The organism is Pseudomonas fluorescens, from assembly GCF_902497775.2.
GTDB classification, from domain to species: Bacteria; Pseudomonadota; Gammaproteobacteria; order Pseudomonadales; family Pseudomonadaceae; genus Aquipseudomonas; species Aquipseudomonas putida_F.
In genome coordinates this window covers 4,017,348-4,071,840 of sequence record NZ_OZ024668.1, presented here as the reverse complement: position 1 = coordinate 4,071,840, position 54,493 = coordinate 4,017,348, and the positions used below count along the sequence as shown (strand labels likewise).

The 54,493-nt window shown below is 61.3% G+C and carries 58 protein-coding genes and 3 tRNA genes (1 of these 61 running past the window's edge); 42 read left to right on the top strand and 19 right to left on the bottom strand.

The window, feature by feature from the left end; translation table 11 throughout:
• The first annotated feature begins 118 nt into the window (after window positions 1-118).
• From F8N82_RS18745 to recX, 11 genes are all read left to right on the top strand, one after another.
• Window positions 119-2,479, top strand: a complete 2,361-nt coding sequence (locus F8N82_RS18745; RefSeq protein WP_318196213.1) for a phage tail tape measure protein — start codon at window positions 119-121, stop codon at window positions 2,477-2,479.
• Between the two features lie 9 nt (window positions 2,480-2,488).
• Window positions 2,489-3,334 (top strand): phage tail protein, encoded by an 846-nt coding sequence (locus F8N82_RS18740; RefSeq protein WP_038996694.1) that lies wholly within the window; start codon window positions 2,489-2,491, stop codon window positions 3,332-3,334.
• Complete coding sequence (locus F8N82_RS18735; protein ID WP_038996693.1) at window positions 3,309-3,515, top strand: tail protein X; 207 nt, start codon at window positions 3,309-3,311, stop codon at window positions 3,513-3,515. The genes F8N82_RS18740 and F8N82_RS18735 overlap by 26 nt, the downstream gene beginning before the upstream one ends.
• A 68-nt stretch (window positions 3,516-3,583) precedes the next feature.
• On the top strand, window positions 3,584-4,636 hold the full coding sequence (locus F8N82_RS18730) for a phage late control D family protein (protein WP_038996691.1): 1,053 nt from the start codon (window positions 3,584-3,586) through the stop codon (window positions 4,634-4,636).
• A gap of 23 nt (window positions 4,637-4,659) precedes the next feature.
• Window positions 4,660-5,205, top strand: coding sequence for a glycoside hydrolase family 19 protein (locus tag F8N82_RS18725; protein ID WP_038996689.1), 546 nt, complete (start codon window positions 4,660-4,662; stop codon window positions 5,203-5,205).
• Entirely contained in the window at window positions 5,202-5,702 is a 501-nt protein-coding gene (locus F8N82_RS18720; protein WP_038996688.1) for a lysis system i-spanin subunit Rz, read from the top strand. Before F8N82_RS18725 ends, F8N82_RS18720 begins: the two co-directional genes overlap by 4 nt.
• A 43-nt stretch (window positions 5,703-5,745) precedes the next feature.
• Window positions 5,746-7,053: a colicin-like pore-forming protein gene (locus F8N82_RS18715; RefSeq protein WP_038996687.1), complete on the top strand. Its 1,308-nt coding sequence runs from the start codon at window positions 5,746-5,748 to the stop codon at window positions 7,051-7,053.
• A gap of 27 nt (window positions 7,054-7,080) precedes the next feature.
• The gene (locus F8N82_RS18710; protein ID WP_038996686.1) at window positions 7,081-7,653 is read left to right on the top strand and encodes a hypothetical protein; all 573 of its coding nucleotides are present in this window, start codon (window positions 7,081-7,083) and stop codon (window positions 7,651-7,653) included.
• A gap of 14 nt (window positions 7,654-7,667) precedes the next feature.
• Entirely contained in the window at window positions 7,668-8,150 is a 483-nt protein-coding gene (locus tag F8N82_RS18705) for a CinA family protein (protein WP_038996685.1), read from the top strand.
• A gap of 103 nt (window positions 8,151-8,253) precedes the next feature.
• Window positions 8,254-9,324, top strand: coding sequence for a recombinase RecA (recA, locus tag F8N82_RS18700; RefSeq protein ID WP_038996684.1), 1,071 nt, complete (start codon window positions 8,254-8,256; stop codon window positions 9,322-9,324).
• Between the two features lie 8 nt (window positions 9,325-9,332).
• The gene (gene recX, locus F8N82_RS18695) at window positions 9,333-9,800 is read left to right on the top strand and encodes a recombination regulator RecX (RefSeq protein WP_038996683.1); all 468 of its coding nucleotides are present in this window, start codon (window positions 9,333-9,335) and stop codon (window positions 9,798-9,800) included.
• A gap of 3 nt (window positions 9,801-9,803) precedes the next feature.
• Here the strand turns inward: recX and F8N82_RS18690 are convergent, their stop codons facing one another.
• Window positions 9,804-10,922 carry an LOG family protein gene (locus F8N82_RS18690; RefSeq protein WP_038996682.1) on the bottom strand — a complete coding sequence of 373 codons (1,119 nt, stop codon included), beginning with the start codon at window positions 10,920-10,922 and terminating at the stop codon, window positions 9,804-9,806.
• Window positions 10,923-11,316: 394 nt separating this feature from the next.
• On the opposite strand from F8N82_RS18690, the gene F8N82_RS18685 reads away from it, so the two are divergent.
• Window positions 11,317-11,517, top strand: a complete 201-nt coding sequence (locus tag F8N82_RS18685; protein ID WP_038996681.1) for a hypothetical protein — start codon at window positions 11,317-11,319, stop codon at window positions 11,515-11,517.
• 5 nt (window positions 11,518-11,522) lie between these two features.
• Here F8N82_RS18685 and F8N82_RS18680 read toward each other — a convergent pair whose 3' ends face one another.
• Complete coding sequence (locus F8N82_RS18680) at window positions 11,523-11,939, bottom strand: quorum-sensing-regulated virulence factor family protein (protein ID WP_038996679.1); 417 nt, start codon at window positions 11,937-11,939, stop codon at window positions 11,523-11,525.
• A gap of 235 nt (window positions 11,940-12,174) precedes the next feature.
• On the opposite strand from F8N82_RS18680, the gene F8N82_RS18675 reads away from it, so the two are divergent.
• The 3 genes from F8N82_RS18675 to F8N82_RS18665 all read left to right on the top strand — a co-directional run bounded on the left by F8N82_RS18675 (window position 12,175) and on the right by F8N82_RS18665 (window position 14,237).
• Window positions 12,175-12,885: a tRNA-uridine aminocarboxypropyltransferase gene (locus tag F8N82_RS18675; protein ID WP_038996678.1), complete on the top strand. Its 711-nt coding sequence runs from the start codon at window positions 12,175-12,177 to the stop codon at window positions 12,883-12,885.
• Between the two features lie 260 nt (window positions 12,886-13,145).
• Window positions 13,146-13,796 carry a response regulator transcription factor ErdR gene (gene erdR / locus F8N82_RS18670; protein WP_038996676.1) on the top strand — a complete coding sequence of 217 codons (651 nt, stop codon included), beginning with the start codon at window positions 13,146-13,148 and terminating at the stop codon, window positions 13,794-13,796.
• A gap of 75 nt (window positions 13,797-13,871) precedes the next feature.
• Entirely contained in the window at window positions 13,872-14,237 is a 366-nt protein-coding gene (locus F8N82_RS18665) for a diacylglycerol kinase (protein WP_038996675.1), read from the top strand.
• On the opposite strand, the gene F8N82_RS18660 is transcribed toward F8N82_RS18665, so the two are convergent.
• Window positions 14,234-15,160, bottom strand: a complete 927-nt coding sequence (locus tag F8N82_RS18660; protein WP_010224761.1) for a LysR family transcriptional regulator — start codon at window positions 15,158-15,160, stop codon at window positions 14,234-14,236. The two genes, F8N82_RS18665 and F8N82_RS18660, sit on opposite strands and share 4 nt — an antisense overlap.
• Before the next feature lie 119 nt (window positions 15,161-15,279).
• On the opposite strand from F8N82_RS18660, the gene fpr reads away from it, so the two are divergent.
• Window positions 15,280-16,059, top strand: a complete 780-nt coding sequence (gene fpr, locus F8N82_RS18655) for a ferredoxin-NADP reductase (protein ID WP_003222277.1) — start codon at window positions 15,280-15,282, stop codon at window positions 16,057-16,059.
• Between the two features lie 47 nt (window positions 16,060-16,106).
• On the opposite strand, the gene tsaA is transcribed toward fpr, so the two are convergent.
• From tsaA to rimO, 5 genes are all read right to left on the bottom strand, one after another.
• Window positions 16,107-16,802 (bottom strand): tRNA (N6-threonylcarbamoyladenosine(37)-N6)-methyltransferase TrmO, encoded by a 696-nt coding sequence (tsaA, locus tag F8N82_RS18650; RefSeq protein WP_038996674.1) that lies wholly within the window; start codon window positions 16,800-16,802, stop codon window positions 16,107-16,109.
• A gap of 7 nt (window positions 16,803-16,809) precedes the next feature.
• On the bottom strand, window positions 16,810-17,271 hold the full coding sequence (locus F8N82_RS18645) for a DUF1456 family protein (RefSeq protein ID WP_038996673.1): 462 nt from the start codon (window positions 17,269-17,271) through the stop codon (window positions 16,810-16,812).
• 49 nt (window positions 17,272-17,320) lie between these two features.
• The gene (locus tag F8N82_RS18640) at window positions 17,321-18,031 is read right to left on the bottom strand and encodes an rRNA pseudouridine synthase (RefSeq protein ID WP_038996672.1); all 711 of its coding nucleotides are present in this window, start codon (window positions 18,029-18,031) and stop codon (window positions 17,321-17,323) included.
• Window positions 18,032-18,161: 130 nt separating this feature from the next.
• On the bottom strand, window positions 18,162-18,632 hold the full coding sequence (locus tag F8N82_RS18635; RefSeq protein WP_038996670.1) for a GNAT family N-acetyltransferase: 471 nt from the start codon (window positions 18,630-18,632) through the stop codon (window positions 18,162-18,164).
• 89 nt (window positions 18,633-18,721) lie between these two features.
• Window positions 18,722-20,011 carry a 30S ribosomal protein S12 methylthiotransferase RimO gene (gene rimO, locus F8N82_RS18630; RefSeq protein WP_338918985.1) on the bottom strand — a complete coding sequence of 430 codons (1,290 nt, stop codon included), beginning with the start codon at window positions 20,009-20,011 and terminating at the stop codon, window positions 18,722-18,724.
• A gap of 248 nt (window positions 20,012-20,259) precedes the next feature.
• Here rimO and F8N82_RS18625 point away from each other — a divergent pair, with 248 nt between their 5' ends.
• Entirely contained in the window at window positions 20,260-22,158 is a 1,899-nt protein-coding gene (locus tag F8N82_RS18625) for a potassium transporter Kup (protein WP_038996668.1), read from the top strand.
• Between the two features lie 66 nt (window positions 22,159-22,224).
• On the opposite strand, the gene F8N82_RS18620 is transcribed toward F8N82_RS18625, so the two are convergent.
• The 4 genes from F8N82_RS18620 to F8N82_RS18605 all read right to left on the bottom strand — a co-directional run bounded on the left by F8N82_RS18620 (window position 22,225) and on the right by F8N82_RS18605 (window position 26,670).
• Window positions 22,225-23,520, bottom strand: a complete 1,296-nt coding sequence (locus F8N82_RS18620) for a virulence factor family protein (protein WP_038996667.1) — start codon at window positions 23,518-23,520, stop codon at window positions 22,225-22,227.
• A complete protein-coding gene (gene mprF / locus F8N82_RS18615) occupies window positions 23,520-26,162 on the bottom strand; it encodes a bifunctional lysylphosphatidylglycerol flippase/synthetase MprF (RefSeq protein ID WP_038996666.1) in 2,643 nt (880 codons plus the stop codon). The genes F8N82_RS18620 and mprF overlap by 1 nt, the downstream gene beginning before the upstream one ends.
• 223 nt (window positions 26,163-26,385) lie before the next feature.
• Window positions 26,386-26,462 (bottom strand) — tRNA-Met (locus F8N82_RS18610).
• Window positions 26,463-26,593: 131 nt separating this feature from the next.
• Window positions 26,594-26,670 (bottom strand) — tRNA-Met (locus tag F8N82_RS18605).
• A gap of 218 nt (window positions 26,671-26,888) precedes the next feature.
• Here F8N82_RS18605 and dinB point away from each other — a divergent pair.
• Window positions 26,889-27,953 (top strand): DNA polymerase IV, encoded by a 1,065-nt coding sequence (gene dinB, locus F8N82_RS18600; protein WP_038996665.1) that lies wholly within the window; start codon window positions 26,889-26,891, stop codon window positions 27,951-27,953.
• A gap of 45 nt (window positions 27,954-27,998) precedes the next feature.
• Here the strand turns inward: dinB and F8N82_RS18595 are convergent, their stop codons facing one another.
• From F8N82_RS18595 to F8N82_RS18585, 3 genes are all read right to left on the bottom strand, one after another.
• Window positions 27,999-28,952, bottom strand: a complete 954-nt coding sequence (locus tag F8N82_RS18595; RefSeq protein ID WP_038996664.1) for a lipoprotein — start codon at window positions 28,950-28,952, stop codon at window positions 27,999-28,001.
• Window positions 28,953-28,970: 18 nt separating this feature from the next.
• A complete protein-coding gene (locus F8N82_RS18590) occupies window positions 28,971-30,686 on the bottom strand; it encodes a proline--tRNA ligase (RefSeq protein ID WP_038996663.1) in 1,716 nt (571 codons plus the stop codon).
• 170 nt (window positions 30,687-30,856) lie between these two features.
• On the bottom strand, window positions 30,857-32,161 hold the full coding sequence (locus F8N82_RS18585; RefSeq protein WP_038996661.1) for an OprD family porin: 1,305 nt from the start codon (window positions 32,159-32,161) through the stop codon (window positions 30,857-30,859).
• Window positions 32,162-32,457: 296 nt separating this feature from the next.
• Here F8N82_RS18585 and F8N82_RS18580 point away from each other — a divergent pair, with 296 nt between their 5' ends.
• The 3 genes from F8N82_RS18580 to F8N82_RS18570 all read left to right on the top strand — a co-directional run bounded on the left by F8N82_RS18580 (window position 32,458) and on the right by F8N82_RS18570 (window position 33,607).
• Window positions 32,458-32,697 (top strand): hypothetical protein, encoded by a 240-nt coding sequence (locus tag F8N82_RS18580; RefSeq protein WP_141231082.1) that lies wholly within the window; start codon window positions 32,458-32,460, stop codon window positions 32,695-32,697.
• A gap of 274 nt (window positions 32,698-32,971) precedes the next feature.
• Window positions 32,972-33,397: an HIT family protein gene (locus tag F8N82_RS18575; RefSeq protein ID WP_038996660.1), complete on the top strand. Its 426-nt coding sequence runs from the start codon at window positions 32,972-32,974 to the stop codon at window positions 33,395-33,397.
• Between the two features lie 3 nt (window positions 33,398-33,400).
• The gene (locus F8N82_RS18570; protein WP_038996659.1) at window positions 33,401-33,607 is read left to right on the top strand and encodes a SlyX family protein; all 207 of its coding nucleotides are present in this window, start codon (window positions 33,401-33,403) and stop codon (window positions 33,605-33,607) included.
• A gap of 62 nt (window positions 33,608-33,669) precedes the next feature.
• Here F8N82_RS18570 and F8N82_RS18565 read toward each other — a convergent pair whose 3' ends face one another.
• A complete protein-coding gene (locus F8N82_RS18565) occupies window positions 33,670-34,257 on the bottom strand; it encodes a cold-shock protein (RefSeq protein WP_038996658.1) in 588 nt (195 codons plus the stop codon).
• 297 nt (window positions 34,258-34,554) lie between these two features.
• Here F8N82_RS18565 and F8N82_RS18560 point away from each other — a divergent pair, with 297 nt between their 5' ends.
• The 18 genes from F8N82_RS18560 (at window position 34,555) to F8N82_RS18475 (ending at window position 48,205) form a co-directional block, all read left to right on the top strand.
• Window positions 34,555-35,028, top strand: a complete 474-nt coding sequence (locus F8N82_RS18560; RefSeq protein ID WP_038996657.1) for a Dps family protein — start codon at window positions 34,555-34,557, stop codon at window positions 35,026-35,028.
• A 242-nt stretch (window positions 35,029-35,270) separates the two neighbouring features.
• Window positions 35,271-35,600, top strand: coding sequence for a ribbon-helix-helix domain-containing protein (locus F8N82_RS18555; protein WP_052251570.1), 330 nt, complete (start codon window positions 35,271-35,273; stop codon window positions 35,598-35,600).
• 93 nt (window positions 35,601-35,693) lie between these two features.
• Window positions 35,694-35,915, top strand: a complete 222-nt coding sequence (locus tag F8N82_RS18550; RefSeq protein WP_038996655.1) for an FmdB family zinc ribbon protein — start codon at window positions 35,694-35,696, stop codon at window positions 35,913-35,915.
• 93 nt (window positions 35,916-36,008) lie between these two features.
• Window positions 36,009-37,784 (top strand): aspartate--tRNA ligase, encoded by a 1,776-nt coding sequence (aspS, locus tag F8N82_RS18545; protein ID WP_038999566.1) that lies wholly within the window; start codon window positions 36,009-36,011, stop codon window positions 37,782-37,784.
• Window positions 37,785-37,905: 121 nt separating this feature from the next.
• The gene (locus tag F8N82_RS18540) at window positions 37,906-38,652 is read left to right on the top strand and encodes a YebC/PmpR family DNA-binding transcriptional regulator (protein WP_038996654.1); all 747 of its coding nucleotides are present in this window, start codon (window positions 37,906-37,908) and stop codon (window positions 38,650-38,652) included.
• Between the two features lie 117 nt (window positions 38,653-38,769).
• Window positions 38,770-39,294 carry a crossover junction endodeoxyribonuclease RuvC gene (gene ruvC / locus F8N82_RS18535; RefSeq protein ID WP_010223196.1) on the top strand — a complete coding sequence of 175 codons (525 nt, stop codon included), beginning with the start codon at window positions 38,770-38,772 and terminating at the stop codon, window positions 39,292-39,294.
• 108 nt (window positions 39,295-39,402) lie between these two features.
• Window positions 39,403-40,011 carry a Holliday junction branch migration protein RuvA gene (ruvA, locus tag F8N82_RS18530; protein ID WP_010223195.1) on the top strand — a complete coding sequence of 203 codons (609 nt, stop codon included), beginning with the start codon at window positions 39,403-39,405 and terminating at the stop codon, window positions 40,009-40,011.
• Window positions 40,012-41,067: a Holliday junction branch migration DNA helicase RuvB gene (gene ruvB / locus F8N82_RS18525; protein ID WP_038996653.1), complete on the top strand. Its 1,056-nt coding sequence runs from the start codon at window positions 40,012-40,014 to the stop codon at window positions 41,065-41,067. It abuts the gene before it with no gap.
• A gap of 125 nt (window positions 41,068-41,192) precedes the next feature.
• Entirely contained in the window at window positions 41,193-41,648 is a 456-nt protein-coding gene (gene ybgC / locus F8N82_RS18520) for a tol-pal system-associated acyl-CoA thioesterase (RefSeq protein ID WP_052251569.1), read from the top strand.
• A gap of 2 nt (window positions 41,649-41,650) precedes the next feature.
• Window positions 41,651-42,346, top strand: a complete 696-nt coding sequence (gene tolQ, locus F8N82_RS18515; protein ID WP_010223192.1) for a protein TolQ — start codon at window positions 41,651-41,653, stop codon at window positions 42,344-42,346.
• 14 nt (window positions 42,347-42,360) lie between these two features.
• Window positions 42,361-42,813, top strand: coding sequence for a protein TolR (tolR, locus tag F8N82_RS18510; protein ID WP_038996652.1), 453 nt, complete (start codon window positions 42,361-42,363; stop codon window positions 42,811-42,813).
• Window positions 42,813-43,889, top strand: coding sequence for a cell envelope integrity protein TolA (gene tolA / locus F8N82_RS18505; RefSeq protein ID WP_038996651.1), 1,077 nt, complete (start codon window positions 42,813-42,815; stop codon window positions 43,887-43,889). Before tolR ends, tolA begins: the two co-directional genes overlap by 1 nt.
• Window positions 43,886-45,187 carry a Tol-Pal system beta propeller repeat protein TolB gene (gene tolB / locus F8N82_RS18500; protein WP_038996650.1) on the top strand — a complete coding sequence of 434 codons (1,302 nt, stop codon included), beginning with the start codon at window positions 43,886-43,888 and terminating at the stop codon, window positions 45,185-45,187. Before tolA ends, tolB begins: the two co-directional genes overlap by 4 nt.
• A 52-nt stretch (window positions 45,188-45,239) precedes the next feature.
• The gene (pal, locus tag F8N82_RS18495; RefSeq protein ID WP_010223188.1) at window positions 45,240-45,737 is read left to right on the top strand and encodes a peptidoglycan-associated lipoprotein Pal; all 498 of its coding nucleotides are present in this window, start codon (window positions 45,240-45,242) and stop codon (window positions 45,735-45,737) included.
• A gap of 6 nt (window positions 45,738-45,743) precedes the next feature.
• On the top strand, window positions 45,744-46,574 hold the full coding sequence (gene ybgF, locus F8N82_RS18490) for a tol-pal system protein YbgF (RefSeq protein ID WP_038996648.1): 831 nt from the start codon (window positions 45,744-45,746) through the stop codon (window positions 46,572-46,574).
• A gap of 158 nt (window positions 46,575-46,732) precedes the next feature.
• Window positions 46,733-47,380 (top strand): 7-carboxy-7-deazaguanine synthase QueE, encoded by a 648-nt coding sequence (queE, locus tag F8N82_RS18485; RefSeq protein WP_038996646.1) that lies wholly within the window; start codon window positions 46,733-46,735, stop codon window positions 47,378-47,380.
• Between the two features lie 13 nt (window positions 47,381-47,393).
• A complete protein-coding gene (gene queC, locus F8N82_RS18480) occupies window positions 47,394-48,068 on the top strand; it encodes a 7-cyano-7-deazaguanine synthase QueC (protein ID WP_038996645.1) in 675 nt (224 codons plus the stop codon).
• A gap of 61 nt (window positions 48,069-48,129) precedes the next feature.
• Window positions 48,130-48,205, top strand: a tRNA-Lys gene (locus F8N82_RS18475).
• 84 nt (window positions 48,206-48,289) lie between these two features.
• Here F8N82_RS18475 and F8N82_RS18470 read toward each other — a convergent pair.
• The gene (locus tag F8N82_RS18470) at window positions 48,290-50,503 is read right to left on the bottom strand and encodes a TonB-dependent receptor (protein WP_038996644.1); all 2,214 of its coding nucleotides are present in this window, start codon (window positions 50,501-50,503) and stop codon (window positions 48,290-48,292) included.
• A gap of 168 nt (window positions 50,504-50,671) precedes the next feature.
• Window positions 50,672-51,925, bottom strand: coding sequence for an ankyrin repeat domain-containing protein (locus F8N82_RS18465; RefSeq protein ID WP_038996643.1), 1,254 nt, complete (start codon window positions 51,923-51,925; stop codon window positions 50,672-50,674).
• A gap of 148 nt (window positions 51,926-52,073) precedes the next feature.
• Here F8N82_RS18465 and F8N82_RS18460 point away from each other — a divergent pair, with 148 nt between their 5' ends.
• Complete coding sequence (locus F8N82_RS18460; protein WP_038996642.1) at window positions 52,074-52,532, top strand: hypothetical protein; 459 nt, start codon at window positions 52,074-52,076, stop codon at window positions 52,530-52,532.
• Here the strand turns inward: F8N82_RS18460 and F8N82_RS18455 are convergent.
• Window positions 52,474-53,424: a DMT family transporter gene (locus F8N82_RS18455; RefSeq protein WP_038996641.1), complete on the bottom strand. Its 951-nt coding sequence runs from the start codon at window positions 53,422-53,424 to the stop codon at window positions 52,474-52,476. The two genes, F8N82_RS18460 and F8N82_RS18455, sit on opposite strands and share 59 nt — an antisense overlap.
• Window positions 53,425-53,521: 97 nt before the next feature.
• On the opposite strand from F8N82_RS18455, the gene F8N82_RS18450 reads away from it, so the two are divergent.
• A complete protein-coding gene (locus tag F8N82_RS18450) occupies window positions 53,522-54,403 on the top strand; it encodes a LysR family transcriptional regulator (protein WP_038999564.1) in 882 nt (293 codons plus the stop codon).
• Between the two features lie 48 nt (window positions 54,404-54,451).
• Window positions 54,452-54,493: the start of a peptidoglycan DD-metalloendopeptidase family protein gene (locus tag F8N82_RS18445; protein ID WP_038996640.1), read on the top strand. The gene runs 654 nt beyond the window's last position; the window shows 42 of its 696 coding nt (coding positions 1-42); its start codon is at window positions 54,452-54,454; its stop codon lies off the right edge, out of view.

The following is a 54,493-nucleotide window of genomic DNA, read 5'->3' as shown; positions in this document are numbered from 1 at the left end:
AGACCTTGAGCAACGCGGCCGCAACGCCTCGCTGCTCAAGGACGCTGTTGGCGAGGCCATACGCTTGCGTCAGCAATGGAAGCAGGCTCACGACAGTGGTTCGGCGTCTGCTGCAGGATTGCTGCGCAAGCTGGAGCGAAACCTCGACAGTTTGCGGGCCCAGGGCGTACAGGTCGGCAAACTGGGCAAGGAGTACCAGCGGCTGGGGCGCACGGCCAGGAGCGCCGAGTTGCAAGCCAGGGGGCATCAACAAGTGGCTGAGGGCAAGGAAAGCCTGAAGTCAAATGTTGACCGCGCCACCACTGTCGTTCGCGCGGTGGCGATACCGACCAAGATCAGCGCGGACTTTCAATCGATAGTGCGCGATATCGCGATCAAGGCCGGGGTGGCTGGCAAACCGCAGGAAGCGCAGCTGGCCCGCACCTTCATCCAGACTTCGCAAACCACCGGCATGGCCCGCAACGACGTTGCCAACCTGGTCAAAAGCCTGGTGGACAATGGCATGCAAGCGGACAAGGCGCAGGCCTATGCACCGCTTGCGGCCAAGTTCGCTGTCGGTCAGGGCGTGAGTGGAGCGGATACTGCAGCGATCATCACGGCACTGCAGAACAGTGCCGGGATCACCACCCCCAAGATTATGGAGCAGGCGCTGCAAGTGATCGCGGTGCAGAGCAAGGCCGGCGGCTTTGAAGCCGTCGACATGGCCAAATCTTTTGCACCCTTGCTGGGCAAAATGGGCACCTTGGGGACTACCGGTCTGGCTGCCGTCAGCCAGGTGGGGGCGATGTTGCAGGTGCAGCGCAGCACGACTGGTAATTCAGATGATGCTGCAGGCAACCTCAACAGCTGGATGTCAGGCATCTACTCCCAGGACACGGTATCGGCCTACACCAAAGCCGGCATTGATTATCAGGGATCGATGAACACCGGGCTGCAGAAGGGCATGTCGGCGCTGGAGTCGAGCTTTGACCTGGCCCGGCGGTACCTCGAACTGACCAGCCCGGAAAAGGCCAGAAAGATGGCCACGGCCACTGAACAGATCAGCAAGGAGGCTGATCCGCAGACGGCCAGGACCCTGCTCAACGCCCTGGAGCAAAGTTTGCGTACCGGCAATACCTTTGCCGATGCACAAACCAGTGCTGCGCTGATGGCCTTTACTCAGAACCAGGCATTGTACAAGCAGATGCGTGATGCCAAGCCCAAGGAAGGCGAAGGGCTTGACCATGACCTGCAAATGCGTCGGCAAACCTCGACGGTGATCTGGAACGAAGCAATCGGCGCACTCGATGATTCGCTGCGCAGCATCGGCGATGCCATCCGGCCGCTCACCGATACGACGGCCAGGGTCATCACTTCCGTTGCCCAGGCCTTCACCACGCTGACAGACAAGTCGCAATCGCTGGTGCTGGGTATCGCCCTTGTCGGTGGTGCCGTGTCGGTGCTGCTCACGGCGTTGAGCGCGGTCAAGATTGGCCGGGGCGCGCTGAACATCGGTCGTGGTGTACTCAACGCAGGTGGTGTAGGAGGCCGTCCGCTTGAGGGTGGCCAAGGCAAGGCATCGGGATTGATGAAGATCGGTCTCAAGGTGCTGGGCGTAGAGACGCAGAACAATGCCCAAGGCGTTTTGGTTGTCAACGAGCCGCTGAACGTGTTCGTGGTCAATGCCGGTGACTTTCTCGGTGGTTCAGGAGGGCAGGGAGGCCGTCGCGTTCGCCGTGCGCCGCGTGACCAGAAACGATCTGGGAGGAGGACCGGAAACAGGGGCAGCCTTGCAGGGTATTCGGGGCCACCCGCGCCGATATCCCTCAAGGGTTTCACTTCTCGGGGCGGTACTGCGAGTATGTTCAGGGCGGTGAGCAAGGCCGCTCCCCTGGTCAAGCGCTTGCCGGGCGGGTCTGTTATCGACGCTGGCTTGAGGATTGTTGACACGTATCGCAATGCGCGCACGACCGCACAGAAGGCCAGGGGTTATGGCAGTGCTGCCGGCGGTTTCGGCGGTGCACTGGCCGGCGCCGCTGCGGGTGCGGCGCTGGGCTCGGTGGTACCTGTACTGGGGACTGCCGTGGGCGGGGCAATTGGCGCAATGCTCGGAGGTATGGGCGGCGAAGACCTCGGTGGCTGGCTGGGCAAGCGCCTGTTCGGCGCTGGCGAAAAGCCTGTTCAGGTAGCTGGGAGCGATACCAAAGAGGCATCGGCTGTCGCTGTACCGGGTGAGGTCGTGCGCTCGCTGGCGGAGCCGTCACCTGCAGCACAAACACTGTCCAGCCTCGCCAGTTCTACTGTGCAGAGCCCGGCGCCAGCACCGCAGATCAATCAGCAGTTTACCTTCTCGCCGAACATGCCGATCACCGTCCAGGGTGGATTGAGTGATCCCGCGCAGTTCGCCATGAACGTCGAGGCTATTGTCCGTCGCCAGTTCGACGAGCTGATCCGCCAGGCCACCAGCCGTCAGCTGTACGACGTTCCTCATGTTGCTTAAGGAGGTGCCATGACCTACATGGACCAGTTGCAATCCGGGCTTGGCGCCCTGGTGGCAGCAGGCGAAGCAGGGCGGCGCAGCGCGGACGGAATGCTGGCGCCGGTCAAGGAGGCCGCCGCCGAATTCATCGGTGCCGCCGCCGAGCTCGAGACGCTACCCTTTGTCGGGCCCGCCATTGGTGCGAAGCTGCAGCGCAGTCTGCGCGCTATCAATAAGGCCCAGGCCACTGTCGACCAGGCGTTGGCAAAATACGACCGGGCCGTGGCGGTGGTGGCGCAGGTGCGTGACGGCGTCGCCACGGTGAAGACCCAGATAGGCCGGGTCAGCGCCGCGATCAACCGGGTGGCGGGCAAGATCAGCCCGTCCCTGGCCAATATCCTGCCGACCAGCAGCTTCGCCCCCGAAGTGACGCCGGCGGCAGAAGCGGTCAAGCCGTTTCCACATTTGCTGATTGTGCAACCACTCAAGCCCGAATCGCCCGCTTACTACTTCAACCTCGACACCGCCGCGTTCGATGAACTGCGCCGCCAGAGCAGCTTTCGCTGGGCCGGGCAGGAGCGTCTGACGCGCAGCACCGCCCAACAAGCAGTGGGCTTGGGTGACGAGAAAATCAGCATCAAAGGGGCGATCTTCCCAGGCTTCAAGGGCGGGCTCGGCCAGTTGCAGGCGCTGCGCAGTATCGGCCGGCAATTGCAGCCGCTAACCCTCACCAGCGGTTACGGTGAGGTCCTGGGCACCTGGTGCCTGACGGGCGTCGATGAAGACCAGAGCAATCTGCTTGCTGGCGGTATTCCGCGAAAACAAGGTTTCTCACTGGAGTTTGTGAGCTATGGCGACGACCTGCAGAACCGCTGAAGGCGATGTGCTCGACACCTTGTGTCAACACTACTACGGCCACCTGAACGGCACTGTCGAGGCCGTGCTGGCCGCCAACCAGGGCCTGGCCGAGCAGATCCAGCCGTTTCGTGTCGGGGTACAGATCCTGCTGCCGGAGCTGCCTGCGGCGAGCGACGCTACGGTGCAGCTGTGGGATTGACGCTTGTCGATAACCGTTATCACCAGACCCCGCCGCGTGCGGGGTCATTCATTTCTGGAGACTGAACCATGCAGCCAGTGTTTCGTCTTGTTGCCGATGGCAAGGACATCACCGAGCTGATCAACGACCGCTTGCTGTCCTTGCGTACCTCGGACAAGCCTGGAATGGAGTCCGACGAGTTCGAGCTGCGCATTGACGACCGCGATGGCGCGGTGACGCTGCCGGCAAGGGGGGCAATGATCGAAGTGCACCTGGGCTATGCGGGCCAGGTATTGACGCGCCTGGGGCGCTATACGGTGGATGAGATCGAGCTGTCCGGCCCCCCTGACAGTATTGTCATTCGTGGCAAGGCCAGCGACATGCGCGGTACCGGCAAGAGCATCCGCAGCGGTAGCTGGGAGGATGTGCCGCTGCAGCAGATCGTGCGTGACGTTGCCGCGCGCAATGGCTGGCAGCCGGTTTGCCCAGTGAGCACTCGGGTGCCAAGGGTGGATCAGCTCAACGAGTCGGACTTCAACTTCATCACCCGCCTGGCAAGGCAGTACGATTGCACGGCCAAGATCGGCGACGGCAAGTTGCTGGTGCTGTCGCGTCAGGCCGGGAAGAGCGCCAGCGGGCAAACCCTGGGCGTCGTTACCATCCACCGTCGCGATGTGAGTCGCTGGCAGATTCGCTTGGCGGACAAGGGCACGCACAAGGCCGTGCAGACCCGGCATCAGGACCCCAAAAGTGGCGAGCTGAGGACTGTCGAGCTGGGCAATGATGCCTCGCCCGCCGGGCTGCAGCCCGTGCATAGCGACCGCCATCTCTATCCCAACAAACCTGCCGCCGAACAGGCTGCCAAGGCGCGCCTGGCGGCGTTCAACCGCAGCACTGCCAATGTGCGGCTGGAAATGGCCGGACGCACCGACCTGTTTGCCGAGCGCCTGATCCTGACCCAGGGCTTCAAGGAGGGGCTGGACGGCGAGTACCTGATCGAGTCGGTCGAACACACCTTCAGTTCCAGTGGCTGGGCAACCTCGGTCGACTGCAACGGCGGCAACAAAGGCAAAGCCAAGGCCAAGGGCAAGCAAGCCAAGAACCGGCCGGGGCTGCGCACGGTCCAGTTGCAGCCCCTTTGAACCCCAAGGATGAGGAACCCTACATGACGCTGGAGCAACTTGCTGCCGTGTTCCCCAACGCCCGCCTGAATGCGGGCGTTTTTCTACCTGCCTTGAACCTCGCCATGGCCCGTTGGGATATCGATACCCCACGGCGCAAGGCGGCTTTTCTCGCCCAGGTCGGCCATGAGTCCGGCCAGTTGCGCTATGTAAAAGAGCTGGGCAACGACCGCTACCTGGCGCGCTATGACACCGGCACCCTGGCCCTGCGCCTGGGCAATACCCCGGAGGCTGACGGCGACGGCCAGCTGTATTGCGGCCGCGGCCTGATCCAGGTCACCGGGCGCAACAACTACCGGGCCTGCAGCATGGCTCTGTTTGGCGACGAGCGCCTGCTCAAGCAGCCGCAATTGCTCGAGAAGCCGCAATGGGCAGCCGAGTCGGCGGCCTGGTTCTGGCACTCGCGCGGCCTCAATCAACTGGCTGACCGCGGCGAGTTCAACCGTATCACCCGGCATATCAATGGCGGGCTCAATGGCCTGGAGGATCGTCTGAATCTCTGGGCGCGAGCCCGTGAGGTGCTGTGTTGAGCCGTGTGCAGCTTGGGGCGTTTTTGCTGTTGACGCTGCTGGCCTGTGCGCTGACCTGGCAGGTCCAGGGCTGGCGCATGGGGCGGCAGTTGGCGGAGCAATCGGCGCAGCATGAGCAAGAGTGGCAAGCCCAGGCTGAATCCGCTGCCGCGCAACTGGTCGCCGAACGCCTGCAACACCAGGGGCTGGTGCTGCGGCTCCAGATCAGTGAGCAACAACATTATCAGGAGCTACTCGATGTCCAACAGACTCAGGCACGCCTGCGTGATCGCCTGGCTACTGCTGACCTGCGGCTGTCAGTCCTGGTCGAGCGCGACGCGGCCGGTTGTCCCGGTCTGCCTGGCGCCCCCGGCGCCGGCAGCGTGGATCATGACCCCGTACGCGCCCGACTTGACCCGGCGCATGCTCAACGAATTATCGCCATCACCGACGACGGTGATCGCGGACTGATCGCCTTGCGTGCTTGCCAGGCCTACGTGCGCGGGCAGGTGCGCTGAGCGCACATTTGTTTTATGACGTTTCAACGAAAAGGACTTTGTAATGGGTGAAAAAAATATTGTTGTCGATCGCGGCATCCCACCAGGCAACAGCGGTAACGGCAGTGGTGCCGGTAGTGGTGGGATACTCGGTGGTTTCTGGGGTAGCGGTGACATCAGCAGCGTGGTCGGTTCCGTTTCGGTATCGATCGATGGCGTCAGCAAAACCGGCGGTCCGGCGTTCAATGGCGCGGTAGTGTTCAATGCCACTATCGTCGAATCGGTGTTGTCTGGGGACGGCTGGCCCAGTATCGACGCCTACTACGACCTTGGCATTGGGGTCTGGGGCATTCTTCCGTACCAGATCCTCGAGGTGCGCGACGAAGTTCGCGACAGTTTCGTGCGCAAGGAGCGCAGCCTGCCGGAAACCCTGGACGCCGAGCAAAAAGCCGCTGAAGCCGCTGCTGGCAGTGATGCAGCCCTGAGTCAGGCGCAAAAGCTCGAACGCTCCATCGGTGCGCTGAAAGGGATGATGGCCAAACGCGATGAGCTGATCAAATTCAACCGCTTGCGCCTGTCCACATCACCCGGCAGCGAGCTGCTCGAGCGCAACATCGACAAGATGGTCGCTGATCTGAAAACCCTCGACGACGAACAGATCCCACCTGCCATTGACCAGGTACTGGACGTGCTCAGCGCAGGCCTGAGCCTGCACGTTGACCTGAGTGCCAACGCGATGCTGCAGGAGAAACTCGACAAACTGCAGGCACAAGCGCGCGAAGTAGCCGAGCAAGAGGCGTACAAAAGCGCACTGACTTTCGCCAGTGATGTCGGCAAGGAAGTCTCCAGCCGTTTCGGTACGCAGATGGGCAAGGCTGCAGATGAGTTGAAGCAGGGTATCGCTGGCAAGACGGTCAAAAGCTACGACCAAGCTATGCAGGCGTTTGAAAAACTCACGCGCAACCCGGGTTTCAAGATGAACCAGAAGGACACCGCTGCCATTGCCCAGGCCCTCAATGCACTGGATGTGGCAACCTATGCCGACAACGCTCAGCGCTTGGGCAAGGCGTTTGGTGTAACGGGTAAAGTGATCCAGGCAACGACGCTGGCGCAGAAGGCGGCAGACGGTTTCAGCAGCGGCGAATGGAAGCCGTTTTTTCTCGAGCTTCAAAGCGTCGCCGTGAGCACCCTGGTGGGGGCCGCCGCTGGCGCTGTGCTGGGTGCTGGCCTGGCGCTGGTGCTGGCTCCCGGTTTGGCCGCGGGTGCGGGTATCATTGCCACCGGGGTGATTCTGGCTGCCGTGTCGTCCTATATCGATGCGCAAGCGATGGAGTCATTCAACCAGATGGTGCTCAATGCCGTAGCACCCTGACGAACAAATGTAGGGGCGGATTGAAGGATGAATAGGCTGAAAGGGAACGAGCAGCAGCGTGCCTACCTGCATATCCCCTATCTGCTGGTTGCCTTCAGCCTGATACCGATCCTGCTGCTGGCCTGGCGGGTACCTGCCGAGGCACATGAGGGCTTCTACTTCGAGCTTGACCGATTTCTCGATGGCTGCCTGTTCGGCCAGGTGGGGGTTTGGTCGTCGCTGTTCCCGCTGACGGCCAAGGCCATCGGCAATTACATTGCCGTGGCGGCTCCGGTTTTTTCCTTGTGGATCACGGTAGGTATCATGAGGCGATCGCGGCTGCAGCCGTCGGCGCCTCCCCAGGTCTCGCCCGGAAAATATGCCTTGATCGCCCTGGGCTGTGTGCTGCTGGATGCTTTTCTGATCTACCAGAACTATTTTACCTTCACCGACTTTGCCACTCACTCGAGGAAGTTTCGCTTTTTCGGGTTGAGCGTGGTGTTGTTTCCGTTTGTCGCGATGCTGTCACTGCTGGCGTTCTACGTGATGACATTTTTCAGTTACAACCTGCTGTTTCGCTTCCCGCGCGAGGTACTGGCGCGGCGCAAGCATCGGCACTGAACAAGGAGCTTGGCATGGACCCGATCACTGCGTTGTCCGCCCGCCTGGGGGAACATCTGCGCCGTTTCAAGGCCCAGGTGAGCACCGCCGAATCCTGCACCGGTGGCGGCATCGCCGAGGCCATTACCCGCATCCCGGGCAGTTCGGCCTGGTTCGAAGCCGGCTACGTGACCTATTCCAACAGCCAGAAGACCCGCCAGCTGGCGGTGCCCGAGGCGCTGTTCGCGCAAGTGGGGGCGGTCAGCCAGGAAGTGGTCGAGGCCATGGTCCGTGGCGCCCAGGCCGCCAGTGGCGCGCGTTTTGCCGTGGCGGTCAGCGGCGTGGCCGGGCCTGATGGCGGCTCGCCGACGAAACCGGTGGGTACGGTATGGCTGGCCTGGGCCGATGGCAGCGATGTCAGCAGCGAGCGCAGGCACTTCGACGGCGACCGTGACGCGGTTCGCCGACAAACGGTAATCGCCGCGCTAGAGGGCTTGTTACAGCTTGGTGCAGAGTAAATCGCACATCGGGGGTAGGCGGGAAGAAAACCCTGTGGAATAATACTGGCTACTTATACAGGTGTTCTGGCCGTCAGGCCCTATCGATTACGTGAGGACTTCAATGGACGACAACAAGAAGCGCGCCTTGGCTGCGGCCCTGGGGCAAATCGAGCGTCAATTCGGTAAAGGCGCGGTCATGCGCATGGGCGATCACGAGCGCCAGGCGATTCCGGCCATTTCCACCGGCTCCCTGGGCCTGGACATTGCCCTGGGCATTGGCGGTCTGCCAAAAGGTCGTATCGTCGAAATCTACGGCCCTGAGTCGTCCGGTAAAACCACCCTGACCCTGTCGGTGATTGCCCAGGCACAGAAAGCTGGCGCTACCTGTGCCTTCGTCGACGCCGAGCACGCCCTGGACCCGGAATACGCCGGCAAGCTGGGCGTCAACGTCGACGACCTGCTGGTCTCGCAGCCGGACACCGGCGAACAGGCCCTGGAAATCACCGACATGCTGGTGCGCTCCAACGCTGTTGACGTGATCATCGTCGACTCCGTGGCAGCCCTGGTACCCAAGGCCGAGATCGAAGGCGAAATGGGCGACATGCACGTGGGCCTGCAGGCTCGTCTGATGTCCCAGGCGCTGCGTAAAATCACCGGTAACATCAAGAATGCCAACTGCCTGGTGATCTTCATCAACCAGATCCGCATGAAGATCGGCGTGATGTTCGGCAGCCCGGAAACCACCACCGGTGGTAACGCGCTGAAGTTCTACGCGTCGGTCCGTCTCGACATCCGCCGTACAGGCGCGGTGAAGGAAGGCGACGAAGTGGTCGGCAGCGAAACCCGGGTCAAGATCGTCAAGAACAAGGTGGCACCGCCATTCCGTCAGGCTGAATTCCAGATCCTTTACGGCAAGGGCATCTACCGCAACGGCGAAATCATCGACCTCGGCGTGTTGCACGGCTTTCTGGAAAAAGCCGGTGCCTGGTACAGCTACCAGGGCAGCAAGATCGGTCAGGGCAAGGCCAACTCGGCCAAGTTCCTCCAGGAGAACCCGGAAATCGCCGCGACCCTCGAGAAGCAGATCCGCGACAAGCTGCTCAATGCGGGTGCCGTTGAGGCTGCTGGCAAGGCTGCTGCGGTTACCGCTGAGCCTGAAGACGATCTGGCCGACGCTGAAGCCGGTTACTGATCGCCCCCATGTCCGCCGTACTCGATACCCCCGTCGCCGTAAGGCGGACAGCCATGGACCTGCTCGCACGTCGCGAGCATGGTCGAGTCGAGCTGACGCGCAAGTTGCGTCAGCGCGGCGCTCCCCCCGAATTGATTGACCAGGAGCTCGACCGTCTGACGGAAGAGGGCCTGCTCAGTGAAGCCCGTTACCTCGAAAGTTTCATCAGCTACCGCTCACGCTCGGGCTATGGCCCTGCGCGTATCCGTGAGGAGCTGGGGCAGCGCGGGCTGCACCGTGGTGATATCGACCAGGCCCTGCGTGAATGCGGGGTGGACTGGTCTGCGCGGTTGCTGGATGTCTGGCAGCGCAAGTTCGCCGGCCAGTTGCCTGTCGATCCGCGCAGCCGCGCACAGCAAACCCGTTTTCTGGTTTACCGTGGTTTTTCCATGGAGTCGGTCGGCCGCCTGTTGAGCGGCCGAGGTCTGGACGACTGATCCTCAGGTGACTTTCAGCGCTTCACGTGCCCGTTGGGTGGTGTGCATGGGTGTCGGTTTGGCCCAGTTCTCCGACAGGTTGATGAAGTCCACCAGTTCGCGCAGGCGCCCCTGATCGCGCCCGTTGAAGGCAAAGGCCAGGCGCGTCAAATGACTGAAACGTGCCTCGTCATGCTGCTCGCCGCCATAGGCGTGCTGATGAAAGTTGCCGCTCAGGCGCAGGTCTGCAAACCCTTCCTGCAAGTCAAACAGCGCCGCTTCACTGAGTGGATGTTGCATACGAATCACAAACTGGTTTTTCAGCCAGCGGCTGGAGTGGTAGTTGCTGTAGAACTGGTTGATCTCTTCCACCGCCTCATCGGCGCTGTACACCAAACGCAGCAGTTTCATGTCGCTGGGCAGGATGTAGCGGTTCTCTTCCAGTTGGCGGGTGATGAAATTCAGTGCCTCCTGCCAGAAGCTGCCGCCCGGTGAGTCCAGCAGTACCACTGGCACCAGCGGGCTCTTGCCGGTCTGGATCAGGGTCAGTACTTCCAGCGCTTCATCCAGCGTGCCGAACCCGCCCGGGCATAGCACCAGGGCATCGGCTTCCTTGACGAAGAACAGTTTGCGGATAAAGAAAAAGTGGAACGGCAGCAACTTGTCGGTGCCATCCACCGTGGCGTTGGCGTGTTGTTCGAACGGCAGCGTGATGTTGAAGCCCAGGCTGTGCTCCACCCCCGCGCCTTCATGGGCGGCGGCCATGATGCCGCCACCGGCACCGGTAATGACCATCAGGTCGGAGCGTGCCAGGGTCGCCCCCAGTTCCCGGGCCAGGGCATACATCGGGTGTTCAATGGGCGTGCGAGCCGAGCCAAACACCGTGACCTTGCGCCGGCCCTTGTACTGTTCGAGGGTGCGAAAGGCGTTATCAAGCTCGCGCAGGGCCTGCAGGGTGATCTTGGCGTTCCAGCGGTTGCGGTCGTCATGGGCCATGCGCAGGACAGTCAGCATCATGTCGCGGTACAGCGGCAGGTTGGGGCTGTTGGGTGCAACCAGGTTCAGTTGCTCCTCAATCTTGCTCAGGTCGATTCCGTTGTTCCTGAAGTGGCTCGATAGCAGTTCGTTCGGTTGGTAAGGCATTCAAACGTCTCCTTCTGCAGCAAAACCTCTGACCGGGCGGCAATGGGCTGCCCGGCCGCGACACTGCATGTGTCGCTGGCTGCCGTGGCTCGAGTGTGACCCCCGAGCATTGCAGTAGACCTGCAAGGTCTCAGTGCAGTGGTAATGGGTCCATACACCTTATTGTTGTTCACAACGTGGAATACAACGCAAAGCTTCGATGGGCAACCCCCTTTGCTTGCCCGGAAAGTACAGGGTGGTTGCTATCAATCTAGACCCTGGCGCGTATTTATGCCGAATGATCGGTGCTGAACCGGGCGCGAGAGGGACCGCTCGTCAGCTGGGATCCAATCATTGCGTGGGTCTGGTTAACTGAAACTCAGAGCGAGTCAGCGCAATGCAGGGAGGCTGCAGCATGCAACGGCTTAACCTTGAACTCGACGAGCAGCTATTTCAATTGCTCAAGCGCGCGGCGCAGGCCAATAACCTGAGCCTTGAACAGGAGTGCCTGCGACGGCTGGGGGGAGGGGAGCGGCACTCGCGGTATATCCAGGCCCTGGTGGCCGAACTGCGCGCCGATGAAAAACAACGGCGCGACAGGGAGCGGGTAGCCTGAGGCTGTTACTTGCTGACTTTCAACCCGCAGCTGGCGGCATCGAATGCTTGCTCGCTGACTGGGCGGTTGGTCTTGTATTCGGTGAAGCGATAGGTCAGCACCGCGCCTTTGGCCAGCAACTGGCGAAAACCGGAGTTCTTGCACACGCTGTCACCCAGTTGGCTGCGCACCCGGTTCGGGTCGGCCTGCATTTTTTGTGCATGGCTAGGGAGCACACTCAGGTGGTTGATCAGCTGTTTGCCTTCAACGGTATAGCCTTGGTCAAGGATGTCTTCGTTGATCGCCCGTGGCGTGCCCACGCTGCTCTGCGTGGCAACTTTTTGCAGCATCCGGCTCAGCTCGTATTCCTGCTTGGATGCGGCATTGGCCGCCAGGGGCAGGGCGAGCATCAGGCTCAGGGACGGGACGATGAAACGCAGCATGAATCTCTCCTGGTTCGGTAACTGGCAATTGGACCAACAACAGCGCACGGTGTTCCGTCACGGCGCAACGGCAATGCCAGCGGGTAGCGACAGGTTGAAGATTATAGGGAGTTGCTGCTTTAGCTGCACGGCAAATCCAGTCAACCGGTAGGCAGGCTCTGATAAACTGCCCGGGATTTCCGTCTTGCCGAGTCCGTGCAGTGCCATCCCTTTCTAGCCCACGTTGTGCCCAGTCATGAGCCATGCCGTATCGCGCCTGCGTGCCGAGCGCCTGGCGCGCAGTGTCAAACCCTTCGTTGCCCGTGGTTCCCGGGCGCCGCGCTGCCCGCAGTGCCGGGTGATTCCCAGCTATTGCCTGTGCGCCTGGCGCCCGCAGGTGCCGGCCGATTCGGGCATTTGCCTGTTGATGCATGACACTGAGCCACTCAAGCCGACCAACACCGGCTGGCTGATCGCCGACCTGATCGCCGATACCTCGGCCTTCAGCTGGCAGCGTACGGCAGTCGATGAGTCTTTGCTGGCCTTGCTCGAGCAGCCGCAGTGGCAGCCTTACATCGTCTTCCCCGGCGAGTTCGTCGAGTCTGGGCGGGTGGTCAACGAGGTGCAGCGTGTACCGGGCAAGCGCCCGCTGTTCATCCTGCTGGATGCGACCTGGACTGAAGCACGCAAGATGTTTCGCAAGAGCCCGTACCTGAACCGCTTCCCGGTACTGAGCCTGCAGCCGGAGCAGATTTCGCGCTATCGCCTGCGCCGCTCCAAGCGCGACGATCACTTCTGCACCGCCGAAGTGGCGGCCATGTGCCTGGAACTGGCCGGTGATCAACGCGCGGCCGAAGCGCTGGACGCCTACCTGGACGTGTTCACCACTCACTACCTGAGTGCCAAGCATCAACTGCCGCTGGATGAACAGGACACCGTGCACCAGCGTTTGCATACCTTCCTATAGTACAAGGGGCAGGCGCGGCACTTTGCGGCATAATGGGCGGATTGGTGGCCAGGGTGGGCGAGCAGGGCGGGTATTGAGCTTGACCACCCGGTCCTGGCTCGGCATCCTTGGCGCCGATTCGGGCACGACGAAGGCTTGAAACGCTGTTTTTCCCGGCCTCGATGTGCCGTTTGGGCATACGGCGTTGCCGTAGCCTCGAGTTGCCCGCCAGGCGCCTATTCTTCCTTCCTGCGCCTGCACAGAACAGGATCATTAGATCGATGGCCACATACGAAATCCTGATTGCCGATGACCACCCGCTGTTTCGCAGCGCGCTGCGCCAGGCCGTTACCCTGGGCCTGGGTCCGGATGTACGCCTGGTTGAAGTGGCAAGCATCGCCGAGCTGGAAACCCGCCTGACCGAAAAATCCGACTGGGACCTGGTGCTGCTGGACCTGAACATGCCAGGAGCCTACGGATTCTCTGGACTGGTCCTGCTGCGCGGACAGTATCCGCAGATTCCGGTGGTGATGGTCTCGGCTCAGGAAGAAGCTGCGGTCGTGGTCAAGTCTCGTGAATTTGGCGCCAGTGGCTTCATTCCTAAATCCAGCCCGCTGGAAGTGATTCAGGACGCCGTGCAGAAGGTTCTCGACGGTGAGGTCTGGTGGCCACCACAGGCCTTCGAGAAAGTCGATGTATCGGCTGAAGCCAAGGCTGCCAGCGAAGGGCTTGCGAGCCTGACGCCGCAACAGTTCCGGGTCTTGACCATGGTCTGTGAAGGGCTGCTGAACAAGCAGATTGCCTACGAGCTGAGCGTGTCGGAAGCGACCATCAAGGCGCATGTCACGGCGATTTTCCGCAAGTTGGGCGTGCGTACCCGTACTCAGGCCGCCTTGTTGCTGCAACAACTGGAATCGGTTTCAGCCAGTTAAGGCCATTGGCATTCACGCTTTTTTGACCCCGCCTAGACTAGGCTGCAGCGTTTTCAGTGGATGAAGTGACCTTATATGTCGTCGCCTTTCAAGGGCCAGACCGGCCTTAAACGTATTTTCAACGCCGCAGGCTATTCGTTCGATGGCCTGCGCGCTGCGTTCACCGGTGAGGCGGCGTTCCGTCAACTGGTGCTGCTTAACGTTGTGTTGATCCCGGTGGCGTTCTGGCTGGATGTCAGCCGCGCCGAGCGGGCGATCCTGATCGCCGTGTGCTTGCTGGGGCTGATCGTCGAGTTGCTGAATTCGGCGGTGGAGGCGGCGATCGACCGTATTTCCCTTGATCGCCACCCGTTGTCGAAGAACGCCAAGGACATGGGCAGCGCCGCCCAGTTCGTGGCCTTGAGCATGGTTGGCCTGACCTGGGCGGTGATCCTGCTTTAAGCGATGGTTGGCAGGACGATCTCGTCGCTGCGGCTGACGCCGGCGGTAAAGCTGCGGCACAGTTCGAGAAACTCGCGCATGGCGGAAGTCTGGTACTTCTGCTTGTGCCAGATGAAGAAGAACTGCCGGGCCAGGTCCAGCTCGGGAGTTTCTACCGGCACCAGGCTGCCGCGACGAAATGCGTCGCGCAGCGCCAGGCGTGAAATGCAACCAATGCCCAGGCCCGACTCGACCGCCCGTTTGATCGCCTCGGTGTGCTCAAGCTCCAAGCGAATGTTGAGGTTGGAGCGGTGGTGACGCATGGCCTGGTCGAAGGTCAGGCGAGTGCCCGAGCCCTGTTCACGCAAGATCCACGCCTCATGGGTGAGTTCTTCCATGCTCGCCTGGCCGCGTTTGGCTAAAGGGTGCTGCGGCGCACAGAACACCACCAGTTCGTCTTCGACCCAGGGCTGGACTTCCAGATCTGGGTGGTTGCAGTCACCTTCGATTAGACCCAGATCAATTTCGTAATGGGCAACCTGTTGCACGATATGCGCAGTGTTCTGTACATGCAGCTTGACCTGGCTCTCCGGGTGGATCTGCATGAAGCTGCCGATCAACAGGGTAGCCAGGTAATTGCCGATGGTCAGGGTCGCGCCCACCGCCAGCGAGCCGAAACCGGACTTGCCATTGAGCAGGTCTTCGATTTCCTTGGCTTGATCGAGCAGGGCCACCGCCTGGGGCAGCAGTTGATGGCCCAGGGCGTTGAGGCTCAGGCGTTTACCGGCGCGGTCGAACAGCTGGCAGCTGGACTGGCGCTCGAGTTCGGTGATAGAGGTACTGGCGGCCGACTGCGATAACGCCAGTATTCCGGCGGCCCGCGAGACGCTTTGGTACTGGGCCACGGCAACGAACACCTGGAGCTGACGAAGGGTAAATCGCATATCTATATAACCGATAAGACATATCTTGATAATTCATTTAACAGATATTGTCGCTGGCACTAGACTATTGCGCAATCGCGCTCTCGCTTAGCGCCGCGTTTTTCTTCAGGAGCCCGTACATGAGCAACATGAACCACGAACGTGTCCTCAGTGTTCACCACTGGAACGACACCCTGTTCAGCTTCAAGTGCACCCGCGACCCGGGCCTGCGCTTCGAGAACGGTCAGTTCGTGATGATCGGCCTGCAACAGCCAAACGGCCGCCCGCTCATGCGCGCCTACTCGATCGCCAGCCCGAACTGGGAAGAGCATCTGGAGTTCTTCAGCATCAAGGTGCCGGATGGCCCGCTGACCTCCCAGCTGCAGCACCTGAAGGAAGGCGATGAAATCATCATCAGCAAGAAGCCTACCGGCACCCTGGTGCTCGACGACCTGAACCCGGGCAAGCACCTGTACCTGCTCAGCACCGGCACTGGCCTGGCGCCGTTCATGAGCGTCATCCAGGACCCGGAAACCTACGAGCGCTTTGAAAAAGTGATCCTGGTCCACGGCGTGCGCTACGTCAACGAAGTCGCCTACCGTGAGTTCATCACCGAGCACCTGCCGCAGAACGAGTTCTTCGGCGAAGCGCTGCGTGACAAGCTGATCTACTACCCGACCGTGACCCGCGAGCCGTTCGAGAACCAGGGCCGCCTGACCGACCTGATGCGCAGCGGCAAGCTGTTCAGCGACATCGGCCTGCCACCGATCAACCCGCAGGATGACCGTGCGATGATCTGCGGTAGCCCGAGCATGCTCGACGAGACCAGCGAAGTGCTCGACAGCTTCGGCCTGAAGATCTCGGCGCGTATGCGCGAGCCGGGTGATTACCTGATCGAGCGTGCATTCGTCGAGAAGTAAGCAGCGCTGAACACAAAAAAGCAGGCCTCGGCCTGCTTTTTTTGTGCCTATAGATCCATCACCACTTCCAGCACCCGGATCTGATCCGCCTGCGGGTAGTGCCAGCGCACCTGCACATCCCAGAACCGGACCCCATACACGCGCTCGGGCGGCGGTACCTGATAGGCGGGGCGTGGGTCCTGGGCCAGGCATTGTTCGATCAGCTCCACCAGCGGCTCGGCAAGGCGCAAGGCGTGCTCGTGTGCCTGGGCCAGGGCAGTATCGCCCCAGCTCACGGCAATCGCTTCAGGCGGCGCGTCAGCCATCTGGTTGACCGCGCCGGCCACGGCATCAGCGTAGGGTACGTAGGGTTTGATATCGAGCACCGGGGTGCCGTCAAGCAGGTCGATACCCGACAACCACAAACGACCGGCCTCGACCTTTTCCAGCCTGACCACCGACTGACCGATGCCGTTGGGCCGGTGGGTAGCACGGGTGGCGAACACGCCCATGGACTTGTTGCCGCCCAGCCGCGGTGGGCGCACCTTCAGTCGTGGCTTGTCTTCCAGGGCCTGGTGGAACAGGAACAGCAGCCAGACATGGCTGACCTGCTCCAGGCCGGCCACCGCCTCGCCATTGTCGTAGGGTGGCAGTAGCTCCAGTACCCCACGGGCAGCTGGCGCCAGTTGCGGCTGGCGCGGGATGGCGAACTTTTCCTTGAAGCAGGAGCGAACGTGGCCGATCGGAGCAACGCTGTAGTTCATCGCCGGCTCAGCCACGAACCCGCAGGGTCAGGCCCTTGAGGAAGTTGCGCAGCAACTGGTCGCCGCAGGGGCGGTAGTTGTTGTGCCCGACCTTGCGGAACAAGGCGCTGAGTTCCGGTTTGGATACCGGGAAATCGGCGGCCTTGAGGATCGCGTGCAGGTCGTCTTCCTTCAGTTCGAAGGCGACGCGCAGCTTCTTCATGACGATGTTGTTGGTCACCGGCAGTTCGATGGGCAGCGGTGGACGGCTGTCGTCCTTGCCGCGCTTGAAGATCACCAGGCCATCGAGAAAATGGGCGATGACTTCATCGGGGCAACGCACGAAGCCTTCCTCTTCTTCCTTCTTGAGGTAGGTGGCGATATCGGCGGTGGACACTTCGAAGCCGCTCAGCTTGATGATATCGGTGAGCTTGGCGTCGTTGACGTCCAGCAGGTAGCGCAGGCTGCGCAGTACATCGTTGTGAATCATGGGGACAATCCTGTTCAGGCGCGCCGCCTGAGTGACGGCGCCATATTGCTTAGAATTTTTCGCTGGTTGCCAGGTAGCGCCACTGGCCCAGCGGCAGCTTGCTCATGGCGACGCCGCCCAGGCGGATCCGGCGCATGCTGACCGCAGTGACGCCGACGCTGCTGCAGAGCAGGTTAATGAGCCCGGCAGGCGGGTTTTTCAGGACCATGCGCAGGCGCGTTTCGTTCTGCCAACTGGCCTTGATCTTTGGCAATTCGTTGCCTTTCCAGTTGAAGCCACGGTTCAGCCGCTCCAGGCCGTGGGCAATCATTTCGCCGCTGACTTCGACGATGTATTCCTGTTCGAGCTTGGCCAGGTCGGCAGTGAGCTTACGGGTTACGCGCCAGTCCTGGGTGAACACCTGCAGGCCGCTGGCGCCTTGTTGCAGGGGCGCAACGCAGGTCAGGCGGGCGAAATGGCCGCGCAGCGGGCGACGGCTGTAGCTGTGCTCTTGCGACAGGCTGTCGGCGCTGATGCTGGCACAGGCGCTGTCGAGGTCGAGCTCGGCGGGCTGGTTGAGCAGCAGGGTGACCGGCTCCAGGGCTTCGGCCTTGGCGCCCTGGCGCAATTCGACCTTGTGCTCGGTGACCTTGAACTGCGGCTCGTCGATCACGGTGCCGTTCACCGTGACCCAGCCGCCCTCGATATACAGCTCGGCCTCCCGCCGGGAGCAACCGACCAGTTCGATGAGGCGTTTGGAAAGGCGAATGGGTTCAGACATGACGACAGCCGTAGACACAGGGAAAGGTGTCTATTGTAACTGCCTGGACGAGCTTGGGGCCGGGAACATTCGTCGATCCGGTCATTAATCTGCGGTTTCGCGGCATTTCAGAGGTGGATGACACAGGTCTTCAGCCGGAGCGGACAGACTGAGTACGAATTAGCCTCATGTGAAGTAAGGGGTAGGGCTGGCCCATGCCGTCCGTTTCCGAGCGGCCAACCACCTCAAAGCCCTGGCGCAGGTAGAAGCCCAGGGCCTGGGCGTTCTGCTCGTTGACGTCCAGTTGCTCGGCATGCAGCTCGTCGATGGCCACGCGCAGCAGTCGTGAGCCCAGGCCTTGACCACGTGCCTCGGGGTCGATGAAGAGCATTTCCACCCGCCCGCCGGCGACCCCGGCAAAACCGCGGATACGCTGCCTGGCGTCCTTGCAGCAGATCAGCATCACCGCGTCCAGGTATTGGCTCAGCAGCAGCTCGCGCAGCAGGCAGATGTAGCTGTCGGGGAGAAAGTCATGGGTGGCACGCACGGACGCTTCCCACACCCGCGTCAACTCCGGGTAGTCACGCAGGCTGGGAGTCTGCACGGTGATGTGCCTGCGCATTACGGTGGTCTCCTCGGGGTAAGTGAGGAAACGATAGTTGCAAAAAAAAGCCCCGCCATCGCTGGCAGGGCTTTTTTATCGGCGCCGAATCAGATCGGTTCGGCCCACATGTCGTACTCGTCGGCGTCGGTTACCCGGCAACGAACGGTGTCGCCCGGCTTGAAGCCGTGGTTGCCGTCGATGAACACGTTGCCGTCGATTTCCGGGGCATCGAAGAAGCTGCGGCCGACCGAGCCTTCTGCTTCGACTTCATCGATCAGCACGTCGATTTCCTTGCCGATGCGCAGTTGCAGGCGTGCGGTGCTGATGGCCTGCTGGTGAGCCATGAATCGGTCCCAGCGCTCCTGCTTGATGTCGTCCGGCACTTCGTCCAGGCCCAGGTCGTTGGCCGGAGCGCCTTCGACCGGCGAATACTGGAAGCAGCCGACGCGGTCGAGCTGGGCTTCGGTCAGCCAGTCGAGCAGGTACTGGAAGTCTTCTTCGGTTTCACCCGGGAAGCCGACGATGAAGGTCGAGCGGATCACCAGCTCGGGGCACTGCTCGCGCCAGTTCTTGATGCGCGCCAGGGTACGGTCTTCGAACGCCGGGCGTTTCATCGACTTGAGCACTTTGGGGCTGGCGTGCTGGAACGGGATGTCCAGGTACGGCAGGATCTTGCCGGCCGCCATCAGCGGAATCACGTCGTCGACGTTCGGGTACGGGTACACATAGTGCAGGCGTACCCAGGCGCCCAGGCTGCTCAGTGCTTCACACAGCTCGAGCATGCGCGTCTTGACCGGGCGGCCGTTCCAGAAGTCGGTCTTGTACTTGACGTCGACGCCGTAGGCGCTGGTGTCCTGGGAGATCACCAGGATCTCCTTGACCCCGGCCTTGACCAGGCGCTCGGCCTCGCTCAGCACTTCGCCGACCGGGCGGCTGACCAGCTTGCCGCGCATCGACGGGATGATGCAGAAGCTGCAGCTGTGGTTGCAGCCTTCGGAAATCTTCAGGTAGGCGTAGTGGCGCGGGGTCAGCTTGACGCCCTGTGGTGGCACCAGGTCGATCAGCGGGTTGTGATCCTGGCGCGGCGGCACGACTTCGTGCACGGCATTGACCACCTGCTCGTACTGCTGGGGACCGGTGACCGACAACACGCTCGGGTGCACATCGCGGATGCTGCCTTCTTCGACACCCATGCAGCCGGTGACGATGACCTTGCCGTTTTCCTTGATGGCTTCGCCGATCACTTCCAGGGATTCGGCCTTGGCGCTGTCGATGAAGCCGCAGGTGTTGACCACCACCACGTCGGCGTCCTCGTAGGTGGGCACGACTTCATAACCTTCCATGCGCAGCTGGGTCAGGATGCGCTCGGAATCGACCAGGGCCTTGGGGCAACCCAGGGAAACGAAGCCGACCTTGGGCGGGTGGGCGTAGGGGTGGTGGACATGACTAACCTCGGTGTTGAAGGGGTTGCCTGGCCGGGCAGGCGGGCAAACCTGATGGGCGCTTTGGGCGCCTCTGATCAAAAAGTGCGCAATTCTAGCGAGCGCAAAGTCACTTGACCAGCAGAAATGCGACGAACGCTCAGCTATGCTTCGCGCCAGTGTGCCTGTGTCTGGTGCAAGGGGCCTGGTGGCGGGAGTGATGGATGGTTCAGGCAAGTAGTCAGGCCGATTCCGGGCATTCGGCGGCAAAACCGTTGAGCCTGCTGGTGGCGGCGGTCGGAGTGGTTTACGGCGATATTGGCACCAGCCCCTTGTATACCCTCAAAGAGGTGTTTTCGGGCAGTTACGGCGTACCGGTCAATCATGATGGGGTGCTGGGCATCCTCGGCCTGATTTTCTGGTCGCTGATCTGGGTGGTGACGATCAAGTACGTGGTGTTCATCCTGCGTGCCGACAACCAGGGCGAGGGCGGCATCATGGCCCTTACCGCCCTGGCCCGGCGCGCCTCGGCGCCTTATCCGAAGCTCAAGGCGCTGATGGTAGTCTGCGGGCTGATCGGGGCGGCGCTGTTCTACGGCGACAGCATGATCACCCCGGCGATTTCGGTATTGTCGGCGGTAGAAGGTCTGGAGCTGGCCTTTGACGGCATCGATCACTGGGTGATCCCGGTCGCGTTGATCGTGCTGGTGGCGCTGTTCCTGATCCAGAAGCACGGCACCGCGCGCATCGGCATCCTCTTCGGCCCGGTAATGGTCACCTGGTTCGTGGTGCTCGGCGCCCTGGGCGTGCACGGCATTGCCCAGAGCCCGGAAGTGCTCAAGGCCTTCAACCCGATCTGGGCCGTGCGCTTCTTTATCGTCCACCCGGGCATGGGCGTGGCGATTCTTGGCGCCGTGGTGCTGGCCCTGACCGGCGCCGAAGCCCTTTATGCCGACATGGGCCACTTTGGCCGCAAGCCCATTGCCCGCGCCTGGTTTGCTCTGGTGCTGCCGGCGCTGGTGCTCAACTACTTCGGCCAGGGCGCCTTGCTGCTGCAGAACCCCGAGGCGGCGCGCAACCCGTTCTATTTACTGGCACCTAACTGGGCATTGATACCGTTGGTCGGTTTGTCCACCCTGGCCACGGTGATCGCCTCTCAGGCGGTGATTTCCGGGGCCTTCTCCCTGACCCGCCAGGCCATCCAGCTCGGCTATGTGCCGCGCATGCAGATCCAGCACACCTCCAGCGATGAACAAGGGCAGATCTACATCGGTGCGGTGAACTGGTCGCTGATGGTCGGGGTGATTCTCCTGGTGCTGGGCTTCGAGTCTTCCGGCGCGCTGGCCTCGGCCTATGGCGTGGCGGTGACCGGCACCATGTTGATGACCACCTTGCTGGTGTCGACGGTGATGCTGCTGTTGTGGAAGTGGCCGCCAGTCCTGGCGGTACCGATCCTGTTGGGTTTTTTGCTGGTCGATGGCCTGTTCTTCGCCGCCAACGTGCCCAAAGTTGTGCAGGGTGGGGCCTTTCCGGTATTGGCGGGCATCGTTTTGTTCATCCTGATGACCACCTGGAAGCGCGGTAAACAGATTCTGGTCGAACGGCTGGACGAAGGTAGCCTGCCGCTGCCGTTGTTCATCGGCAGCATCCGCGTGCAGCCGCCGCATCGGGTCGAAGGGACGGCCGTGTTCCTTACCGCGCGGCCGGATGCCGTGCCCCATGCCTTGTTGCACAACATGTTGCATAACCAGGTGCTGCATTCGCAGGTGGTGTTGCTGACAGTGGTCAGCGAAGACACGCCGCGGGTGCCGGCGCAGCAGCGTTTCGAGGTCGAGGCCTATGGCGAAGGTTTTTACCGGGTGCTGTTGCACTTCGGCTTCATGGATGAGCCGGATGTGCCGGCGGCGCTAAAACTGTGCCATCTCGAGGGGCTGGATTTCAGCCCGATGCGTACGACCTATTTCCTCAGTCGCGAGACGGTGATTGCCTCGCGGCTGGTGGGCATGTCGCGCTGGCGGGGGCAGCTGTTTGCCTTTTTGCTGAAGAATGCCAACGGCAACTTGAGGTTCTTCAATTTGCCGTTGAACCGGGTGATCGAGCTGGGCACTCAGGTCGAAATCTGAGGCGCCTGCCATCGCGGGTCAAGCCCGCTCCTACTGTAGGAGCGGGCTTGACCCGCGATGGAGCGTTCAATCCTGCTCGGCGACGCGGGTCTTGCCTTGACGGTTTTCGATGTCACCAATCAAACGCTTGGCCAGCGCCGGGTAGTTCTCGTCGAAGTGATGCCCGCCGGGCAGCTTCAGGCGCTCGCCGACGGCGGTATGGTCGGTGCAGCCGCTCTCGTCAGCCTCTTCTTCACCATACACGCAGACCACCTTGGAGGCTGGCAGCCTGGCCATCTCCGGGCCGGTCGGCGCTTCTTTGCCAGCATTGCCCAGCCAGCCCTCGACCTCGATCTCGAAGCTGCCACTGCGGGCAAAGGCCAGCAGGATCACCGCATCGATGCGTTTCTGGTCTTCAGCCGGCAAGCGGTTGTAAATCGCCGGCAGTACGTCGGCGCCGAAGGAGTAGCCGGTCAGCACGAAGCGTTTGGTACCCCATTTCTGCCGATAGTGCTGCATCAGCTCGGAGAGGTCTATGGCGCTCTGTTCCGGAGTCTTGTGCTGCCAGTAGTAACGCAGGGTGTCGATACCCACCACCGGGTAGCCGAGTTTGGCCATCTCGCCGGCCACGTCGCGGTCCAGGTCACGCCAGCCGCCATCACCAGAGAGGAACAGGGTCACGGTATCGGTGGTTTGCCCGGCGGGTACCTCGACCACCGGGATGCTCATGGCATTGCCATCTTCGCCAATCAGCGCCTGGGTCAGTTGAGCCTTGAGCACCTGCGGCAGGTGGATGTCGTAGTCGCTGATGCTGGTCTCGGCATTGGGCTGATCACGCACGAAGGCAGCGCTGGCGTCATCCGGGTTGTCGTTCCAGGCAACGCTCCAGTGGCCGTGGGCGGCAGACTTGGGCAGCGGCGTGGCGCAGCCGGGTTGCTCCAGATTGAAGTCCACCGAGATGGCCTGGGCTTTGTCATCCGACTGGTTGGCCAGCCAGCTCCAGGCCTGAGCCGCGCCAGGGCCGATACCGGCCACCAGGGTCGGGGCGCCCTTGAGTTGTTGCAGGGCCTGCTGCAGAGCCTGTTGCTGCTTGCTGCAGTCTGCGGGCGGGAGGACCACCTGGACCATCTGCGCTTCGCCGCTCTGGCTCAGGTCAAGCAGTTGTTTCTCGCTCAGGGCCTGGTCCTGGGGTACGGCAATGGCCACGCGCGCCTTGGCCCGAGAGCCTGGGTTGACCCGGATCAGGCTGCTGCCATCAGTCAGGCTCAGGTGCTCCAGGGTCGCCTCGGGAGCCGGCCGGGTCCACAGCCAAAAGCCCAGGGCTGCGGCCAGCAGGGCCAGCAGCAGGGGAGCCAGTAGGTACAGCCAGTAGCGTCGAATCATCAGCGTTTCACCAATCCGGTCAGGCCGCCCGCGATCAGGGCGGCGGTGTCAGCCAGTGCCACCAGCGGATCGAGTCCGGCCGGCACGGCCATGTAGCGAGGTTCCCAGTCCGGTTGGAATTTGTCCTTGAAGCGGCGCAGGCCCTGGAAGTTGTAGAGCTGTTCGCCGCGTTGGAACACCATCGAGCCCAGACGCTGGGTCAGCGGTGCGCCGCGTCGTGGTTGTAGCCCGGAGAGCGGCACCATGCCCAGGCTGAAGCGCGCGTAGCCGTGCTGCTTATAGTGTTGGATCAGGCCGATCATCATGAACTCCATGGTCAGCTTCGGCGCCTCGGGGTGGGCGCGCATCAGGTCGAGGCTGGCAAGTTCCAGGCTGCGGGTTTCCAGCAGGTTGGCAAAAGCCACCGGGCGCCCTTCGAAGCGGATCAGGGCAATCCGGAAGTGCTGCAGGTACTCAGGGCTGAAGCGGCCGAGGGAGAAGCCTTTCTCGCGCACGTTCTTGCCGCTGAGCCAGGCATCGGAGATGGCCTTGAGCTCTTCCAGCGGTGCCTGTCCCGGTTCGTGCACTTCAAGGCTAAGGCCGTCGCGGCCGCCGCGGTTCCAGGTGTAGCGCAGGTCTTTCATCTCCTTGCCTTTGGCTTCGAGGTCAAAGCGCTTGAGATCGACCCGGGCTTCTTCGCCCAGTTTGATCGCGGTCAGGCCGATATCCATATAGAAGGGCAGGTTCTCGGCCCGGACCTGGTAGAACACTGGACGGGCGTGATGCACATCACACAGGTCGCGGAACTGCCAGATCATTTCGGCACGCTCATGGGCCGGGCCGATCGGGTCGTACAGCGCAACCAGGCTGCGGCCGCGCCGCGCGTACATCAGGAAGGCATCGTCGTTGGGGTGAAACAGCAAAGCCTTGTCGCCAGTCAGTGCCAGGCCGCCGTCGGGTTGCTCGGAAGCCTGCAGGATGGCGTTGGCGCGTTGCAGCTCTTCGGCGCTGGGCAGGTGGATCACCGGACGCGCGGTGCGCAATAGCCAGGTCAGGGCGACGATCACCAGCAGTACCGCGCTGCCCAGGGCTGAGCGCAAGCCACGTGGGGCATCGGCGTCGAGGGTGAACTGCCACCACAGCTGATGGCTGTAGGGCACATCCTGATAGGCAAACAGCAGCAGCCACACCGAGGTGCCCAGTACGCAGGCGCTGGCGGCAAGATAAACCGGCGAGAACGGCAGTTCGAGCAAGCGGCTGGGACGATAGAAGGAGCGCCGGAAGACCGCCAGCAGGCAGGCAGTGAAGGTCAGGATGCTGGCTTCTTCCCAATCGAAACCTTTGAGCAGCGAGAGCAGGGCGCCGACCAGGAGCAGGATGGTGGTCAGTATCCAGGCAGCCGACAGGCGCCGGCGCAGGCCTTGGGCCAGCAGCAGGCACAGCACGCCAATCAGGCTGGCGCCAAAATGCGACGCGTCAATCAGCCGGTGCGGCACCAGGAAGCCCAGGTGTTCCAGGCGCTCGTCGATTTCCGGAGTGGCCCCCGAGAACAGCAGTACCACGCCGGACAGAAACACCAGTACCGCCAGTACCGGCGCCGCCAGCCCGGAAGCGGCCCGGATCGCCTGTTGGGCAAACAGCAGGCGCCTGGCTTCGCTGGCGAGCAGCAGGATGCAGGCCAGCAGCAGCGGCAGCACCACATAGATCAGGCGATAGAGCAGCAACGCGGCGGCCAGTGGCGCAGCGCCGAGTTTGTCGGCAAAGGCCGCCAGCAAGATTGCCTCGAACACCCCGACGCCACCCGGTACATGGCTGAGCACCCCGGCTGCCAGCGCCAGCAGGTAGACCAGCAAGAAAGCGCCAAACGGCGGTGCCTCTGGCAATAGCAGGTAAAGCACGGTGGCGGCAGCGGCAACGTCCAGGGCAGTAATGAGCAGTTGCAGCAAGGTCAGGCGTGCGCCCGGCAGGCGCAGGGTGCGCCGGCCCACTTGCACCAGCAGGTTGTCAGCCAGGGGTTGTTCGGGGAGCCGGCGACGGTAGAGGCCGTAGACCAGCGCCGCACTCAGGCCCAGTACCGCCAGGGCGATCGTGGCCAGTAGCGCAGGCGCGAGGTGCAAGGCCGACGCGGCAGCGGGCAGGTTGCTCAAGGTCGCCAGGGCTGCGAGCGGCGGCAGGGCGCAGCCGAGGGAAAGGCTGGCGAACAGGCTCATGCGCGCCACTTCGGCGGCACCGATGCCGTGACGGGCATACAGTCGATAGCGCACCGAACCGCCGGACAGCAGCGACAGGCCGATGGCATTGCCGATGGCAAAGGCGCTGAAGCCGCCCATCACCAGGGTCCGCGCCGGTAGCTGGACGCCAGCATAGCGGCTGGCCGACCACTCGTAACCGAGCAGAATGACAAAGCCGGCAACCGTGGCCAGCAGTGCTCCGGCCAGTGCGGCAGGCGGCACGCTGAGCAGCGAATCATGCAGGGCATAGATGTCCAGCTCGCTGAGCAGATGACGGCAGGCGATCAGGGCGATAGCGAACAGCAGCAAGGTCACGCCAAGGCCGATGGGCTGGCGATACTTGCTCAGGCGCTCGATCCAGCGCAGTCGGTGTTCGGCGTTGGGCAATGCAGCAGTAACAGGGGCTTGCGTTTCAGGTGTCTGGGCGCGCATCAACCACCTCGTGGCTTGCGCGCGACAGCAAGGTTGTATCCGGTCAAAGTACCAATCCCTTTGGAAGCGTAATGTCCGATATGATCGGGCCGCTGAGTACCTGGAGGATAGTTAAAGAAGTTTCATATTGCCTGAGCGGCGGGGCGCGGGGCGAGAGAGGGGGATTGGCTGAACTGCAGATGCAAAAAAGGCCACTTTTTTCAAAGTGGCCTTTTCTGTTGTTTGGTTGCGGGAGCCGGATTTGAACCGACGACCTTCGGGTTATGAGCCCGACGAGCTACCAGACTGCTCCATCCCGCGTCTGTGGGGCGGATTCTACAGCGTTGAGCTTGGCTGTCAACGCTTAATTGTTGATTTACAATAAAAAATTGCCTGGCACTTTATTCCGGGCAAAGAAAAAGGCCACTCGTAAGAGTGGCCTTTCCTTAATCTGGTTGCGGGAGCCGGATTTGAACCGACGACCTTCGGGTTATGAGCCCGACGAGCTACCAGGCTGCTCCATCCCGCGCCTGTGGAATGAGATTCTACAGTTTTGCCTGGGGCTGTCAATAGCTTGATTGCAGAAATCCTTTCTCCTTCAATCGCTTAGCGCGCCTGAAAAGGGCTGCAAGGCAGCAAGGGCGGGCCTTGCAGGGGATTGGCGGGCGAATAAATTAGTTGTGATGCAGGGGCCGCTATCGGGTGAGATACTGGTTACATCACTTTAAACCTGTTCTTACGCTCCCTATGTCTCAACGCAAGATCATCCATATCGACTGCGATTGCTTCTACGCCGCCATCGAAATGCGCGACGACCCGCGCCTCGTCGGGCGGCCACTGGCGGTGGGCGGCTCGGCGGAGCGGCGAGGGGTGATCGCGACTTGCAACTATGAGGCGCGGGCGTTCGGGGTGCGCTCGGCGATGTCCTCGCACCATGCCCTCAAGCTGTGCCCGGACCTGTTGATCGTCAAACCGCGCATGGATGCCTATAAAGAAGCCTCGCGGGAAATTCACGGGATCTTTCGCGAGTACACCGATCTGATCGAGCCACTGTCGCTGGATGAGGCTTACCTGGATGTGTCGGACAGTTCCTGGTTCGCCGGCAGCGCCACGCGGATTGCTGCGGATATTCGCCGGCGGGTTGCCCAACAGCTGCATATCACCGTGTCGGCCGGTGTCGCGCCGAACAAGTTCCTGGCCAAGATCGCCAGTGACTGGCGCAAGCCCAATGGCCTGTTTGTGGTTACCCCGAATGAAGTCGAGGACTTCGTTGCTGCATTGCCGGTCAGCAAGCTGCACGGGGTAGGCAAGGTTACCGCCGACAAAATGGGTCGCCTGGGCATCATCAATTGCCTGGAGCTGCGTGACTGGAGCCGCCTGGCCCTGGCCCGTGAATTCGGTAGCTTTGGCGAGCGGCTGTGGGGGCTGGCGCGGGGCATCGATGACCGTCCGGTGCAGAATGACAGCCGTCGTCAGTCGGTCAGCGTGGAAAATACCTACGACACCGATCTACCGGACCTGGCCAGTTGCCTGGAAAAACTCCCAGAGCTGATGGAAACCCTGGCCGGGCGCATGGCCCGCATCGACGACAGTTATCGCCCGGGCAAGCCGTTCGTCAAAGTGAAGTTCCATGATTTCAGCCAGACCACCCTTGAGCAGTCAGGGGCGGGGCGTGACCTTGGCAGCTATCAGCTATTGCTCAGCCAGGCCTTTGCCCGTGGTGGCAAGCCTGTGAGGCTGTTGGGGATCGGTGTGCGCTTGCAGGATTTGCGCGGTGCTCATGAACAGCTGGAGCTGTTCGCCCGGGAGTGAGGAGGGCAGCGCCAGCAGGCTGGCGCTATCCGGGTAAAGCGAAGGTCAGTGCGCGCCAGGGTCGGCAACCAGGCGGCCGGCGTCCTTGGTCAGCGACTTGAGAAACTCCTGCTGCAGCTCTGGATCGTTACGAGTCAGCTCGATCAGGCTTTGCTCCAGTTCACTGGCTTCTTCTTCCAGGCCCAGCTCCGACAGGCGCTTGACCCGGTGTACCCACTGGCTGACTTCATCGTCTTCCAGGTCATCGAAAATCAGTTCGTGGGCTTCCACCAGTTTGCCGCGCAGGCTGCTGCTGATCAGCAGGCTGGCATCGCCACGCACGTTGTTGTCGTCATCGACGACCTGTAGGTGCAAGGTGCCGACATGGGTCAGGTTCTGCTCGCTGAACGGGCTGTCGAGCAGGTTCAGGTGCAGTACGCCATTGCGGTCGGTGGTCAGCTCATGATCCACCTTGCCGGCCTTGACCGATACCGGGCGCTCGCTCCACGGCACGCTGGTGTATTCCTGACGCTTGTCCTTTTGCACTTCGGTAATGCCAGCAAGGTTCTGCTGGGCACGACCGTTGGACTGGGCGTTCATGAACGGGTTGAGGCCATCGAAGCCATAGCTCAGCCAGTCATGGGTAACGCTGTCGGGCAGGTTGCCCAACGCAAAGACGTTGACCACGTTGGCGCCGACTCCGGCCACCACCGCCACCGCGCCCAGCGGAATCTCATAGACTTCGCGCCAGGGTTGGTAAGGCGTGTAGCGATCGTAGCGACGAGTGACCTCGAATTCGGTGACTTCGAAGTTCTTCTGTTCGTGGATGCGCACACGCCGTTGCGGCAGCTCGAGTACCTTGGGGTCTCCGACATCGATCTGCAGGCTGTGTTCGAGCAGCTTGCGCTCGATGCGCTCCTCGTGCTCGCTGCGCTGAGACATCTGGTTGGCGCAACCGCTGAGGAGCAGGGCGCCGCACAATGCGGCGCCCCCCAGGTTGATGGTACTTCGCTTGAACATGATTACTCTTGCGTTGGCTTAGCGACGAATGCGGGCTTGCAGGAACGACAGCACCTCGGCCACTGGCAGCGGCTGTGCGTCACGCTCGGTGCGGTGCTTGTATTCCAGGTTGCCGTCGGCCAGGCCGCGATCGCTGATGACGATGCGGTGCGGAATACCGATCAGTTCCATGTCGGCGAACTTGATCCCCGGGCTGGTCTTCTTGTCACGGTCGTCCAGCAGCACTTCGAAACCGGCAGCGGTCAGCTCGGCATACAACTTGTCGGTGGCTTCGCGAACCTGTTCGGTTTCGTAGCGCAGCGGTACCAGGGCGATCTGGAAGGGTGCCAGGGCATCGCTCCAGATAATGCCGTTTTCGTCGTAGTTCTGCTCGATGGCAGCGGCAACCACGCGCGATACGCCGATACCGTAGCAACCCATGCTCAGGGTCACCGGCTTGCCGTTCTCACCCAGTACCTGGCACTTGAGGGCTTCGCTGTACTTGGTGCCGAGCTGGAAGATGTGCCCGACTTCGATGCCGCGCTTGATCACCAGGGTACCCTGGCCATCGGGGCTTGGGTCGCCTTCGACGACGTTGCGCAGGTCGGCCACTTGCGGAACCGGCAGGTCACGCTCCCAGTTGACGCCGAAGTAGTGCTTGTCGTCGATGTTGGCACCGATGCCGAAGTCGCTCATCAGCGCGACCGAGCGGTCGATGATGCACGGCAGCGGCAGGTTCAGCGGGCCGAGGGAACCGGCGCCGGCGCCAATGGCGTCGCGCAGTTCTTCATCGGTGGCCATGACCAGCGGGCTGGCAACCTCTGGCAGGTTGGCGGCCTTGATTTCGTTGAGTTCGTGGTCGCCACGGACGATCAGGGCAATCAGCTTGCCTTCTTCGGCGGCGTGGACGATCAGGGTCTTGACGGTCTTTTCGATCGCCAGGCCATAGTTGTCGACCAACTGGGTGATGGTCTTGGCGTCCGGGGTGTCGACCAGGCGCAGCTCTTCGCTCGGCGCCGGGCGCACGGTTTCCCGTGGGATGGCCTCGGCCTTCTCGATGTTGGCGGCGTAGTCGGAGCTGTCGCTGAAGATCACATCGTCTTCACCGGACTCGGCCAGCACGTGGAATTCGTGGGAGTAGCTGCCACCGATCGAGCCGGTGTCGGCCTGCACTGGGCGGAAGTCCAGGCCCAGGCGGGTAAAGATGTTGCTGTAGGCCAGGTGCATGCGATCGTAGGTTTCCTGCAGGGAAGCCGGATCGGCATGGAACGAGTAGGCGTCCTTCATGATGAACTCGCGACCACGCATCAGGCCGAAGCGCGGACGGATCTCGTCACGGAATTTGGTCTGGATCTGGTACATGTTCAGCGGCAGCTGTTTATAGCTGTTGAGTTCGTTGCGGGCCAGGTCGGTGATGACCTCTTCGTGGGTCGGGCCCACGCAGAACTCGCGACCGTGACGGTCCTTGAGGCGCAGCAGCTCAGGCCCGTACTGTTCCCAGCGGCCTGACTCCTGCCACAGCTCGGCAGGCTGGATGGCCGGCATCAGCACTTCAAGGGCGCCAGCGGCGTTCATTTCCTCGCGGACCACGGCTTCGACCTTGCGCATTACCCGCAGGCCCATCGGCAGCCAGGTATAAAGGCCGGATGCGAGCTTGCGGATCATGCCGGCACGCAGCATCAGCTGGTGGCTGATGACGACCGCGTCGGAAGGGGTTTCTTTTTGAGTAGCGAGCAAATATTGACTGGTGCGCATGGTAGGCCGTTGTCGGTTGCTTAAGACTTTAAATGACCCCGCATTGTACGGGGGCGATTCGGTGGCGTACAGGATGCCGGAGCACGAAGGCGTTGTCAGCCCGAATTCAGACAAGAAAAAGCCCGGCAGTGCCGGGCTCTTTCGTACTGGGGATACTGAAACCCTAAGGTTTACAGGATGCTCAGCGGGTACTCGACGATCAGGCGCAGTTCGTCGATCGATGGCGAACCGTAGTAAACGCCGTCGCCGGAACGGTAGGTGGCTTGACGTACACGGAAGCTCAGGTCTTTGGCCGGACCTTCCTGCAGGACGTACTTGGCCTCGATGTCGCGTTCCCATTCCTTGCCGTTGTCGGTGCCTGCAACGTTGGCGCCGGTACCTTTGACATAACGGGTCATGAAGGTCAGGCCTGGAACGCCGTATTCGGCGAAGTTCAGGTCGTAACGAGCCTGGTAGGACTTCTCGTCTTCGGCGTTGAAGTCGGAACGGGCGATGGAGTTGGCCAGGAAAATGGTGCCGCCGCCGTCGATGCCGTAGGCATAGTCGCCGTCACCGGTAACTTTCTGGTAGGCCAGGGTGAAGGTATGCGCGCCAATGCTGTAGGCGCCCGACAGGCTGAACGCGCGGTTATCAAGCTTGTCACCATCGAAGGCGGTAACGTTGCCCGCGCCGTCGCTCTTGGTGTCATAGATGTTGAAGTCGAACACCAGGCCTTGATTGTCGCTGATCGGCAGTGCCCAGTTGACGTTGGCGTAGTATTTGCGCCAGTAGTCTTCGACCTTGGAGTAGTAGAGGCTGGTGCTCAGGGTATCGGTGAAGGCATAGGTGCCGCCGAAAACGTCAGCTTGAGTCAGGCCAGGGTTCTTGATCCAGGTAGTACGGTTCTTGCCACCGATACTGTCGTGGTAAGACTGCGATTGCGCATTCAGGGCGGTGAAGTGACCGGCATTCAGCTCAAGGCCTTTGATTTCCTTGCTGGTGACCAGGAAACCTTCGACGGTTTCAGGCAGTAGGCGGCTGTCGTCGGTGGCCAGGACCGGAAGGGCGGTGAACTGGGTGCCGTATTTCAGCACGGTGTCGGAGATGCGGAACTTGACCGCTGCACCACCTTCGGAGAACGAGTCTTGCGAACGGCCATCTTCGCCCAGCGGGAACTGACCGGTGCCGGCGCGACCCTTGCCGCTGTCCAGTTTCAGGCCGAGCATGCCGATGGCGTCGACGCCGACACCGATGGTGCCTTGGGTAAAGCCCGACTCGAAGGTGCCGAGGAAGCCCAGGCCGGTTTCTTCAACGCGGCTCTGCTCGTCGTTAGGCACATTGCGGAAGTCGCGGCTGAAATACAGCATGCGGGTTTTGACATTGAGTTTGCTGTCTTCAACAAAGCCCTTGGACTCATCCTGAGAAGAGGCCACTGCCATCTGCGAGGTGCCGGCTGCAACAGCCAGGGCGATTATGCTCCACTTCATCACGCGCATCGTGATTTGCTCCTTTGGTTTTTAGGAAGAGTACTGCCGTCACTGTTTGGTTTTTTTATACAGTGCGGCTCTTTCTTTTTGTGTCGGCGGAAATGTATATCACGCTGACCAGCGTTGGCGATATGCCTGTCGAGAACCTTTCGGTAACTTTACGGTCATGTCGCTAACAGTTATGTCCTTGTCGCAAACCACGCCCCGGGTTTCGCGGGCCGTACAACTCCAGCGCTGTTTCAGGCGGATTAAGGATAGGTAAAAACAATCTAGCCCTTGCCCCCCCGAAACTCCCTGGTTAACCCATGCAGCTGTTGTTATTTGTCGCCGCTCACTGCATCAATGCAGATGGCGTGCCGACTGTGGCGTATGACAATGCAACAAGCGTGCACAAAATCGAGCAGCTTCACGAAATTTTCACTTTTCCGCCGCCCCATGGCCCTCCGGTGCCGAGAAACCGGGGGTCAAAGAACCTTTGCTTCGCGGTCGCCGATCCCAATGGAATAAGGATAAAAGTTGCCCGTAAAGTCAAAGCGTTACCGTGAAAGGCTAAAGCTGAGTAGTTTGTGGATGTTCGGTGAGCAAAGCGCGGATGGATGGCTTTATTTTGGTGCGAAAAGTAGCGTTTTCTCGCTCAGGCAGCGTAACACCCGCTCGTGCGCGGGCCTTTTTGGCCTGTATGAGGGGCCAAAGCGGTGCATCTCTTCATTTATAAGGCAGCAGGCAATGCCGTGGTGATCGATCAGGAGTATCCTGCTGGCAGTGGCTCACAGGGGTGCTGTGTGAGCAAGGTATTAAGCTGTTGTAGGAGATTTCGCAGTGTTTGTTCTTGATCAACGTCTTCAACAAGACACCTTGTGCCTGGGGGACTTCCCTCTTTGCCGCCTGTTGCTGAGCAAGGATGGCAACTATCCCTGGTTTATCCTGGTGCCGCGCCGTACGGATATCAGCGAATTGTTTCAACTTGATGACAGCGACCAGCAGCAACTCTGGAAAGAAACAACAGCCTTGGCACAGATCCTCAAGGACACCTTTGCCGCCGACAAGATGAATGTGGCAACCCTCGGTAATGTAGTTAGCCAGCTACATATGCACGTGATTGTTCGTCGTCGCACTGATCCGGCCTGGCCGGCGCCTGTGTGGGGCAATAAGCCTGCAATTGAATATTCGCCGCAACAGTTGGCTGATATCCGTTTGCGTCTTGCCGAGGTATTGGTTGACGACTTTCAGTTCGTGGAGGCTTGAATCATGACGCTTGAAGCACGAGTGACCGAGTTGGAAAGCCGGCTGGCCTTTCAGGATGATACCTTGCTGGCCTTGAATGATGTGCTGGTCGAGCAGCAGCGGGTCGTTGAGCGCCTGCAGTTGCAGATGGCGGCGCTGCTCAAGCGCTACGAAGAAATGGTCGGCCAGTACGAGGCGAGTGAAGAAGAAGCGCCGCCGCCTCATTACTGATTCCGGGGTGTAAAAAAACCGCGATGGGCAGTGATGCCGTCGCGGTTTTTTGTTTCGGTCGATCAGCGCCGCGGGGCGGCGATCACGTCTTCGGCCTGCAGGCCCTTGTCGCGGTTCATCACCGAGAACTCGACGCGTTGCCCTTCGACCAGCACGCGGTGGCCTTCGCCGCGAATGGCGCGAAAGTGGACGAAGATGTCATCGCCCGAATCGCGGGAGATAAAGCCGAAACCCTTGGAGGTGTTGAACCACTTCACGGTACCGGTATCGCGATTGGACATGTCGTACTGAGTGTTGTGGCTGCGGGCCGCAGCGCTTTTGGCAAAGCCGGCAGTCAGGTGCAGGACGGTGGCCAGCAGGGCGCAGGCCAGGGCCGGCAGGTTGCCGAGCTCGGGACGGGCCAGCAGGGTCACGGTCTGCAGGATCACGGCAGCGACCAGCAAAGCACTGGCAGCGCGCTGCAGTTGCTGGCGGGCACCCCGATAGTGCTGCGGGAGCACCGGGGCGATGAGCAGGTTGAGCAGGCCGAAGAGCGCGAGGAAAACGGCCTCCGGTTGCTGCAGGAAGGGAATGGCTTCGGTTCTCAGGCTGGGTATGAAGGACAGCAGCAAAGCTGCAACGCCCGTCAACAGGTGGACGATCTTGAACATGTTGGTTGGCTCACATTGATAAGGCGGATCACAGGAAGAGCTGGCTTCACGGCGCGCACGGGTCAAAAAGCGCAAAAACGTGAAAAGGCCAGCCTATGCGCCCGGGCAATGACAATCGGCGCGGGCGGCACGCTGCCTATTTAACAGCAAAGCCCCGGGCTTCTCAAATCAGCGGGCAACCGTGTGTCGCGCGGCCTGCAGCCCTGTGTCGCAGGCATGAGGCTGCAGGGGTGGAAAACTCTTGGTACAGTGGTTTGTACCCGCTTGATCAGCAAGCACTAAGGAAAGGGGAACTACATGGCAATCGATATCGGTATCAGCGAAGAAGATCGCAAGTCCATCGTCGATGGTTTGTCGCGCCTGTTGTCGGATACCTACGTACTTTATCTGAAGACCCACAACTTCCACTGGAACGTCACCGGCCCGGCGTTTCGTACCTTGCACTTGATGTTCGAAGAGCAATACAACGAGCTGGCCCTGGCGGTCGATTCGATCGCCGAGCGTATTCGCGCGCTGGGCTTTCCGGCGCCGGGGGCTTATTCGATCTATGCGCGTCTGTCTTCTATTAAAGAAGAAGAGGGCGTACCGGCTGCCGAAGAAATGATCAAACAATTGGTCGAAGGCCAGGAAGCGGTCACCCGCACGGCGCGCAGCATTTTCCCGCTGCTCGACAAGGTCAGCGACGAGCCGACGGCCGACCTGCTCACCCAGCGCATGCAGGTGCATGAAAAAACCGCCTGGATGTTGCGTTCATTACTCGAAGGCAAGTGACCTTCGCGTTTTGGAGCGTGGTGACAACGCCCGAACTTAGCCGTTAAGTTCGGGCGTTGTGTTTAATGCGGAAGTAGTTTCCGGTGTTTCAAGTGCCGGGGTTATTACCGAGTATTCCTACGCGCAGAGTGAGTGAGTCTGCTGGCACCGTCCCGTGGCACGGCGCTTTATTAAGGGCATGTTCCCGTGTGCACAACACACGTGGGTTTGTTTCCCGGTTAATAAAGTGGCGTGGTACGACTATGTCGGCATGGATGAATCGCACGGGGCGCGCAGCCAGCGCGCCGCACAAGGACGGCATCGATCCTTTCGAGGCAAATTTCAATATGGGTCTGGCCCAGCCGCTATCACGGTCGGTACGCCTCAACGGTTTTGCCACCTGTCTGCGCCTGGAAGAGATCTACTGGACTATTCTCGAACGCATCGCCCAGGCCAACCAGTGCTCGGTCAACGCAGTGCTGTCGTATATTGACCGTGAGGTCCACCTGCGTCACGGCGGGGTAAAAAATTTCAGTGGGCTGATCCGCGTGGTCTGCGTGGTCTATCTGCTGGGGTTGCCGGTGGCACGCTAGTCGGTTGCCGGGCTGCACAGCACTCCTTAACCATATATAATCCCGCGCTTTACTGCCTGAACCAGCCTGCGCTGTGGTTAACGAGACACGCCTATGCCCATGTACGACTATCAATGTGCTTCCTGCAACCACCAGATGGAAGTCCTCCAGAAGCTCAGCGCCGCGCCGCTGACCGATTGCCCGGCGTGTGAGCAGCCAGCGCTGAAGAAGCTGATCTCGGCCCCGGGTTTCCGCCTGGGTGGTACCGGCTGGTACGAAACCGACTTCAAGACCGGTGCGAAAAAGAACCTGGCAGGCGGCGACAAGGCCGACTGAGTTGATTGCACCGGCAGGGTCTTGCACTATTAGCCCTTTGGGGCTGCAAGGCCTCCACTGAACATACGAATGACGAGAAGCGAAACCACCATCATGATGCGCAGCCATTATTGCGGCCAACTGAACGAGAGCCTGGAAGGTCAGGAAATTACCCTTTGCGGATGGGTCCATCGTCGCCGCGACCACGGCGGGGTGATTTTCCTCGATATCCGTGATCGCGAAGGCATGGCCCAGGTCGTCTTCGATCCGGATCGCGCAGACAGCTTCGCCGCCGCCGACCGCGTGCGCAGCGAATACGTGGTGCAGATCACCGGTAAGGTACGTCCGCGTCCGGCTGGCGCAGTCAACGCCAACATGGCTTCTGGCGCCATCGAAGTGCTGGGTTACGAGCTGACCGTGCTCAACGAAGCGGAAACCCCGCCGTTCCCGCTCAACGAGTACTCCGACGTTGGTGAGGAAACCCGCCTGCGCTATCGCTTCATCGACCTGCGTCGTCCGGAAATGGCCGAGAAGCTGCGTCTGCGTTCGCGCATCACCACCAGCATCCGCCGCTTCCTCGACGAAAACGGCTTCCTCGACGTCGAAACGCCGATTCTCACCCGTGCCACGCCTGAAGGCGCGCGTGACTACCTGGTGCCGAGCCGCACCCACGCCGGCAGCTTCTTCGCCCTGCCGCAATCGCCTCAGCTGTTCAAGCAACTGCTGATGGTTGCCGGTTTCGACCGCTACTACCAGATCGCCAAGTGCTTCCGCGACGAAGACCTGCGCGCCGACCGTCAGCCAGAATTCACCCAGATCGACATCGAGACCAGCTTCCTCGATGAGTCCGAGATCATGGGCCTGACCGAAAGCATGATCCGCAAGCTGTTCAAGGAAGTCCTGGACCTGGAGTTCGGCGAATTCCCGCACATGACCTTCGAAGAAGCCATGCGTCGCTACGGCTCCGACAAGCCAGACCTGCGTAACCCGCTGGAACTGGTCGACGTTGCCGATCAGCTCAAGGAAGTCGAATTCAAGGTATTCAGCGGCCCGGCCAACGATCCGAAGAGCCGTGTTGCCGCCCTGCGCGTGCCAGGTGGCGCGAGCATGCCGCGCAGCCGCATCGACGAGTACACCAAGTTCGTCGGCATCTACGGTGCCAAGGGCCTGGCCTACATCAAGGTCAACGAGCGCGCCAAGGGCGTTGAAGGCCTGCAGTCGCCGATCGTCAAGAACATCCCTGAGGCCAACCTCAACGTGATCCTCGATCGCGTTGGCGCGGTCGATGGCGACATCGTGTTCTTCGGCGCCGACAAGGCCAAGATCGTCAGCGAAGCGCTGGGCGCCCTGCGTATCAAGGTTGGTAACGATTTCAACCTGCACACCTGCGAGTGGGCCCCGATGTGGGTGGTCGACTTCCCGATGTTCGAAGAGAACGACGACGGCAGCTTCACTGCATTGCACCACCCGTTCACCGCGCCAAAGTGCAGCCCCGAAGAGCTGGAGGCCAACCCGGCCACCGCGCTGTCGCGTGCTTACGACATGGTCCTCAACGGCACCGAACTGGGTGGCGGTTCGATCCGTATCCACCGCAAAGAGATGCAGCAGGCGGTCTTCCGTCTGCTGGGCATCGAAGCGGGTGAACAGGAAGAGAAATTCGGCTTCCTGCTCGACGCCCTGAAGTTTGGCGCACCGCCGCATGGCGGCCTGGCCTTCGGCCTTGACCGTCTGGTGATGCTGATGACCGGCGCCCAGTCGATTCGCGAAGTCATTGCCTTCCCGAAAACCCAGAGCGCTGCGTGCGTCATGACCCAGGCCCCTGGCCTGGTCGATGCCAAGGCCCTGCGTGAGTTGCATATCCGCCTGCGCGAACAGCCCAAGGCTGAGTAAGCAGGCCCCGGGCGCATCCATATGGATGCGCCTTTGCGTTAAGGCGCATGAATTTCAAGGTCTCGGCCGGGCGTGAGCACGGCCGTGGCGTGGCATTGTTACAAAGGATTCGGAGTGCGTTATGGCTGGTCATTCCAAGTGGGCAAACATCAAGCACCGCAAAGAGCGCCAGGATGCCAAGCGAGGCAAGGTCTTCACCAAGTGGATTCGTGAGCTGACCGTTGCGGCCAAACAGGGCGGCGGCGATCCAGCCTCCAACCCGCGCTTGCGCCTGGCCCTGGACAAGGCGCTGGGAGCGAACATGAGCCGCGACATCATCGACCGGGCGGTTGCCCGTGGTGCTGGCACGGCCGAAGCCGACAACGTCGAAGAGCTCAGCTACGAAGGCTACGGCCCGGGTGGCGTGGCGGTCATGGTCGAGGCCATGACCGACAACCGCAACCGTACCGCAGCCGCTGTGCGCCATGCCTTCAGCAAATGCGGCGGCAACCTGGGCACCGACGGTTCGGTGGCCTACTTGTTTGAGCGCAAGGGGCAGATCAGCTTTGCCGCTGGCGTCGACGAAGACGCGCTGATGGAAGCGGCGATGGAAGCCGATGCCGACGACGTGGTCAGTAACGACGACGGCTCGTTCGACGTGTTTACCTCGTTCAACAGCTTTTATGCCGTGCGCAATGCCCTGGAAGAAGCCGGTTTCAAGGCTGCGGACGCGGAAATCGTCATGCAGCCGACCACCAGCGCCGAACTCGACCTGGACGGCGCGCAAAAGGTGCTCAAGCTGATCGACATGCTTGAAGACCTGGACGACGTACAGAACGTCTATTCCAACGCCGAGATTCCTGACGAAGTCATGGAGCAGCTCGGCTAAGCTTCGCTTCTGGTTTGTCCGAGGCCGGATCCGCCTGCAGTTGCATTGCACCTGCAAGCCGGTCCGGCTTCTGTTTTTATTACGGCGCAATCACGCGTCAATGAGTATGCAGGCGTTATGACTCTGATTCTTGGCATCGACCCCGGTTCGCGCATCACCGGTTACGGCGTGGTGCGTCACACCGGGCGCGGCTGCGAGTACGTGGCTTCCGGTTGCATCCGCACCGGTGCCGGCGAGCTGCCGGAGCGTTTGCAGATCGTGTTTCGCGGCGTGCGCGAGATCATCCGCCAGCACGGCCCGGTCACCATGGGCATCGAGCGGGTGTTCATGGCGCGCAACGCCGATTCGGCGCTCAAGCTTGGCCAGGCCCGCGGCGCGGCTATCGTCGCGGCCATCGAAGAGGGCCTGGAGATTGCCGAGTACAGCGCGACCCAGGTCAAGCAGGCGGTTGCCGGCACCGGTGGGGCCAATAAGGAGCAAGTGCAGATGATGGTCATGCACCTGCTCAAGCTGACCCAGAAACCGCAGATCGACGCCTCCGACGCCCTGGCCATCGCCTTGTGCCATGCCCATACCCGCTCAAGCCTGGTGCCCCATGGCCTGGGCGCGGCGCGTAGTCGCAGCGGGCGTTTGCGGCTCTGATAGCATCATCTACTGAAACAAATTTTGCCCAGGCAATGCCATCGGCCATTGCATTTGCTGTTAGGGTTGACCGGTCGCTTGCCGGTACCCATGAGGAAGGATCGGAACGTGATTGGACGTTTGCGCGGCACCCTGGCTGAAAAACAGCCGCCGCACCTGATTGTCGATGTCAACGGCCTGGGCTATGAGCTCGAAGTGCCGATGACCACCCTGTACCGCCTGCCCAAGGTCGGCGAAGTGGTGACCTTGCACACCCACCTGGTGGTGCGCGAGGACGCCCATCTGCTGTATGGCTTCCATGAAAAGCGCGAGCGTGAGCTGTTTCGTGAGCTGATCCGCCTCAATGGCGTGGGTCCAAAGCTGGCCCTGGCATTGATGTCGGGCCTGGAGGTCGACGAACTGGTACGCTGTGTCCAGGCCCAGGATGCTTCGGCCCTGGTCAAGGTGCCGGGGGTTGGTAAAAAGACCGCCGAGCGCCTGCTGGTCGAACTCAAGGACCGCTTCAAGGCTTGGGAAACCTCCCCGGCCATGTTTGCCCTTGTGCCTAATGGTCCACTGCCGATTGCCAGCGTTTCCAGCGCCGAGGCCGATGCCGTCAGTGCGCTGATTTCCCTGGGCTATAAACCCCAGGAAGCCAGCAAGGCGGTAGCCGCCGTGGATGCCAAGGGCCTGAGCAGCGAAGAGCTGATCCGTCGCAGCCTGAAGGGAATGATCTAAGTGATTGAAGCCGATCGACTGATAGCCGCCACCGGGCGCGACCGTGAAGAGGTCCAGGACCGGGCGATCCGCCCCTTGCGCCTGGCCGAATACATCGGCCAGCCGGTGGTGCGTGAACAGATGGCGCTGTTCATCCAGGCCGCTCGCGGGCGCAACGAATCCCTCGACCACACCCTGATCTTCGGCCCGCCGGGTTTGGGCAAGACCACCTTGGCCAACATCATTGCCCAGGAGATGGGCGTATCGATCAAGAGCACCTCGGGGCCGATCCTCGAACGCCCGGGCGACCTGGCTGCCTTGCTGACCAATCTCGAGCCTCACGATGTGTTGTTCATCGACGAAATCCATCGGCTGTCGCCTATCGTCGAAGAAGTGCTGTACCCGGCCATGGAAGACTTCCAGCTCGACATCATGATTGGCGAAGGGCCGGCTGCGCGCTCGATCAAGCTCGACCTGCCGCCCTTCACCCTGGTCGGCGCCACCACCCGCGCCGGCATGCTGACCAATCCGCTGCGTGACCGCTTCGGCATCGTCCAGCGCCTGGAGTTCTACAACACCGAGGACCTGGCGACCATCGTCAGCCGTTCCGGTGGCATTCTGGGCTTGCCGATCGAAGACGAAGGCGCCTTCGAGATCGCCCGTCGGGCCCGTGGCACGCCGCGGATCGCCAACCGTCTGCTGCGCCGGGTGCGCGACTACGCCGAAGTGCGTGGCAAGGGCCATATCACCAAGCCGGTGGCCGACATGGCGCTGAACCTGCTGGATGTCGACGAGCGCGGCTTCGATCACCAGGACCGGCGCCTGCTGCTGACCATGATCGAGAAGTTCGACGGCGGCCCGGTCGGGGTCGACAGCCTGGCTGCGGCCATCAGCGAAGAGCGTCACACCATCGAGGACGTACTCGAGCCCTACCTGATCCAGCAGGGCTACATCATGCGCACGCCCCGGGGCAGGGTGGTGACCCGCCACGCCTACCTGCATTTCGGCTTGAACATTCCCAACCGCCTGGGCGAATCGATCGGTGGCGAGGGTTTTTCCGCCCAGGCCGATGAATGACAGATTTATCCAGCGTTTCTGTGGTCCTATCCGCGGGCATGCCTCAGTCGCGCTGGCAATACGACATAATCGATGAAAAACAGTTGCCGGGGCGGATTGGCAAGCTGAGGAGTTAGCACTAGAGTATGCGCGCGCAAAATGAGCTAGAGCCGTTCGCACATCGTTGTCGTGTCTATTACGAAGATACCGATGCCGGCGGCGTGGTGTATTACGTCAATTACCTGAAATTCATGGAACGTGCCCGCACCGAGCGGTTGCGTGACCTGGGCTTTGCCCAGTCGGCACTGGCGCAGGACAACCTGCTGTTTGTGGTCCATTCCAGCGAGGCGCGCTATCACGCGCCAGCGCGGCTGGACGACGAGTTGCGGGTTACCGCGCAAGTGCTTGAATTGAACCGCGCCAGCCTGCGCTTCAAGCAGCAGGTGTGGCGCGAAAAAGATGCAACGCTGCTCTGTGAGGGGCAGTTCCTGGTGGCCTGTGTGCGCGCCGATACTTTCAAACCCCGGGCCATTCCCCAAGCGCTGCGCGCGGCCTTTGTCGAGGCGGGCGATCCGGGTACTCATTCAAATGCAGGAGATTAAGCGTGGAAGCTAACGTCGTCGACCATACCTCCATGTGGAGCCTGGTCAGCAATGCCAGCATCGTGGTACAGCTGGTCATGCTGATTCTGGTGGCCGCATCGGTCACGTCATGGATCATGATTTTTCAGCGCAGCACCATGCTGCGCGCCGGTCGTCGTGCGCTGGACAGCTTTGAAGAGCGCTTCTGGTCGGGGATCGACCTGTCCAAGCTGTATCGTCAGGCTGGCAGCAACCCAGACCCGGATTCGGGCGTAGAGCAGGTGTTCCGTGCCGGCTTCAAGGAGTTCTCGCGTCTGCGCCAGCAGCCAGGCGTCGACCCTGACGCGGTCATGGAAGGCGTTGGCCGGGCCATGCGCGTCGCCATCTCCCGTGAGGAAGAGAAGCTCGAGCAGAGCCTGCCGTTCCTCGCCACTGTCGGTTCCACCAGCCCGTACATCGGTCTGTTCGGTACCGTGTGGGGCATCATGAACTCCTTCCGTGGCCTGGCCTCGGCGCAGCAAGCGACCCTGGCCACCGTGGCCCCGGGTATCGCCGAAGCCCTGATCGCCACCGCGATTGGCCTGTTCGCCGCGATCCCTGCGGTTATTGCCTACAACCGTTTCGCTGCCCGCAGTGAAGTCTTGATCGGCCGTTACTACACGTTCGCCGACGAGTTCCAGGCCATCCTGCACCGTAAAGTGCACACCAGCGAAGAGTGATCAGGTAAAAGCCCATGGCCCGAGTTCGCCACAAACGCAAGCCGGTCGCCGAAATGAACGTGGTGCCATACATCGACGTGATGCTGGTACTGCTGGTGATTTTCATGGTGACCGCACCGATGCTCAACCAGGGCGTGAAGGTCGACCTGCCCAAGGTTTCCAGTGAAGCCTTGCCGCAGGACAACAACGTCCAGGTCCTGACCATTTCGATCAAGGCTGACAAGACCTACTTCTGGAACCTTGGCAGCGAAGTCGACACCGACAAGCAGATGGACAAGGCCATGACCTTGCCGCAAATGACCGACGCCGTGACCAAGATCATCAGCGCCGGCCGTAGCCAGGGCAAGCAGACCCAGGTCTTCATCCGTGGCGACAAGTCCGTTGACTACGGCGCGGTCATGGGTGCCATGGGCGGGTTGCAGAAGGCAGGTGTCGGTAACGTTGGCCTGATTACCGAGGCGCCCTGATGCAACAGCGAGAGCCATCCGCCTCGGAAAGCTATTTCTGGCCCAGCGTCTGGGCCATTGGGCTGCACGTTCTGGTGTTCGGCATGCTGTTCGTCAGCTTTGCCATGACCCCGGAACTGCCGCCGGCCAAGCCTATTGTCCAGGCTACCCTGTACCAGCTGAAATCCAAGAGTCAGGCCACCACCCAGACCAATCAGAAGATTGCCGGTGAGGCCAAGAAGACTGCTTCGCGTCAAACCGAAGAAGAACAGATGGAGCAGAAGAAGGTCGAGCAGCAGGCAGTGAAGGCTGCGGAACAAAAGAAAGAAGAAGCGGCTCAAAAGGCCGAAGAGGCGCGCGCCGAAGCCGAGGCGAAGAAAGCCGAGCAGGCCGAGAAGGCCGAGGAAGCGAAGAAAACCGCCGAGGCCAAGAAAGCCGAAGAGGCGAAAAAGGCCGCCGAGAAGCAACAGGCTGACATCGCCAAGAAGAAGGCCGAAGAGGAAGCCAAGAAAAAGGCTGACGAAGAGGCCAAGAAGCAGGCGGCTGAAGAAGCCAAGAAAAAAGCAGCCGAGGACGCCAAGAAGAAGGCGGCCGAGGACGCCAAGAAAAAAGCGACGGCTGAAGAGGCGAAGAAAAAAGCCGCCGAAGACGCCAAGAAGAAAGCCGCAGCTGATGCGGCCAAGAAGAAGGCACAGGATGCAGCCCGCAAGGCGGCGGAAGACAAGAAAGCCCAGGCCCTGGCCGAGCTTCTGTCCGACACCACCGAACGGCAGCAAGCCCTGGCTGACGAGCAGGGTGACCAGGTGGCCGGCGACTTCGACGACCTGATTCGTGCACGTGCGGCCGAGGGTTGGGCACGTCCGCCTTCTGCGCGCAAGAACATGACGGTGGTCCTGCAGATCGGCATGTTGCCGGACGGCACCATTACCTCGGTGAGCGTAGCCCGCTCCAGTGGTGACGGTCCGTTTGACAGCTCGGCTGTGGCAGCGGTCAAGAACATTGGTCGTTTAACCGAAATGCAGGGCTTGAAACCGAGCGAATTCAATCCCTATCGTTCATTCAAGATGACATTCACACCTGAGGATCTAGCCTTGTGATTAACCTTCTTCGAGGACTGCTGGTCGTTCTCTGCTGTGCAGCAGGGTTGGCCGTAGCAGATGAAAAGAACATCCTGGTCACCAGCGGCAGCGATCGCGCCACGCCGATCGCGGTCGTGCCGTTCGGTCTGCAGGGCGGCAGCGTGCTGCCTGAAGACATGGCTGACATCATCGGTAATGACCTGCGCAACTCCGGTTATTACTCGCCGATCCCGCGCCAGAACATGATCAGCCAGCCGAGCCAGGCCAGCGAAGTGATCTTCCGTGACTGGAAAGCCCTGGGTGCCCAGTACGTGATGGTCGGCAGCATCGTGCCTGCTGGCGGTCGCCTGCAGGTGCAGTACACCCTGTTCAACGTCGCTACCGAGCAGCAAGTGCTGACCGGCAGCGTCTCGGGCAGCGTCGATCAACTGCGCGACATGTCGCACTACATCGCTGACCAGTCGTTTGAAAAGCTCACCGGCATCAAGGGTGCGTTCTCCACCCGCATGCTCTACGTGACTGCCGAGCGCTTCTCGACCAACAACACCCGTTACACCCTGCAGCGTTCGGACTACGACGGTGCGCGGGCGGTAACCCTGCTGCAGTCGCGTGAGCCGATCCTGTCGCCACGCTTTGCCCCGGATGGCAAGCGCATTGCCTATGTGTCGTTCGAGCAGAAGCGTCCGCGCATCTTCGTTCAGCACATCGACACCGGTCGCCGTGAGCAGATCACCAATTTCGAAGGCCTCAACGGTGCGCCAGCCTGGTCGCCGGACGGTTCGCGCCTGGCGTTCGTGCTGTCCAAGGACGGCAACCCGGACATCTATGTGATGAACATGGGGTCGCGTCAGCTGTCGCGCGTCACTGCAGGTCCTGGTATCAACACCGAACCGTTCTGGGGTAAAGATGGTTCGACCATCTACTTCACCTCCGACCGCGGTGGCAAACCACAGATCTACAAAACCAATGTTTCCGGCGGTGGTGCAGAGCGGGTAACTTTCGTGGGTAACTACAACGCCAACCCTAAACTGTCGGCGGATGAAAAGACCCTGGTGATGATTCATCGCCAACAAGGTTTCACCAACTTCAAAGTGGCTGCACAAGATTTGCAACGCGGCAGTGTAAAGATTCTCTCCGAGACAAGTCTTGATGAGTCACCCACTGTTGCGCCCAACGGCACCATGCTAATCTACGCCACCCGCCAGCAGGGCCGGGGAGTCTTGATGCTCGTCTCTCTCAACGGACGCGTGAGGCTCCCGCTTCCTACCGCTCAAGGCGAAGTCAGAGAACCGTCCTGGTCCCCTTACCTGAACTGACGCGGCGCTTTACGTTTTACTTAACACACTGGGGTTCATTAGGAGTTTCACGATGGAAATGCTGAAGTTTGGTAAGTTTGCTGCGCTGGCTCTGGCCATGGCCGTAGCTGTAGGTTGCTCCTCCAAGGGCGGTGATGACGCTGGTCAAGGCCAAGTCGATCCTAACGCTGGCTACGGTGCCAACACTGGCGCTGTTGACGGCAGCCTGAGCGAAGAAGCTGCTCTGCGCGCAATCACCACCTTCTACTTCGAATACGACAGCTCGGACCTGAAGCCAGAAGCCATGCGCGCTCTGGACGTTCATGCCAAGGACCTGAAAGGCAACGGCGCTCGCGTCGTGCTGGAAGGTAACACCGACGAGCGTGGTACTCGCGAATACAACATGGCTCTGGGCGAGCGTCGTGCGAAAGCCGTTCAACGCTACCTGGTACTGCAAGGCGTTTCTCCTGCCCAGCTGGAACTGGTTTCCTACGGCGAAGAGCGTCCAGTTGCTACCGGTAACGACGAGCAGTCCTGGGCTCAGAACCGTCGCGTCGAACTGCGTAAGTAATTCGATATGCGAACGTGCCGTCGTGCTGTAACCGTCCTGGCTCTCACCCTGCCTCTCATGGCCTGGGCTGAGGTTCCTGTTGTTGATGACAACGCAGGCTATAGCGGCGCAAGCAGCTATCCGCCCGCGGGTTATGGTACGAACGGCGCCTATGCCGGGGGAGGGGTTACGGCCCCTGCCTCGGCACAGGGCCAGCTGTTCATGCAACTGCAGCAAATGCAGGAGCAGATAGCGCGTCAACAAGGCATCATTGAAGAGCTGCAAAATGATGTCTCACGCATGAAGCAGGAGAGCCTGGAGCGTTACCAGGACCTGGATCGGCGTATCGGAAGCGGTGTTGCACCTGCCGCCACTCCTACCAATTCCCCAGCCGGTGGCGAAGCTGCTGCCGGTGCTGCTGCAGGCGCTGCCGCTGGTGCTGCCACCGGCCAACAGCCTGCCGCCAGCAGCGAACCTGGCGACCCGGCGAAAGAGAAGCTCTACTACGACGCTGCTTTCGACCTGATCAAAGCCAAGGACTTCGACAAGGCCAGCCAGGCGTTCAACGCCTTCCTGCGCAAGTACCCGAACAGCCAGTACGCCGGCAACGCCCAGTACTGGCTCGGTGAAGTAAACCTGGCCAAGGGTGACCTGCAAGCCGCAGGGCAAGCCTTCGCCAAGGTCAGCCAGCTGTATCCCAAGCACAACAAGGTGCCGGATTCGCTGTACAAGCTGGCCGACGTAGAACGCCGCCTGGGTCACACCGATCGGGTCAAGGGCATTCTCCAGCAGGTGGTCACCCAGTACCCGGGTACCTCGGCTGCACAACTGGCCCAGCGCGATCTGCAAAAGCTCTGAACCAGCCGTTTTAAAAGAAACCCGCGCTAGTCGCGGGTTTTTTCGTTAGAATCACTGCCCTTTTATGAAACACGCTGCTGTGAACTACGCGATGACGGGTTCTCAGCGGTGCCTGACGGAGGCGGACAGCCTGTTTAGCTGTTACGCCCGTGGCGACTATGCAAGACACATTACGCATTACCGAAGTTTTTTACTCTTTGCAGGGTGAAACGCGTACCGCTGGGCTGCCCACGGTATTCGTCCGCCTCACCGGCTGCCCGCTGCGTTGCCAGTATTGCGACAGCGAGTACGCATTCAGTGGTGGCAGTATCCGCACCCTCGACTCGATTCTCGAACAGGTCGCCGGCTTCAAGCCGCGCTATGTCTGCGTCACCGGTGGTGAACCGCTGGCCCAGCCCAATGCCATTCCTTTGCTCAAGCAACTGTGTGACGCCGGTTACGAGGTGTCGCTGGAGACCAGCGGCGCCCTGGATATTTCCAGGGTCGATACCCGGGTCAGTCGCGTGGTCGACCTGAAAACCCCGGGCTCCGAGGAAGTGCACCGTAACCGATACGAGAACATCGAGCTGCTGACTCGCAACGATCAGGTCAAGTTCGTCATCTGTTCCCGTGAGGACTACGACTGGGCGGTGTCCAAACTCATCCAGTACGGCCTGGAAAAACGTGCTGGCGATGTACTCTTCTCGCCAAGCCACCACCAGGTGAGCGCAACGGACCTGGCCGACTGGATCGTGGCCGATAATTTGCCGGTTCGCTTCCAGATGCAGCTGCACAAGCTGCTGTGGAACGACGAACCGGGACGCTGACAGGAGTGATGCAATGACTGAAAAACGTGCGGTAATTCTGCTTTCCGGCGGCCTGGACTCGGCCACCGTCGTCGCCATGGCCAAGGCCGAAGGCTACAGCTGCTACACCATGAGCTTCGACTATGGCCAGCGCCATCGCGCTGAGCTGAACGCCGCAGCGCGGGTTGCCCGCGACCTGGGCGTGGTCGAGCACAAGGTTATCGGTCTGAACCTGGACGGTATTGGCGGCTCGGCCCTGACCGACAGCAGCATTGATGTACCCGAAGCGCCGAGCGAAGGCATTCCGGTCACCTACGTGCCAGCACGCAACACCGTATTCCTGTCCCTGGCCCTGGGCTGGGCAGAGGTGCTTGAGGCGCGTGATATCTTCATCGGCGTCAATGCCGTGGATTACTCCGGCTACCCGGATTGCCGTCCGGAGTTCGTCGAGGCTTTCGAGCGCATGGCAAACCTTGCCACCAAGGCTGGTGTCGAAGGAAACGGTTTCCGCATCCAGGCGCCGCTGCAGAACCTCAGCAAGGCGCAGATCGTTCAGGCCGGCATGGCCCACGGCGTGGATTACAGCCTGACCGTTTCCTGCTATCAGGCCGACGATGAAGGCCGCGCCTGTGGCAAATGTGACAGCTGCCGCCTGCGCGCTGACGGCTTCAAAGCCGCCGGTGTAGAGGACCCGACAAGATATTTTTAAATTATTTTGCGATGGGGTGTTGATTTCCTGTTAGAAATCAGTATTATACGCGCCATCCAACGGGTCGTTAGCTCAGTTGGTAGAGCAGTTGGCTTTTAACCAATTGGTCGTAGGTTCGAATCCTACACGACCCACCATACGCTGTAAGAGAAAGCCCGCGTCCTGCAAAGGTCGCGGGCTTTTTCGTTTCTGCGGGAGCGGCGGTGCGATGATTCGACCAATCAGAACGCGTAGGTCGCCGAGAGAATCGCCGAACGCGCATCGCCATACTCGATGGCTGAAGAGCGCGCATCGGTACCGTTCTGCTGGCGCACACGTTCGACGTAGTCCTTGTCGAACAGGTTGTTGACGTTCAGCTGCAGGTCGAGGTCGTCGTTGACCCGGTACGCCACCATGGCGTTGTGCAGCCAGTAGGCGTCAAGCTTGGCGCTGGTGCTGGAGGTCACGTTGCGTTCGCTGACGTAGCGCGCGCCGTAGCCCAGGGTCCAGCCGGCAGGCAGCTCGTAGGTGGTCCACAGGTTGAGCGAGCGCGGTGGGGTGTTGCCCAGGGCCTGGCCTTCGCGGGCAATGCCGGCTGCGGTATTGGCGGCCTTGAGGGTTTCACTGTCGAGGAAGGTGTAGTTGGCGAACACGTCCCACTGCTCAGTGATATGCCCGGTAACCCCGACTTCCACACCCTGAACCCGCTGCTTGCCGGCCAGCTGGGTCGAGCCGTCGGCCATGGTTTCGCGGGCGTTGGTCTTCTCTACCCGAAACAGCGCTGCGTCCAGCTCCAGGCGTTTGTCGAGCAACTCCCATTTGGTCCCCAGTTCCCAGGTCTCGTTTTTCTCCGGGGCGAGGTTCTCGGTGCTAGCGCTCAGGCCGCCGCCGCTAGAGGCCAGGCTTTCTGCCGAGGGGTTGAAGGAGTTGCCCCAGGCCAGGTAGATACGGCCGTTCTCGGTGGGCTTGTAGACCAGCCCGGCGCGCCCGCTGAGCTTCTCGTCGGTGGAGTCGAAGTCGGAGGTGCGTACATGCGCAGCGTCGTAGCCTTTGGCTTTGCCCTTGAACTTGTCGTAGCGCAGGCCCAAGTTCAGGTCCCATTGCTCATGCAGGGCAATGGTGTCGAACAGGTACAGCGCCTGGTTGGTCAGTTCGGTGTCGGTATAGCCGCTGGTGGCTTTGTTGGCTGGCCCCGACCAGTGCCCTGGCGGGTTGCTCAGGTCGTAACCATTGGCGGGATACAGGGCGTTGCTCAGCCCATAGCCGTAGGTTTTCAGGTCCATGGTTTCACGTGAGACTTCCATGCCGCTGACCAGGTCGTGGCGCATGCCCAGCAGGTTGAAATTGCTGATCAAGTTGGTCTGGTTGATCCACATTTCGGTGGTCGCGTCGCGGCCATAGCCTTGCGGGCCTGCCGGGCGGTAACGGCCCGGGGGCAGGCCGGTGGTGTTGACGTGGGAAGCCGACACCGTGGTATCGCGGGCAATATGGCTGTAGCGCGTGAGGTTCTGCAAGCGCAGGTTGTCGTTGAAGTCGTGCTCGAAGTTGGCGGTGAACGAGCTTTGCTCGATCTCCTCCTTGTCGAGGTTCTTCCAGCCGAAATAGTCCTCACGGCTAACCCCCGCCAGGCGTTTGCCGTCCAGGGCCGGTACACCGTAGTCAGGCAGGTTGTCATCGACCTGGTGGAAGGCGCTCAGGGTCAGGCGCGTGGACTCGCTCAGGCCCAGGCGCAGGGACGGGGCGATAGCCCAGCGTTCACGGTCGATCTGCTCGCGGCCGGCGACATCGTTCTGATGGCCCATGAGGTTGATGCGAAACGCGCTGTCTTGGCCCACGCCTTCCAGCGGCTGGTTGCTGTCCAGGGTCATGCGGTAGTAGTTGTCGGTGCCGACGCTGCCGCCCAGGCGGGTGAAGGCCTGGTCCTGGGGCTGCTTGCTGATGATGTTGATGCTGCCGCCGCTGGTGCCGGCACCGCCGAACACCGAGTTGGGCCCCTTGATGACTTCGACCTGCTCGACATTGAAGGTGTCGGTACGGTTGGTCTGCGCGCTGTCACGCAGGCCGTCGATCTGGATGTTGCTGTTGGCCGAGAAGCCGCGGATGTTGATGCTGTCGCCCGACCCGCCACCGCCTTCGCCGGCATTGAAGGTGATGCCGGAAACGTTGGACAGGACCTGGCGCAGGCTCAGGGCCTGCTGCTCCTTGATCACCTGGGAGGGCACCACGGTAATGGTCTGGGGCGTGTCGAGCAGCGATGTAGCGTACTTGCTCGAGGCTGAACGCTCGGTCTTGTAGTCGCCGCCGGCCTGGGCGTCGACGTTGATGTTTTCCAATTGCAGCGGGGAGGCCGGGGCTTTGTCGGCGACGGCGTAGCTTGAGGCCGAGGCGACGGCAAGGCCCAGTGCCGAGGCCATGAAGGGGCGGGAAGGACGACCAGGGGCGAGTTCGCTTGTCATGAGCGGAGCTACCTACACAATTAAGAACGCAAGTGTTTATGAGAATTATTAGCAGATGCGTTTTTATGATAAGCGGCCTTGAAGCTTTTCACCTCAACAACAGTTGTATCCAGTTATTTCTCAGGACGGCTGCCCACGACGCTTAGCCGTCGTGGGCAGCGCAGCGCATCAGCCGAACAGCGTTTGCACAAGGGTTTCCATGCGTTCAGCTTCGGCCAGGTATTGCTCGAAACTGCGATTGCTGTACATTTTTCTCGCCTTGATCCGCTTGGCGTCGCGACGCTGCTGCTCGGCGCGTTCCACCAGTGCTTTGCGCAATGCGTCGGCACTGGCCGTCGAAGCCTCCAGCAGCGCCCGGGCCATGACCTCGGCACTTTCCATATGGCCCTGGGCAGCGGCGCTGAGCACTGCACTCGGTTCGCTCAAGGCACCCATGCCCAGCAAGCGCGAGGCCAATGCCGGGGAAACCTGGGAAGCGCCAATCGACAGGGTGTCGGCCTGCACCGGCACGCCCTGGTCGAGCAACCAGCTGGCCGCCTCCAGGTGCCCGTGCTGCAGGCAGCATTCCAGGCTCGCACCGTGTCCGCGCAGCGCCTCGCTCAGGTCGCAGCCAGCGTTGCGCAGGGTTGCCAGGCGTTCGATATCGCCCTGACTGGCAGCATCGAGCAACGCCAGTTGGCGCAGGCGTGGCTGATTGGCGAGGCTGCCATCGGCCAGTGCCGGGCGCCAGTCCAGTACCCGCTGACGCAGTAACGTTTCCAGCCGCGTCTTGAGCGCCAGCCCCGCGTCACCGGCATTGCCCAGTTCATCCAGTGCTTCGAGCAGTTCGCTGGCGCTGCTGTACTCGGCCTGTGGGTCGAACGGGTCTTCTTCGTAGGCCAGCAGGCGAAACAACCCGGCGATGTCATCGGCGATGCGCGCGAGGCTGTCCTGGTGCAGGCTGCCGGCCCAGGCCGGTGGCAGCCCACGGCTCCAGGCAATCACTGCGCCATGGTCGGGGCCCGGGGTGACGCAGACGTACAGCCGCTCCAGGTACTCGAAACCGCCGAAAGGCAGGTAGTCCAGTTTGCCGCTCCAGGGGCGACCCTCGTCCCGGGCGGCTTCTTCGGCCTGTTCCAGTTCGTGTTCGATCCAGCCCCAGAGATCGCGGTAGCCGTCGCTGTCGGGATAGAACAGTTCACTGAAGGAGAACGGGTGGCGATGGCCGTCGTAAACCACCTCCAGGTCGTAGCCGACGCGACCGCCCAGGCCGGTCTGCCACAGCTGCAACAGACCTGCAGGCACGGGGCCGGCCAGATGGGCTTCGACCCGGGCCAGGGTTTGCGCGTCGATGGGCGGCTGGACATCGAAGATCACACAGCCTTCTAACAGGGCCAGGCGGTGGTCCTGCAGCAGCTGACGTTCGGCGGGGGAGAGTTCCATTCGTGGTCCACCTTGAAATTGGGCCGCAGACTTTAGCACGGGTCTAAATGGTCATTGTATTGCCCGCGACCCTCACGCCGAATTGATCTAAACGCCGGGAATGAGGGGGGTAAAATGGTCTGGACGCTGTCGCGCAGGAGTCATGGCAATGAAATCCTTCAGCACACTCGCGTTAACCACGGCATTGGCCGCTGTACTGCTGGCCTGGCCGGCGCAGCGCTTGCAGGCATCGGAGTACCAGGAGCCTGTCGATATGTCCGGGGTCAAGCTGCAGCCCCAGGAGCAGAATGGCGTAAGTTATGTCACTGGCGGTATCGGTATCGACGAGTCGCGGGCCATTCAGCAGGTGCAGGGCTATAACCTGCACCTGACCTTCTCGACCGGACCCGAGAACAAGTATGTGCCGGACGTCGACCTGACGATCCAGGGTGTACAGGGGCAAACCCTGCTGCAACTGAGCCAGGTCGGGCCGATGGTCTACGTCAAGCTGCCACCGGGCCGATACAACCTGGTCGCCTCGCGTAACGGCGAGCAGCAGTTGAGCGCAGTCAACCTGGTTCCCGGCCAGACCGGCAAGGTGAACCTGCACTGGAAGCAGGACAACTGAGCGGTGCCCGCACCCGGTTGACCAGCAGGATGCCGAGGATCACCAACGTGCCGCCGATCATCATGGCGCCGCTGATTTGCTCGCCCAGCAGCACGGCGCCGGCCACCACGGCGGTCATGGGGTTGAGGGCGATGAAGCTGCCGGCCCGGGTGGCGCCGATCCTGGCGATGGCGTCGTAATACAGCACGTACGCCAGTGCCGAACCCAACGCCCCCAGGTACACCAGGCTGGTGAGGTCGCGCGCCGACAGCAAGCGCAATGCCCTCATGCTCAGGCTGCCATTGAGCAGGGCATGCAGGCTGAGCATCGCCGCCCCGGCGAACACGGCGTAGGTCACCGTATGCAGCGCGCCGATCTGTTTGACTAGGCTTACGCAGAACACGCTGAAGATCACCCAGCTCAGCACGCAGCCGAAGATCAAACCATCGCCGATCCAGTTGCCCTGGCCGATTGCCCCAGGGGCTCGGGCCAGCACTACCCAGCCGGCGCCCAGCAGGCACAGGACGATGCCGAGGAGCTGCGCGCGGCCCAGGCGTTGCCTGAAACACAGGTAGGCGACGATCGCCATCACGGCGGGATTGGTCGCCACGATCAGTGAAGCCCTGGAGGCATTGGTGTACTGCAAGCCATGGAAGAAGAACAGGGTGTAGGCATAGATACCGGAAAACCCCAGGCCGGCGATCTGCATGGCCTGAATCCTGTTCACCCGGACAAAGCCTTTTTTCGAAACCAGCAGGATCATCATCAGCACCCCGCTGGCCAAGGCAAAGCGCAGGCTGCCGAGTAACAGCGGGTCGATGCCGCTGGCCAGGGCGCGGCCGGCGACGAAGGTCCCGCCCCAGAGCATCGAGACCAGCGCAAGTTTCAGGTAGGTGCAAAAGTGAGACGGCATGGGCGGCCCTGGCTGACGACGAACAAGTGTTACGCCATACTTGTCCGAATGCCGACTCATAGGGAAATGAGTAATCGCTCATGGGGTGTTGCTGCCGATGACCTTGACCCAGCTGGAAATTTTCGCCGTTGTCGCCGCGCGCAAAGGCTTCACCCTGGCGGCTGCGCAACTGAAAATCTCGCAATCAGGGGTTTCCCACGCTGTTCGTGCCCTGGAACAGGAGCTGGGTGTCGCCCTGTTCGAGCGTCAGCAGGGGCAGATCGAGCTGACCGATATTGGCAGCCGCCTGCTGCAACGGGCGCAGGCCTTGCTCGGCCTGGCTGAAACCATGCGCCAGGAGGCCCTGGACGCGCGCGGGATGAAACAGGGTACGCTACGCATCGGCTCGTTCGGGCCGACGGCGTCGGTGCGCTTGTTGCCGGCGATCCTTGGCGCCTATCGCCAGGCGTATCCCGGCATCGAGGTGCATATCGACGAAGGCCCGGACCGCCAGGTGCTGCAATGGTTGCAGGAGCGGCGTATCGACGTTGGCTTTGTGGTGCTACCCGAAGAGCAGTTCGATACCTACCCGTTGCTGGAAGACCAGATGGTGGCGCTGATGCCCGCTGAGCATGCGTTGGCGCAGCAGTCTGCGGTGACCCTCAAGCAATTGTGCTTCGACCCTTTCGTACTGACCGAAGCCGGTTCCGCCGAGATTGTCTCGCGCCTGTTTCTCGCCGCCAGGTTGCAGCCACGGGTTCGCTACTGCACCTCGCAACTGCTCAGCACCCTGGAAATGGTCGCCCGTGGTGAAGGCTTGAGCGTCGTGGCCCAGTCGTCCTTGCCGTTGCCCGCGACCCTGGAGTACGTGCAGCGCCCGCTCGATCCGCCGGTCAAGCGTACGGTCGGGCTGGCCGTCGTCGATGAGCGCATCATCTCGCCCGCGACCCGGGCCTTTATCGAAGTTGCACGGACTTTGCCGCGTAATGCTGCCGACTGATTTATAGTAGCGCCCTCGTCAACGGCGTCTCCGGGAAAAGGAAGTGGTGTGTTTTTCAGGTTTGTTCTGATCGCCGTAATGCTGGCGATG

What these genes read in the sequence shown, in the direction of transcription:
- F8N82_RS18740 (WP_038996694.1), top strand. Translation starts at nt 2,489, where the DNA reads ATGACCTACATGGACCAGTTGCAATCCGGGCTTGGCGCCCTGGTGGCA.
- F8N82_RS18735 (WP_038996693.1), top strand. Translation starts at nt 3,309, where the DNA reads ATGGCGACGACCTGCAGAACCGCTGAAGGCGATGTGCTCGACACCTTG.
- F8N82_RS18730 (WP_038996691.1), top strand. Translation starts at nt 3,584, where the DNA reads ATGCAGCCAGTGTTTCGTCTTGTTGCCGATGGCAAGGACATCACCGAG.
- F8N82_RS18725 (WP_038996689.1), top strand. Translation starts at nt 4,660, where the DNA reads ATGACGCTGGAGCAACTTGCTGCCGTGTTCCCCAACGCCCGCCTGAAT.
- F8N82_RS18715 (WP_038996687.1), top strand. Translation starts at nt 5,746, where the DNA reads ATGGGTGAAAAAAATATTGTTGTCGATCGCGGCATCCCACCAGGCAAC.
- F8N82_RS18710 (WP_038996686.1), top strand. Translation starts at nt 7,081, where the DNA reads ATGAATAGGCTGAAAGGGAACGAGCAGCAGCGTGCCTACCTGCATATC.
- F8N82_RS18705 (WP_038996685.1), top strand. Translation starts at nt 7,668, where the DNA reads ATGGACCCGATCACTGCGTTGTCCGCCCGCCTGGGGGAACATCTGCGC.
- recA (WP_038996684.1), top strand. Translation starts at nt 8,254, where the DNA reads ATGGACGACAACAAGAAGCGCGCCTTGGCTGCGGCCCTGGGGCAAATC.
- recX (WP_038996683.1), top strand. Translation starts at nt 9,333, where the DNA reads ATGTCCGCCGTACTCGATACCCCCGTCGCCGTAAGGCGGACAGCCATG.
- F8N82_RS18690 (WP_038996682.1), bottom strand. Translation starts at nt 10,922, where the DNA reads ATGCCTTACCAACCGAACGAACTGCTATCGAGCCACTTCAGGAACAAC.
- F8N82_RS18685 (WP_038996681.1), top strand. Translation starts at nt 11,317, where the DNA reads ATGCAACGGCTTAACCTTGAACTCGACGAGCAGCTATTTCAATTGCTC.
- F8N82_RS18680 (WP_038996679.1), bottom strand. Translation starts at nt 11,939, where the DNA reads ATGCTGCGTTTCATCGTCCCGTCCCTGAGCCTGATGCTCGCCCTGCCC.
- F8N82_RS18675 (WP_038996678.1), top strand. Translation starts at nt 12,175, where the DNA reads ATGAGCCATGCCGTATCGCGCCTGCGTGCCGAGCGCCTGGCGCGCAGT.
- erdR (WP_038996676.1), top strand. Translation starts at nt 13,146, where the DNA reads ATGGCCACATACGAAATCCTGATTGCCGATGACCACCCGCTGTTTCGC.
- F8N82_RS18665 (WP_038996675.1), top strand. Translation starts at nt 13,872, where the DNA reads ATGTCGTCGCCTTTCAAGGGCCAGACCGGCCTTAAACGTATTTTCAAC.
- F8N82_RS18660 (WP_010224761.1), bottom strand. Translation starts at nt 15,160, where the DNA reads ATGCGATTTACCCTTCGTCAGCTCCAGGTGTTCGTTGCCGTGGCCCAG.
- fpr (WP_003222277.1), top strand. Translation starts at nt 15,280, where the DNA reads ATGAGCAACATGAACCACGAACGTGTCCTCAGTGTTCACCACTGGAAC.
- tsaA (WP_038996674.1), bottom strand. Translation starts at nt 16,802, where the DNA reads ATGAACTACAGCGTTGCTCCGATCGGCCACGTTCGCTCCTGCTTCAAG.
- F8N82_RS18645 (WP_038996673.1), bottom strand. Translation starts at nt 17,271, where the DNA reads ATGATTCACAACGATGTACTGCGCAGCCTGCGCTACCTGCTGGACGTC.
- F8N82_RS18640 (WP_038996672.1), bottom strand. Translation starts at nt 18,031, where the DNA reads ATGTCTGAACCCATTCGCCTTTCCAAACGCCTCATCGAACTGGTCGGT.
- F8N82_RS18635 (WP_038996670.1), bottom strand. Translation starts at nt 18,632, where the DNA reads ATGCGCAGGCACATCACCGTGCAGACTCCCAGCCTGCGTGACTACCCG.
- F8N82_RS18625 (WP_038996668.1), top strand. Translation starts at nt 20,260, where the DNA reads ATGGTTCAGGCAAGTAGTCAGGCCGATTCCGGGCATTCGGCGGCAAAA.
- F8N82_RS18620 (WP_038996667.1), bottom strand. Translation starts at nt 23,520, where the DNA reads ATGATTCGACGCTACTGGCTGTACCTACTGGCTCCCCTGCTGCTGGCC.
- mprF (WP_038996666.1), bottom strand. Translation starts at nt 26,162, where the DNA reads ATGCGCGCCCAGACACCTGAAACGCAAGCCCCTGTTACTGCTGCATTG.
- dinB (WP_038996665.1), top strand. Translation starts at nt 26,889, where the DNA reads ATGTCTCAACGCAAGATCATCCATATCGACTGCGATTGCTTCTACGCC.
- F8N82_RS18595 (WP_038996664.1), bottom strand. Translation starts at nt 28,952, where the DNA reads ATGTTCAAGCGAAGTACCATCAACCTGGGGGGCGCCGCATTGTGCGGC.
- F8N82_RS18590 (WP_038996663.1), bottom strand. Translation starts at nt 30,686, where the DNA reads ATGCGCACCAGTCAATATTTGCTCGCTACTCAAAAAGAAACCCCTTCC.
- F8N82_RS18585 (WP_038996661.1), bottom strand. Translation starts at nt 32,161, where the DNA reads ATGCGCGTGATGAAGTGGAGCATAATCGCCCTGGCTGTTGCAGCCGGC.
- F8N82_RS18580 (WP_141231082.1), top strand. Translation starts at nt 32,458, where the DNA reads ATGCAGCTGTTGTTATTTGTCGCCGCTCACTGCATCAATGCAGATGGC.
- F8N82_RS18570 (WP_038996659.1), top strand. Translation starts at nt 33,401, where the DNA reads ATGACGCTTGAAGCACGAGTGACCGAGTTGGAAAGCCGGCTGGCCTTT.
- F8N82_RS18565 (WP_038996658.1), bottom strand. Translation starts at nt 34,257, where the DNA reads ATGTTCAAGATCGTCCACCTGTTGACGGGCGTTGCAGCTTTGCTGCTG.
- F8N82_RS18560 (WP_038996657.1), top strand. Translation starts at nt 34,555, where the DNA reads ATGGCAATCGATATCGGTATCAGCGAAGAAGATCGCAAGTCCATCGTC.
- F8N82_RS18555 (WP_052251570.1), top strand. Translation starts at nt 35,271, where the DNA reads ATGTCGGCATGGATGAATCGCACGGGGCGCGCAGCCAGCGCGCCGCAC.
- F8N82_RS18550 (WP_038996655.1), top strand. Translation starts at nt 35,694, where the DNA reads ATGCCCATGTACGACTATCAATGTGCTTCCTGCAACCACCAGATGGAA.
- aspS (WP_038999566.1), top strand. Translation starts at nt 36,009, where the DNA reads ATGATGCGCAGCCATTATTGCGGCCAACTGAACGAGAGCCTGGAAGGT.
- F8N82_RS18540 (WP_038996654.1), top strand. Translation starts at nt 37,906, where the DNA reads ATGGCTGGTCATTCCAAGTGGGCAAACATCAAGCACCGCAAAGAGCGC.
- ruvC (WP_010223196.1), top strand. Translation starts at nt 38,770, where the DNA reads ATGACTCTGATTCTTGGCATCGACCCCGGTTCGCGCATCACCGGTTAC.
- ybgC (WP_052251569.1), top strand. Translation starts at nt 41,193, where the DNA reads ATGCGCGCGCAAAATGAGCTAGAGCCGTTCGCACATCGTTGTCGTGTC.
- tolR (WP_038996652.1), top strand. Translation starts at nt 42,361, where the DNA reads ATGGCCCGAGTTCGCCACAAACGCAAGCCGGTCGCCGAAATGAACGTG.
- tolA (WP_038996651.1), top strand. Translation starts at nt 42,813, where the DNA reads ATGCAACAGCGAGAGCCATCCGCCTCGGAAAGCTATTTCTGGCCCAGC.
- pal (WP_010223188.1), top strand. Translation starts at nt 45,240, where the DNA reads ATGGAAATGCTGAAGTTTGGTAAGTTTGCTGCGCTGGCTCTGGCCATG.
- ybgF (WP_038996648.1), top strand. Translation starts at nt 45,744, where the DNA reads ATGCGAACGTGCCGTCGTGCTGTAACCGTCCTGGCTCTCACCCTGCCT.
- queE (WP_038996646.1), top strand. Translation starts at nt 46,733, where the DNA reads ATGCAAGACACATTACGCATTACCGAAGTTTTTTACTCTTTGCAGGGT.
- queC (WP_038996645.1), top strand. Translation starts at nt 47,394, where the DNA reads ATGACTGAAAAACGTGCGGTAATTCTGCTTTCCGGCGGCCTGGACTCG.
- F8N82_RS18470 (WP_038996644.1), bottom strand. Translation starts at nt 50,503, where the DNA reads ATGACAAGCGAACTCGCCCCTGGTCGTCCTTCCCGCCCCTTCATGGCC.
- F8N82_RS18465 (WP_038996643.1), bottom strand. Translation starts at nt 51,925, where the DNA reads ATGGAACTCTCCCCCGCCGAACGTCAGCTGCTGCAGGACCACCGCCTG.
- F8N82_RS18460 (WP_038996642.1), top strand. Translation starts at nt 52,074, where the DNA reads ATGAAATCCTTCAGCACACTCGCGTTAACCACGGCATTGGCCGCTGTA.
- F8N82_RS18455 (WP_038996641.1), bottom strand. Translation starts at nt 53,424, where the DNA reads ATGCCGTCTCACTTTTGCACCTACCTGAAACTTGCGCTGGTCTCGATG.
- F8N82_RS18450 (WP_038999564.1), top strand. Translation starts at nt 53,522, where the DNA reads ATGACCTTGACCCAGCTGGAAATTTTCGCCGTTGTCGCCGCGCGCAAA.